This window comes from Rhizobium sp. TAL182, from assembly GCF_002117725.1.
In the GTDB taxonomy this organism is placed as follows: domain Bacteria; phylum Pseudomonadota; class Alphaproteobacteria; order Rhizobiales; family Rhizobiaceae; genus Rhizobium; species Rhizobium esperanzae.
Genome location: NZ_CP021027.1, coordinates 1 through 57,077, shown reverse-complemented (window position 1 = coordinate 57,077; position 57,077 = coordinate 1). Strand labels below are relative to the sequence as shown.

Genomic DNA, 57,077 nt, shown 5'->3' with positions numbered 1-57,077 from the left:
CCTTCTGAGGCTCGATCCGGCCAGAGTGGCATGAGTCTTGAAACTTTCTCGTCGCGCGGCGGCAGCTGTCTTCTCCCGAGAAAGCGCGCGAGTCAAAGTCGAATTGCAGGTGAACGCATGGTGACGCAGTAGAACTTTGTGGATGCGGTTCGACCCGGGGAGAACAAAACTCCGGGCAGAGGTTTGGGAGGGTTGTTTGTCTGTGTCTGACAAAATTGCGATCTTCGGTATGGCGAGCGTTTTTTCGGTCACCCATGCGCTATTCGCAGTCGCTCAAGAGGCCAGGGCCGTGACTAACCCCCTGGCCTATATGCTGCAACCTATCACAAAATCCCAGGGGATGCTGAAAACCTTCGAACAAAGCCGGGAGACATTTCCGGGCGAGGTTCTGCTCGATATGAACGCTACCTATCTCGACCGACAGATCTACAATCCGGCCACGGCGCGCTACGACCACGTTAAACTGCGCGGCTATCAAGACGCCCGCCAGACCGGCTTATCCGGTGCCGACACGCCATTGGTTGGACCGACCATCGATCTACGGCCCGGTCAGACGGTGCGGGTAACGCTTCACAACCTGTTCCCTCAGGATTCCACCTGCGGCATCGGCGGTGGCAGTGCCAATACCCCCCATTGCTTCAACGGTACCAACCTGCATTCGCACGGTCTCTGGGTAAATCCGTCTGGCAATGGCGATAATGTGCTGATCTCAATCCGTCCCGGCGTTTCGTTCCAATATGAATACAACATCGCCGTTGAGCATCCCGCCGGCACCTTCTGGTATCACCCACACCTACACGGATCAACCGCATTGCAGGTGTCGAGTGGCATGTCCGGGGCGTTGATCATCCGTGGCGATCGCATGCCGACACCGACCGAGACTGGCGATATCGACCGCCTATTGAAGCAGCCGGGCGGCTCCGATATCGCCGAACGGGTTTTGGTGCTACAGCAGATTCAATATGCTTGCACCGATAACAATGGCGACATCACTTATGATTGCCAGCCAGGACAGGTGGGCGGCATCGAAAGCTACGATCAGTTCGGACCTGGCAGTTGGCCGGCTTCGGGCCGCTTCACCAGCGTCAACGGCCAGGTGCTTGGTCAGTTGGCATTAGCGGAGGCTGGCTCGGTCGAGCGGTGGCGGATGATACACGCCGGGGTTCGCGACACCATCAATTTCGAAATCCGGCGCAAGACCGGGACGACCGCGTTCCGCACGCTTGCGGCAGCGGACACCGACAGATGGATCGATCAGAATTGCGGCAAGGATACTATTCCGTATGGGGTGGTGGCCCAGGACGGGCTGACAATGGCGCAGGTGCAGATGCGGCAGCAAGCGATCCTGCAACCGGGCTACCGCGTTGACGCGCTGGTGGTGTTGCCAGGAGCGGGTGACTACTGCATCATCGATGGCGCCGCACCGGCAGCGGCCAGCGTCAACCAGGAGGCTCCAAGCCGACGGCTTCTCGGCATAGTCACTGCAGTAGGCGGCCATGCCGTCAATGGCGAGATCGGCACCTATCTGCAGGATTGGCTGATTTCGGCGGCTGAGCGCACGATGTCACAGAATGTCGCCGGCAAGGTTATCGATGACCTCAAGAACGAGATGTCGCTCTCAAGCTTTATTCCCCATCCGGACATCGACGCGGGCGAGGTCACCGGCGAGCAGCAACTGGTGTTTAACATCGATGTGAAACAGCCGGGTGCCACCTTCTTCGAGGTTGACGGCAAACCTTATGATCCCAACCGCATCGACCGGACGTTGCCGCTGAGCGGAGTCGACGAATGGACGCTCCGCTCGGATTTCGTCAGCCACCCATTCCATATCCATGTCAATCCGTTTCAGATCATCAAAATTGTCGATGCGGCCGGCAACGATGTCAGCGCGCTTGGCGCCGATGACGACGGCGATCCGCAATATCCAGGCTTGAAAAATGTCTGGAAGGACACGCTGTGGATCAAGAATCCCGGCACCGATCCGTCGGCGCGCTACACGATCACCGTGCGGACGCACTACCAGCGCTATATCGGCGAGTTCGTTCTGCATTGCCACATCCTCGATCATGAGGACCAGGGCATGATGCAGAACATCAGGATCACCCTGCCGGACGGCCAGGGTGGCACCGTTTCCGGCCATCATTAGGGCGTCGATCGCCATTGGGAGGAACTATGAGCTTCACTGGCACTTGGAGTTATCGCAGCCTGATCAACAATCCCGATTTATCGGTTGATTTCAATGCACTGGAATTTGGCCAGGGAACGCTGGTGCTGACCGAGTTGGCTCGGCGCAAGGTCGGCGGAACCATTGGTGGGCCCGGGTGGTCGCTGGAATTGACCGGTACGGTGCGTCCGGGAGACCCTGTCGAGCTGCAATTCACTGGAAAGGGCGATGTGGCCGGCGAGACCTGGATCTACAGCTATCGCGGCTACATCGTGCCGAACTGGCCGAATGGCGTCGATCAAAGGGACGCCATTGTCGGTAGCATCGTCCGCGACGTCCCGCATTCGCATGGGGTCGCCGCAGCCGGCTACGTTGCCTCCTGGTATGCCGTGCGACAGTGATGCTCCAGCATTTGCCGCAGCTCGAAGACATTCGGATCAACATTCACCGGCCAGGGTCTGGGTCGACGGACCGATGCCTCACATTTGAACCGCGTGCTCTGGCGGTTCAGCGGGATGTGCTGCCCGAACTTGTCGAACACGATCGTCGCCAGCAACTGAGGGCCGATGAAGCCGCGCGGGCGTCGCATGGAACGGTGCGGGAGCCTGACTGATCGCCTCGCAATCGCGGCAGGTAAATTTCTCGCGCACCGTCTCGATCACCTTGAATCGGCGCGGGATATCCTCCAGCGTTTCCGTCACATCCTCGCCCAGCTTCGACAGCCGCGAGCCGCCACAGCAGGCACATGCCGTCGGCGCTTCGATGACGATGCGTGCGCGCTCGACGTCTTTGGGCGACGCCTTGCGCACTGGACGCTTGCGGGCGAAGGCGCGCACGGACTGCGTTCTGGCCGCGGCCTCTTGGACGCTCAGTTCGTCCTCGGCGGCCTACGCCACGAGCTCTTCGAGCTGCAAATTCCAACTGATCGATCAGCCGCTGCGTGCGCTCGCGGCGCGGCCCGTGCTTCTCGCGCTCCAGCTTGCCGATCAGCAACTGCAAATGCACGTTGAGCGCCTCAATGCTCGACAGCCGCGCCTTCGCGTTGGCCGCGTCCGCCTCAGCTTGCAGCCGCGCAACACGTTCGGCCAGCAGCGCCGGATGAGCGCTGGCAAGGTCCGATGGCAGGGTAAGCGGCGGCAATGTCATAACGACATTGAATCAGATTTCTCAACAATCTCAATGCAAAAATTGAGTCAAACCCGGCTGGGGCGCCAGGTTTCCTGCCGTGCGCGCCAGTCAATTCCCTCCAGCGACAACGCATGTTGATGCCCCTCCTGGTGAGGCTGAATGATTCTCAGATCGAGTTGATGAATGGTACGGTTGCGAAGGTCGCGAACCGCGTTGACGACCGCTGGGGAATTTTGGAACAAATATGCTCCGGTTGATTGCTGGTCGATGAGCAGGCGCTTCCGCCTGATTTGAACGTAAATCCAATTGACGGGAATATCGAGCCTGGCGGCAAGTTGTACGGCGCTGAGCAAACTAGGTTCGTGTGTCCATCTGTTGCGCTGTGCCTTTACCTAGATGCCCGCTGCAAGGCGGAGGCGTTGCACAGTGATTGGCAAAACCTTCTCCTCACAATTGGGCGAATGGTGTCCTTCGCGCGTCAGTATTTCAGGCTTCGACATATCCCTGTGTCGCAGACACGGGTATCAGCAAGGTCGATCCACCACGATGTTCAACCTCATACGACGGCGCGAAGTTGCCGCCTCTACGTCCCACCTCACGCATCACATTAAAGGAGCGTCCAAATAACGGATGGCTCGGATCCAGCACCCCGATCTTGTCCGGTGATGATTCGTCAGACTCACAAGCAGGGATATTTCTGTAGACCTTCGAGCAGATAACCGAGCTGCGCCGGTGTGATCACCACCGTGCCGTCAGCGGCTGACGGCCAGATGAAGCGGCCGCGCTCCAGCTTCTTCGTGAACAGACAAGCGCCCTGGCCGTCACGCTAGATAAACCTTCCTCGCTCCAATTTTTTCGTGAACAGGCAGGCCCCCTGGCCATCGTGCCAAACGACCTTGATCAGATCGCCGCGTTTGCCCCAAGGCGGCGCATCCTCGGATGCTTACTTTTGTCCGGAAAGCTTGCCGTTTTGGCCGCATTGAACTCATCAAATAAGGATTTGCGCCGCGCGGACGAGCACGCGGCGCTTTTATTCGGCAGGGAAAGCAGCTTCGTCTAAGCCTTTGGCCATATTCGATGAATTCTTGCTCCACAATCTCTGACGGGCCAGCGCCGGCAGGGCAGAGGAGATTAATCCTTCAAGAGGCTTTTGTTCTCAGTCGTCGGCACGTACTGGAAAGTGTCTTGTCCTTGCTCAATGGCCGGACCGGAGCCGCCTTCGTAAGCGAGGTTCCAGCTCGTGACTATCTCAGTGTTGTTGCCGTTGACCTGTGCGTAGCCGGTCCATCCGGTTGCGGAATTGCAGTTCTCCGTCGAATTGTTCCAGCCGACCGAAAATGCGATGAACGTCCCGTTTACCCTTCCTGTTAGCGGATAGGGCGAGTTCTGGCATCCGGTGCCCTGGGCTCTGTTTACATATTGGCCGGAGACATTTCCGAACGAGTCGACTTGAATGATCATCGTCGAGCCGGACTGGTTCTGCCAACTGCTGGAAGCCGATGCGATGCTTGAAAAATCCTTGAAGTTGCTTGCATCGAAAGCAAGAGCTGAGGTTGCTACAGCAAACACAAGTGCTGCAACTGCATTAGTACGGATCATGGTTTTTCCTCCTGATGTGCGCCGACCGTCGGCGATCGTACCGAAGGTTGCATATAAACTCGTAATAATCAATCAATCCGAGTAGCAATTTCCCGGGTTGAGAAAACCGAAAGACGGGCCGCGCGTTGCGTGGCGCGGCCCGAGAACGAGCATCAGGAGTGAAGACTTACACGATGCAAATTACGAACGGGATAGCGCAACGCTAATATCTTGACCATCATTGGAACGGACAAACTGCATGGCCGCAACCCCGAGAGCTACCTCACGGACGTCCTAACCCAGATCAAAGATTAACCGGTAGATAGGCTTGAAGACCTGTTGCCGTGGAATATGCTTCCGACGGTCTCCACTGCGCAAAAGGCCGCCTGATGGCTCGTTCGATGCATATCTGCACGATCGAAGACGTGGCCACCATGACCGGCGAGAACCTCGAACTGCTCAGAGAGATCGTATCCATCCGAGCAGGGCCGCGGGATTTTGGGCGCCGCGCGTAGTAACGTCGGTTCATGGAGATCGGATCGAACTGCACGGAGATCGGGTGAGAATCGGCGCCGACGGTACGCCATCACTTGACCGCGACAGACCCGATCATCCGCCAACACTTGCCGATCGTGCATGAGGCGATGCATCACGTCACCCATATGACCGTGCGCAACCGCGGCACCTTCGGCGGCAGCGTCGCGCATGCGGATCCAGCGACCGAGATGCCGATGATGACACGGTTCCTCGGTGGGACGGTCATCGCCTCCTCTCAGCGCGGCAGACGCGAAATACCTGCAGCCGATTTTTTTGTCGGATCGCTGGTCAACTCGTTGGAACCGGACGAGTTTGTAATTCGCGTCGAGCTCGACGCGATGAGACCGGATGCCGGATGGGGATTTGAGGAGTTTGCAAAACGCCACGGGGACTTCGCACTCGCTTGCTTTGCGACGACGCTGCATTGTGTAGATGGCAGGGCGTCTGACGTTCGCGTTGGCATGATGGGCGTTGGTGAAACCCCGCTGCGGCTTGAAGAGATCGAGGGCATCATCGAGGGGACGGATGTTTCCGAGCCGGCTCTCGATACGGTGGCGGATCGCCTGGCTGGAATCCTCACGCCCAACACGGATATCCATGCCTCTGCAGATTACCGCAGGCATCTCTCAGGCGTCCTTGCCAAACGGGCCCGTCGCGCCGCCTGGAGCCGCGCGAACCACGAAAGGCTTCAAGCAAGATGAGTGAGAAGACGATCACCGTCAGCGTCAACGAAGCGTATATGACGCGCACGATCGAAGCACGAACGCTGCTGAGCCACTTCCTGCGCCAGGATCCTTTGCCTGACCGGAACCCATGTCGGGTGCGAACATGGCGTTTGCGGTGCCTGCACCGTCATTCTCGATGGAAGGAGCGCACGCTCCTGTCTGATGCTTGCAGTGCAGGCAGACGGAAGCGAAATCGAAACCATGGCCAGGGAAGCGTCGATACTCGGACGAATCCAAGAAGCGTTCCGCCAGCATCATGGCCTGCAATGCCAATTTGTAGGCCCAGTTTCATCGTTGGCGATCATCGACCTTCTTCGCCACCATCCGCTGGAAACCGATGATAAGATCAGGGAAGCGCTCTCAGGAAACATCTGTCGTTGTACGGGCTATGAAAACATCGTCAACGCCGTCCGCGAACTGGCTAGCAAGAGAGGACCTTTAAGATGAAGATGCATTTTCTCGAGGCCGGCCGCCTTCGTATGCGCCGGTCCATCTACGTCCCTGGGGCGCTGAAGGAAGAAGCGATTGAATTGCCGGTTCACGCCACCCTGATGCGCCATCCCCAAGGCAACGCGCTGTTCGATAGCGGATGCAATCCAGAGGCCGCCATCGATCCAGGCGCGCGATGGGGTGGGTTAAGCAAGGTTATGACCCCGATCTTTTCGCCAGAGCGGACGGTCGTTCATCAGTTGAAGACTCTTGCTCTCGATCCCGAGGACATAGATGTTGTGATCTGTTCACATCTGCATCCCGATCATTGCGGCTGCAACGCGTACTTTCGGCGCGCAACGATCCTCTGCCACGAAGCGGAGGCGCAGGCCGCCACGGCAAGCGGTGCAGAAAATCAAGGCTATCTTCGAGGAGAATGGGACCAGCCCCAGGGTTTCCAGACCTTCAATGCCGAGCATGACGTCTTTGGCGACGGGCGCATCGTCTTGCTGCCCATGCCGGGTCATACCCCCGGAATGACCGTCGCCCGTGTCGAGCTGGAAAAAGATGGTTCATTTATACTCGCTTCAGATGCTGCCCCGCTCCAGGCGAGCGTCGACACCGGTATCGCTCCGAGAAATACTTGGAACATCGAACTCGCCGCAGAGGCACTCGCTCGCCTGAAAGCTCTTCGGGAGCGGGGAGCTTCTATCATTTTCGGCCACGACGACGCGCAATGGCAAGAGTTGCGAAAGGGTGTGGAGTTCTACGAATGAGCCAGCAGGACCATTCCGTCGAGCTGCGGCCCAAACTTGTCGGCAAGCGGGACAAGCGCACCGAAGATCCACGTCTGCTGACGGGTGTTGGTCAGTATGTCGATGACATGGCGCCGCGGTATGTTGCATATCGCATTGCGACGCTCCGACCAGCCACATGCCCGAATCCTGAACATCGATGTCGGCGATGCGTTCTCGGTGCCCGGCGTCGTCGCGATCTATAACGCGAGCGACCTGGAAGGAGAGATCAAACCTGCCATACCGACCTCGCGTATGCCTGGTTATTACGCCACCCCCATATGGCCACTTGCACGCGGGAAAAGGTGGCCGTTCTATCGGATCGTGTCCCAGTACGTGGCGTAGGTGACGGTAGGGAGTAAAGCCGAGCGCCCGCGCGCTTCTCGTTGCGCTGTAGCGGGTGATCGGCTTTGCGGGCGGCCATCAGTGTTTTTCCGCTAGGGTCGGGTTGTTCAAGACCAACCTGACGGAAAGATCACCGAGGACCAATGACATGATGAACGTGCGCTCCCTTGTTGAGAAGAGTGCCGATGCAGATTTGTTGCGTGAGATGATCGGTCTTGCTGCCGAGCGGCTGATGGAGCTGGAAGTAGGCTCGGCTACGGGTGCAGACTTCGGTGTGAAGAACTCGATGCGGCTCGCACAACGCAATGGCTACCGTGACATCGGGAGACGCGGGCTGGCACCGTCGAGCTTCGCATTCCGAAGCTGCGCAAAGGCAGCTACTTTCCGAGCTTCCTTGAACCGCGCCGCATGGCAGAGAAAGCTCTGACGGCCGTTATCCAGGAAGCGTATATCCAGGGAATCTCGACTCGTTCTGTCGACGACTTGGTCAAGGCCATGGGTATGAGCGGCATCTCCAAAAGCCAGGTGAGCAGCCTAACATCGGGACGAACGCAATCTGCGGGGCGAAGGTGGCTGCGACGGCCATCCTCATCAGCGGCTGGAGATAGATCAGATAACCGCCCACGGTGACAAGGATGCCGATCTGGAGTAGCGGCTCGGAGATGCTGGTCCCAACGAAACTGCCCACCGGTTCCGCTTCCGCAAAGACGATCGACAGCTCAACCCCCTCGAGCGTGGATTCCGATGGCGGCGTCTCGGCCCGATGCAGAACGCGCGCCCCGAGCCAAAGCGTGCTTTTTTCGCCCACCCAGCTTCTTTAGAGGTTGGAGGTGAATTTATCGCGCCCTTCAACACTGCGACCGCGAGATAGAGGGAGACGAGAAAGAGAAGAGACCGGTATGACGCTTGCTCGGTCGCCTCATTGACGATCCGGCGCTGGAGTTCGAGAGGCGCCGCGCCGATAACGAAAAGAGCCAGGGACAGCCCTGCGACCAACGCCTGATGACGCCTTCCCATCAGCCAGATGAAGCCGAATAGTTCGGAGAGCATCGAATCCGTCGCGCCATTTGCGGGACGCGGCCGGACAATTAAATCCTGGAGGGCCAGATGTTCATCGCGCACTCACGGGTCAGAGAGAGCGCTCGACGCGCCCGGTTCGGGAGTCGTCGGATGGCCTCACCAGTAGGACGCTCACGACCGTCCCCACCATGAGGATCAGGATGACGAGGAGAAACCTCGACGCGACGGCGTCTGCGATGACCCTGACAAACATGACGGAAACTCCAGGGACGATTTCATAGTTTGAGAGAGCTCACCATGCGGTAGCCAGGGTGATGTTGTTTACCACGCCGCCGACGCCGCGGATGCTTTCCGCCGCCACCCTGGCCGCCGAGCATTCCAGCTCCGTCTCGACCTCTCCCCTCAGGGTCACTGCCCCGTCGGAGACGGTCGCATTGACGATGGGGAACCTTATTTCGAACTCGGTTTCCAGGCGGCCACGAACGGCCGTCCCTAGGGCCTCGTCGCCGGAAGCAGTACACTGCCGTCGAACATCGAGAAGCGCTCGCATCAAGTCGTGACGGCTGATTATGCCGGCGAGTCTGCCGTTCGGTGTTTGATGTCGTGGGCCTGCAGGAGTTCTGCGAGCTGGCTCGCGGTTGCGCTCGGGGCGGCGCTGACGACGGGCGTCGACATCACGTCCTTGACGCGCCAGCTTCGGGCCTTCACATAGTCCGCCAGTGCATCTTCGCGGTCGCGCGTATGCGGTACCGCCCGTCTCGCCCAGGATGACGCCACCCGGCGCAGCAGGTCTCCCCGGTGACGATGCCGGTGAGCCGCCCTTCGCCATCGATGACGGGCACCGCGCCGATCTTGCTGGCGTTGACGATCTCGACGGCTTCCCTGACGTTGTGTCCCTCGTCGAGCGTCGTCACGGGGTCGTCATGATGTCTCTAGCAAGCATCGCGCTGTCTCCTTTTCGATCGGACAATTACGGAGCCAACTTGTTGAGCGCATTGACGTGGATCAAGGCAGACACGAAGCCGCGGGAGGCATTCTTCACGCGTCGTCGTCTCTGAAGCCTTCCGACGAAGTGCGGCGTCAGGCTCGCCCGCATTGCAACTTATTGAGGATCGAGGCGTTACGGTTCGGTCTCGTCCTCGCGCGGCGTACCAAATTCTTCCCGCGCCGTCGCAAGGAGTCTTATGCAGCAACCCGTCAAGCTGGTATCCGTCGGCACCGCCGTTCCGCCACATGTCATCGACCAGCGTGACGCGGCGCGAGCCTCGCACACCGCGTTCTCATCGCGATTTGGCGATTTCGAAAAGCTGGCAAGGGTGTTCGAAACCTCGGGAATTCGGCGCCGCTATGCCGTCCGGCCGATCGAGTGGTATCTCGAGACGTCGGGATGGCCCGAACGAAACCTCGCTCATATCGAGGGCGCGGGTGCAATGTTCGTCGCCGCCGCCAGCAAGGCTCTCGTGTCGGCGGGCATTGCAGCAGGCGATGTCGACACGATCGTAACCGTCTCCTCGACTGGTATTGCGACACCTAGTCTGGAAGCGAGGGTAAGCCGAGAACTGGGCTTCCGGGACGATGTCGAACGGGTTCCCGTGTTTGGCCTCGGCTGTGCCGGCGGAGTCTCTGGGCTTTCAATCGGGTCACGGCTGGCGGCATCCCGGCCAGGCTCAGTCGTGCTGGTGGTCGCCGTCGAGACCTGCACGTTGGCATTTCGCATGGACAAGCTTACGAAGGCGAACATCGTGGCGACCGCCCTCTTCGGCGACGGGGCCGCCGCCTGCGTGGTGCGTGCTAGTGAGACCGGTCTGGCCGAGGTCGAACTTGCAGGCCAGCATACGTGGCCCGACACGCTAGACATCATGGGATGGAGCGTCGATCCGGAGGGTCTGGGCGTGATCTTCGATCGTGCGATACCACCGTTCGCCGAAACTCATGTGCTGAAGGGCGTAACGTCCATACTCGCCCGATCAGATCTTGCTCCTGCCGACGTTGACCGGTTTGCGTGCCACCCCGGTGGATCAAAGGTTATCACCGCCTTGGAATCGGCGCTTAAACTAAGCCAGGGAACCCTCGACCAGGAACGTGAGGTTCTCTCGGACTATGGGAACATATCCTCGCCAACCGCGCTGTTCGTACTCGAGAAGCTTCTTGCGCAAGGACTACCCAGGAGAACTGTCCTGACGGCGATGGGACCGGGCTTCACCCTTAGCTGCCTCTCGTTGACGGCTGCAGCATGACCCGGCGATCATTCTCCAGGACGTTTTAAGATCGCATCGTTTGCAGAACGAACAGGACTCGAAACAGGTAGCTGACGCTGCAAAGGCTGCGATTGCCGTGGGACACCCCAAGTCGAAGGCGAGGTTGCCACCTCGCACTCGAATCCTTTCTCCTGCGTGCCGGCGTAGCTGCGGCAGTATGGCTGGTGGTAGTCGCTACCCAATCCGGTCCTCTGTCGCACTAGGAGGAGCGTGCCCAGCGCCAATTCTGGATTTCCGGCAAGTCTTCTCCACGCTCCCGCACGAACGCCCGGTGCTCGTCGAGCTTTGCATGCAAGGCTGCCGTCACATCTGGCACCTTTTCGGCGAGGCCGGGCACGCGCGCGATCGGTCGCGATGTCTATCTGCGTGTATCTGAACCATGCGATCCAGCCATGGCACTGAATGTGCATCGGCAAACAAAAGCGGATTTACAACCAACGTTGTCAGATACGTCTCCCCCAAGCGGCATTGATGTCTCGGAGGCCAGTGTCTCTCGATTACGCCTGTCATCGATCGCCGACCTCGGCAGGCCACAAGGAGTGGGAAACTTTGATCTCCTACGCACTTTGCTCATCGCTTCCCATTCCTAGCTGCATTGAAGCGTATCTGGGGCAGAGTGACTTCAAATAGGCGCTTCAGCGGAGTCCACCGACCGAGGCACTGGATGTTCGCAACCAACTGCCGCTTTTCCGGAAGATGATGAGTTAAGGTGGCAGGAAACGGAATAAGACTGGTTGACGAGAAGCCCGGGAAAAACAACAGAAACTGGTTCGAAAGTTTTTGTTCGTTCATCAGCGCTTTTTGTTGGATTGTGAGAGCACGGATCCTGCCAACTGCTTGATAGCAGTGCTGTATTTCGTGCTCGATAGAACCTGCGAAGCCTTGTCCTCCATCGCAGCTCCTGTCTGCTTTGAGGTGCCCGCCTGCAAGGGCTCTGTTGCAAGATCGACTTCGACTATGTCGGGATGTACCCCGGCGATCCGCCCCGGCAGCTACGTCCTCATTTCCGTGACCGACACCGGCACCGGAATGACGTCCGATGTGATGGAGAGGGCTTTCGACCGTTCTTCACCGCGAAACCGACGGGCTCGGGAACGGGGCTTGGGCTGAGCATGGTCTACGGTTTCGCAAAGCAATCCGCAGGGCACCTGCAGCTCTACAGCGAACTTGGCGAAGGGACGACGGTGCGCCTCTTTCTTCCACGCGCCGACGCCGGAAAGGATTCTCATCCGAACGAGCAGCGGGCTGAGGAAGCCCCGCCTCGGGGCACGGAAACTATCCCGGTGGTCGAGGACGACGCGAGAGTTCGCCGAGTGACGGTCAGCCGCCTGCAGACGCTTGCCTACTTCGTGATCGAAGCTACGAACGGGATCGACGCGTTGAAGGAGCTGGAGGCGGGGCATGACGTAGCGCTCCTGTTCAGTGATGTGGCCATGCCGGGAATGAACGACGACGAACTGGCCCGGAATGTCCGGGAGCGCTGGCCGAGGGTGAAAATTCTCCTGACGTCGGGCTTTTCTGAACCCCATGCCGCGGAAAAGGAGATCGAAGCGGGCGCCGGCTGGCTGAAGAAGCCGTACACTGCATCGGAGATGTCGACCCGTCTCAGGCTGCTGCTCGCCGCGAGGCCTAATAGCGATTCTGCTCGACAGCAGGATTTCAATTTAGAAAAATCAAACCCGAACCTCAATCGCGCTGCCGTTGCGGGGACTCATATCTTTCTTCGCGGAAGATCCCAGCCTACGTCGCCACCCAAGGTCGCTCTCCAACAACAACAATGGTCGCCTTGTGCTCGCGACGGAGGCTCTGCAACGGGTGGTGCGGAATTTCATTCCGAAGACGAGATCTGCGCGCAAGTCGATCAAGGAAATTGGGCTCTATGCGAAGGGCGCTCAGCGGCGCCCTTGCTGCTGAGTGTGGGCAGAGCAGTAACGTCTAGCCAATCCCGATATTCGATCACCCGACCGTCAGTCGGTCGTCGAGAGTTGCTGATCCCTGGAGCGGACCATGCAGCGCGCTCCGCCGCCTGCCGTTCCGACCAGGTCTTCACCTTGCCGGAGAGGATTACCTTTCTGCCTTGGACGTCGATTCTGATTGCATCGGCCTCAAGAGCGGCGTCGCGTTGGAAAGCATCCTCGATGCGTTTCTTGACATCCACCGCCGTAATATGCGGCTTCAGCTCCACTAGGTTGGACACCCCTACTACGCCGGCGAGATGCCGCACGGCGTCGTAGGCAGCGTTCTTTTGATATTGCCACTCGACCTCTCCCCGCAAGGTGATCCACCCTTTGAGGACCCGCACCTGCACCGAATCCTTTGGCACGGAAACGTTCCAGTCGAGCATTTTGACAGCTCGCCGGGCGATGTCGTCGTCGTCTGTTTCCTTCGGCCCGAAAATCCGGACCTCGATATCGGCAGCTATTCCGCGCACGCCCTTGACGCGACTAACCACGCGCTCTGCGGCGTCTTTCTCCGCGTAGGTGCGCGCGTGACCAGTCAGTGTGACGATCCCGCTTTCGACCGCGACGCCGATATCAGCCGCGTCGATACTGGGCTCGAATTCCATTTCGTCGAGAATGTTCTGTCTGAGTTGAATGTCGTTCATGACAACCTCCTTCAGGTTTGCGACGTGCCGATCGTGACAGCGCCACAGATTTTCGTCGTTGATCTTCATCAAGCACGAGAGCGACCTTGGAATTTCAGCGGACAGAACACGGTCTGCGGGCTGCTACTGGGTCTGCACGTCAGCGGCCACGAAGAGGCGGTGGCCGTTCCTCACGACGGTGATGAGAGCACGGGCATGCTCCTTCACGAGTATTGAGAGGAGTTGCCCGACGTCCGTCACCGGCTGCTGGTCGAGAGCGACGATAACGTCGTCCGGCTGCAGGCCGGCCTGTGCCGCGACCGAACCCTCGGCGACGACGACGACGCGGGCGCCGGGACCATCGGGAGAGTTCGCCATCTCGGCGTCGGCGAGAGGGCCGCGGCCGATATGAATGGTACGCGGAGCAGCCGGTTCGGCAACCGGTGCGTCGGACACCACGGGAAATGCTTCTATCCTTCGGCTCGCGCGGTCGATCTGGAAGGACGGCTTGGACTGCAACGGTAGCGATCCCACAAGCCTTCGAACGTCGGACGCGCCGCGCACCGTCCTTCCGTCGACCATCCGAATGACGTCGCCCGGCTGAATTCCTGCATTTGCCGCCGGTGAACCCGGAAGGACTTCGCTGACCAGCGCGCCCGCCCCTTCATCGATGCCGAACGCCTTTGCGAGACCGGGCGTCAGGTCCTGCGTTAAAATTCCCACCTCGCCGCGTACCAACTTGCCGGTCAGGATGAGCTGCCGCATCACGATGCCGACAGTCTCGGCTGGGACCGCAAAACCGATGCCGATGCTTCCTCCGGCGGGGCCGATGATCGCGCTATTGATCCCGACCACGACGCCGTCCTCGCTTACAAGCGCGCCGCCCGAATTGCCGGGATTGGTCGACGCGTCCGTCTGAATGAATCCTTCGTACCCCTCCGATCCCACGGCACGGCGCCCAAGCGCGCTTACGATGCCCATCGTCGCGGTCTGGCCCAGGCCGAAGGGATTCCCGATCGCCACGACGACGTCGCCGACGTGAAGCGAGGACGCGCTTCCAAACTCGGCTTGAACAAGATGATCAGGTGGAATTTGAACGACAGCGACATCCGTCTCGGGATCGGCGCCGACAAGTTTCGCTTGGAAGCGTCGGCCGTCGGAGAGCGCCACCTCGATTTTTGAGGCGCTTGCTATGACATGCTGGTTGGTGACGATGTAGCCGTGGACCTCGTCGATGACGACACCCGATCCGGCCGATTGGAAGCTGTGCTCTGCCGGCGCAGCGTCGTCAGGTAGTCCGAAGAACTTTCTGTAGAAGGGATCAGCAAGCGTTGCATCCGCGTCGTCGAGTTCCCTGCCCTGCACCGAGATGCTGACGACGCTCGGCACGACACGCTGGAGCATCGGCGCGAGCGACAGGCTGTCTGCAACGGCTGGAGCCGACAATAGGCTCTCACCTGCGATGAAGAGCGCCGCCAAGGCGAGCAACGAACGCGACATCTCTGATCTCCTTGCGGAAGCGCCGCCGGTTGTCGGCGGACGTCTTGACGAAGAAGCTTTTGTGTAGCGCAAGCAAAGCGCATTGATCCTTGTCAAGGGGAACATCGGCTACGGAACGATCACGGCGGCTCCAGAGACACGGCCTGCGCGCAGATCGTCGAGAGCCTCGTTCGCATGCTCGAGGGGGTAGACGCTGGTGAAGCATCTGACCCCTGCCGCCTTCCCGATCGAGAAGAATTCCGCCCCGTCGCTCCGCGTCAGGTTCGCCACCGAGACGACCCGCCGCTCGCCCCAGAGCAGACGATAGGGCATGCTCGGAATGTCTGACATGTCGATGCCGCCGCAGACCACCGTTCCGCCCTTCCGCACCACGTCGAGCGCCATTGGCACGAGCTCGCCGGCCGGCGCGAAGATGATGGCGGCGTCGAGCGGCACCGGCGGCTTTTCACCGGAAAACCCGGCCCAGACGGCGCCAAGATCAAGCGTGAACTTCCGTCCGGCCTCGTCACCGGGAAGCACAAACGCATAGACGCTCTGGCCTCGATGCTTGCACACCTGCACGAGGATGTGGGCGGCCGCGCCGAACCCATAGATGCCGATCGTCCTCCCCTCGCCCGCCATCTTCAGGGATTGCCACCCGATGAGGCCCGCGCAGAGAAGAGGCGCGGTCGCCACCGGGTCCGCATCTTCAGGCAGTTCGAACGCGTAGCCCGCCTCGGCCGCCGCATGGGCCGCAAAGCCGCCGTCGATTGTGTACCCGTGAAGCCAGGATCGTTGCACAGGTTCTCGCGACCCTCTCGGCAATATGCGCAGTGCCCGCAGGTATGGCCCAGCCAAGGTACCCCGACTTTTTGACCGACAAGGCGACGAGGAAGGCCCTCGCCCGTTGCGATCACGGTTCCGACAATCTCATGCCCTGGAACGAGAGGAAGCTTTGGCTGGGAGAGGTCTCCTTCGCAGACGTGAAGGTCCGTCCGGCAGACGCCGCAGGCCACAGTCGTATCGCCACCTTCCCCACCTTGGCTTGATCCCGGTCAAACATCCGGATTGATGCTCGTCAAAGACAAACGCCCGGGGACAGATAGGCTCCTGGACACAGCGCCACGACCTCATCCAAAGGAGACGGACATGCGCGAACAAGAAAAGACCGGCAAGACAGAAACGAACGCTGCCACGACCATTCCTCCCGTCGAGCGAACGTCCGCAGACCTTGTTCTCGGACGTCGGGACGAGGATCGCTGGGAAGTGACGGCGGCGACGCCGCGAGGCCAGGCATGGGCGAGAGATCACTTCTGCTGCGCCCTGCGGCAATCCTTCACGGGCACCATGTGTCTCGACATCATGAGCGCCGATCGGCTTCTCAAGGAAGCGCATGACGACGGACTGACGACCGAGTTCGTTAGCCTGTCTGGCAAGGACATATACTGACATGTTCGCCACGGCGCCATCGGCCGAGGATCCCGGCAACGCATGCTCCACCTCGTCGAAACGGCCCACGCGCAGATCGCGCCCAACGGAAGCCTCCACCTCGTTCACGCGGTGGAGGGCCTGCCCTCGTCGGCCTCGCCGAACGATTGGGCGGTTGAGGTGATGGGAGCCTCCGAGACCAGGCTTTCGGAAGCCCCGCGGTCGACCGAGACTCCTGCTTCTATACACGTCCGAGCGGGCAACCCGTCGCAGCTCATCGTCGCCATCGCAAAGGAGATGCCGCCGATCTCGCCGTGATCGCCTCTCGCCGCGACGACGTGCTCCACCGCGTCTTCGCCTCGGTCGTGGACCACGTCGTGCAGCGCGCACCATGCACCGTGCTCGTCTTGCGAACCATCCGATGAGCCGCGGGCTTCACACGACCGTCTTCGCTTCAGCCTCGTTGGCCTGACCGGCGGCGACGTCGCGACACATTTCGGCGGCGTGCGACAACGTTCGTGACCCGGCCTCACACAGTCGCGCCACCTCTCTAGGATACTCCTCCAGCTCGCCCTCGACATAGTCCGAAAGAACCTCGACCGCATCACCGTGGTCGATACTGCGGGCAAGTCGAGTCGGAAATTCAAAGCATCGAAGCCCTCGCCGGGCGGCGGACGCCGTCAAATCCGCAGTGACCGCGGCCGACCGGCAAAGATCTCGTCTTGAATCAGAGCGCCCGCGCGAAACGCGGGTGCGAGGTGAAATTAGATGTGGCGCTTGGATATAGGCCGCGTAGATATGGCATGTGGTGCTCCGATTGTGGGATGCGGGTTCGGCTCGAGCATCGACGGTCATTCCGTTCTGACTGCACTGCGTCCCGACACGGCCGTGACGGCAATGCCGTAGAAGACATGAGGAGAGCCATCGGGTGCATGGGGAACTCCTGGGGCTTCATAGAGCCGATTTCCCACCAGTCCGAATACTTTTGGAGAAGACCACGCGTGGAGCCGTTCGCTTTGTCGCGCCTCGCTGTCAGGAAATTCCTCGAACCTGCCTTCGACGACGATGCTCGTCCACCCGCCGGCGCTCGAACGCTGCTCGATGTGTAGGCAGACCTTGTCGTTCCCCGCATCCAGTCGAGCTTTTTGCCGGGCATGGTGAAGCTATAGGCGACGCCGTTGGAAAAGGCGAAATAGATCGCCGCCACGTAGAGCTGCCCATCCTTGCAGCATGCCAGATGACCGAAACGCTCGTTCTCCAGGATGCGGTAGCACTCACCGGGGTTGATCTCCGTCAGATTGATCGTCATGGCCGTATCCTCCAGCTTCGATGAAGGCGCGATTATAGGAGCTTCATTGCGCCGCGGCCTTGACCAAGCGCAATGCGAACTCTCTCAGCGGCATGCATCATGACGGAAGTTTAACCTCAGGAGGCAAGCATGAAGCCGCAGTTCCATCTCCCGTTGTCGACCTATCCCGACGCGAGTTCCTTCGCCATAATCGACAATGCTATCGGCCTCGCTAGGCAAAATGACGCCCATCTCGTCGCCAGTATTCCACAAGTCCGGATCCCCCAGGTCCATCCGCCCTTTCCCACCGTTATCGATGTCGAGACATGGCGGGGACAAGCAGAACGGTATAGCCGGGACAGCGGGACTTCGCTGCGGGGACACATCGCCGACGCTATTTCGGAAACTGGCTTCGAGGTGCGAATCCACGGATTCGAGGTCAGGGAACCGTTCGTCTATGAACGCTTTTCTGAAATTGCCAAGTGCTACGACCTTTCCATCGTCGAAGCCTCGGAGCTCTCCCGGCAACTCTCCGAAACGCTGCTATTCGGAAGCGGCCGTCCGCTCGTGCTATTTCCAGCCACCAGCGTCTACTCTCGTGTGGACACGATCGCCGTCGCCTGGGACGGCAGCGCCACCGCAGCGCGCGCCCTTTCCAGCGCACGGGTCTTCATCGAACGCGCGATCAAGGTGCAGGTCATCTCGATCACCGACGACAAGGAGATCGACGAGGCGAACCGCGCCCTCCTGATCTCTTCGTTGAAGCATTCGGGACTCGACGTGGATGACGTATCGATCCAGGCAGGCGGCGAGACCGCGACAGGCGCCATCCAATCGGCCGCGCTGGAACGAAAGGCGGACCTTCTGGTCGCGGGCGGATTTGGCCATTCGCGGCTTCGTGAGTTCATCCTCGGCGGCGTCACTCGAGAACTTCTCGTCAAGGCCGAGCTACTAGTGCTTCTCGCCCATTAGAGGGCGCGAAGGGCGTTAGAATGACCGCGACGTCGATGGCCTCCTGAAGCAATGCCCCGCCGACTGGCGGAAGGTATTGAAGCCGGTCTTCGAGCGTGATCGTGCCAGCCGGCGTGCCGTCAAACACTACCTTGACACGCATTGCGCTGCCTGACCCGTTAGGCCCGGACGGCGGCGCCTCTGCGAAATAGGCGTCTCCTCCGACGCCGACGCGCACGCCATCGACGATTCCGGATCCCGCGGTCTCGGTCACCTCCGATGGGCGGCTCACTACCAACCCACGTCTATGCGCCTCGTCCACCAGCGCGCGTCCGACCACATGGCCCGACGCCTGGTCCAGCGAGGCGGCCAGCCGCAGGATCCTGTTAGGATGCTCCGATCCCTCGATGTGGCCGACTTCGGGCTGTCCCGCGGTGAGCGTCCCCGTCTTGTCGAACACCGCCACGGTGGCCTGGACGAGTGCCTCGAGAGGTCCCGCACCCTTCACCAGAACGCCCTCCTTCGCAAGTGCGACGGGTACGGCCAGGATCAACGGACAGGGCGTGGCGACGACCAGCACGGCCACGATCCTTGACAGGTCTCCGGACATGAACGCCGAGACGCCTGCAATCGCTACCGTGGCGAACAAGAACCACACCGAGAACCGGTCGGCCAGTCGCATCAGCTTCGCCTTGGAGCGCCTCGATGCTTCCACGAGCCTCACTATTCCGGTATTCCGGCATAGGTGCTGTCTCGGCGCGACTTAGAACGCGGATTTCGATCACGTCCCCCTCGTTCGTAGCGCCACTTGAAATGTTGCCATCCCTCGCGATGCGCACCCTTAAGGGCTCTCCGGTCAGGACCGCCTGGTCGATCGTCGCGACTTCGCTGACGAGAGCCCCGTCGGCCGGTACGACGTCGCCCTTGCGTATCAGGAGCACGTCGCCGACCGCGATCTTCTCGATTGACCCCCTTGCTATGTAGATCAGCGCTTCGCCTGCCCGGCGCTGGCCGGGGCCAGATCTGAGACCGTGCGATGCAGATATTCGGCACAGGACCCCGCAGGACCATATTCATCTTCATTGTCTTCACGACTTCGAATCAAATCAACTGCTTAGCCTTGAAAGACGGCCTATTCTCCAAACGGAAGTTCAATTTCTTCGCCGTTTCTTTTTCCGCCCTCGGTCAGGACCGTGTTGAGCCGCTCGGCATCTTGTGCTGGCAGCATTCCCGCCCCGGTTCGAATACCTTCTCGCCATGTAGGCCCGCGCCTCCATGCTTCGTTGTAGACGAGCGCCAAGTCAGTAGATCGCCTTGTCTGCTGCAGCGCTTCGAAGAGCAGCGCAGCTTGTCGGATGTCCTTCTCACGCTTCGCCGGCCCCTGCCCGTCCGTGTTTCGGCGGCTGGCGACTATTAGCTTGTGGACGGCATACCGGGACGGATCAGGGACGACGACCGGAACACCGCTTCGGTGGAGCAGCATTGTCCTGACGGGTTCCCTTATGAGGAAGTCGAGAAAGCGCAGTGGATCCGCGCTGGCGCCACCAAGAGCGGGCATCTTCGCCGGCTGATCGATGTAGTCATCCGAACCACGGTTCGACGTCAGGAACTCAACCCTGTAGCCGTCGGCATTCTGAAACGCTGACGAGACCGCGGCTCCCGATCGATGTGGAACTGGACGAAAGCTGGCGTCGACGCCCTGCAGCAACTCAAGGATCGAAGGCAGACTATCTTCGACCTCCCGACTGATGGCATAGTCCTGGGCGATGTCAGCATCGCCGGTCAGGATCGCAGCCATGGGAAGACGGACACCGAGCAGTCCTGAATAGCACTGAAAGGCCACCGTGCCTATGAGAATACCCCGGAGCCGAAAGAGACCGCCATCGGCAAGAGCCTCGACGATATCGCCCGACATGGCGTCAGGGGCGATCATCCCGCCTTCGCGGGTCAGGGTATTTACCAAGCGCCTGCGAGCGCGTAGATCGTCCTTGTCCCGCTTATGATCAGCTACGCGCTGTGCGATAACCGGATCATCAGCGGAACCGACGTAACGACGTTTCGTACCACCATGTCCATCCGGGATGTCGAAATACCAGTACTTGCGCCCCTTGATGTTTGCCGGGGTGAACCGACCCTCCGGAGGGAAATCGGCCGTCCAAGCGGCGTCGAGCGAGCGCTGACCGAGCTCAGCGAGCATCGTCTGATACATGAGGTCGATGGACTTCATAGCTCGACTCCAGGGTTATACTGTTTTTCAAAAACAGTATAACCGTCGTGAGGATAGGTCGCAAGATAGGATGCCGCCTCTATCGTCTTGAAAGGACACCTGCAACAAGCTTAAAAGGCAGGCAGCGCGTCACGCTCATGGTTCAAACCGCTCCAGCATTTTTCTCAACTGCGCGTTTTGCAACGTTAGCTTTCTGGCCAGCTGATCCCTGAGCATCCTGATCTCGTCATCGAGGCTCATCCCGTTTGCAGTTTGGATAAATTGGGGATCGTTCGCAATCGCCACCGCTTCCTTGCTGCGGCTCCTTTGCTCGCGCGGTGCGACCTCGGCAGTTCGCTTGATCCAAGCGGCATCATGTGCAGCGGTGGCGTTGATACCCGTACCACCGGATATAGCGGGATCAGCGACCTCCACGATTTCGGCAACTTCGCCGTCGACCTTGTCGTGGACATCGCTTTCGGCTTCTTCGGAATGCACAGGCTTGAGGGAAACTGCACCGGGTTGACCGTGACGAGGTAGCTCCGCGCCTGCCGGCCGACCATCGCTATTCAGGCTGTCCTCGGCAGGCGTTTCAGTCGGACCAGAACTAGGCAACGCCTCCGGCGAAACCTTCTCGGTCGAGCCGTTTTTTCGCTTTTGTTCGCGTCCCGGTGAGACCAGTCGGGCAAGAAATTTCCAGGGAGACGCCATCTATCCGACCTCGCGTTTTATCCCGCAAGCAGGCAGTAAGTCTTCATTCCGGCAACAGCTCACCGTCGCCAAATTTTATCTCTTGATAAGCATGGAAATGCGGCCGGCGATTGACCAGCTGCTTTTATCAATCGAGTTTGAGCCGTTTGCGCAGATCGGCATTTTCAGCGCGAAGTTTTTCAGCCAGAAGCTTGCGCAGCCGCTGATTTTCCTCTTCTAACTGCAGGAGGTCCGCCATTTCATCGATCGCTGTCGTCGGCGCGGCCGAGGCTGTCTGCACCGCCTTCGGAGCACGGCGCACAGGTGCGCGTTTGGCGCTCGCCGCAGCTTCGATCACCTTTGTCTTGCGCCCTCTCCTCTTCACACCACCGGCGCCGGCCAGAGCAGCTGCTGGCTCTGCCGTAGTGTCAGCTGACGCGGTTTCGAGTGCCGCGGCTTTCTTGGCCCTGGGTTTGCGCTGTTTCTTCGGCGTAATTGGCGTTTCGACAACGGCCGGCACATCGGCACTGGTTGCAGTATCAGTCTCGTCGGCCATGCTTATCTCCTGTGCATCTGATGCAGTTGTCGACGGCTCAAGAGGCGGTGTCAACAACGACTCAGCCTGATCTGGTTTTGGTAGAGAAATTTCGCTGTCGGATTTGCCACTCTGAGAGCTATCCGACAGAAACGGCATTGCCTCTTCGTCTAGGTCGCGAGCGACGGACTTTAGGTCCACGTTGCCCCAGATCGAGTTCGACCTAGTATCGAGTTTTCGTCTGCCGCTTTTGTACTCGACGGCAAAACTGCGTTGCACTTTTTTCAATATAAAAGGCCTTGAAAATTCATTGGATGATTTGGTGATGGGGTGGTATATCCGAAATAACGATTACCGGACTGCCCGTCTATAGCCACGCTCAAATGTCCACCTCACCTTTCCAGGAGCAGAATTCGTGGCCAGTCGAATGGGGGATGAGACGGGTGAGGCTACATTGGCCCTGAACGAAGTCAAACCGTACTGATTCAAAAGTTGCACGTGGGCAACTTATCGGCGAGCTTCCTTGTTGTACATCGCCGGAGTCTTAAAAGATTTTCCGCCAACCCCGACGCGGTCTATGTAGCGCATCCAGAGCGCCGGCGTTGCCAGCGCGCACGGGCGAAGGCCAGATCGATCGGCACCACCGTCGTCACGCATGAACTGCCGAACCCTCAATCGAAGAAGCAATGCGCCTGTCAACCTTGTCTTTCTTTGCTCGCCTGCCGGGCCAGTTCCCTTCGATCCGTTATGCGATCTTCCTCGGCACCACAATCGGCGTGGTGACGAAGCTGATAAGGAAATGTCGCTGGGCGGGCACAGTGTTGTATCTTCAAATATGGAAGCCAAGATCGTTGCGACCCCTTGGGCAGAAGTGGGGCGGAGATCGACCATGATCGTCCCGTACCGCGAGGAATGCCGCCAGCTCCAATCATCGATGCCCATAACCCGCGGATTTCCGACGAAGCCATTGAGAAATGGGAAGGTAAGCCGCTTTACACCTTCGCCGGAGACAAGAAGCCCGGCGATATGACCGGTCGTCAGCAACCGGCGTCAGCGCCCCTCCCAGCCGATGCGAGGTGTAGCAGAAGCACGGCGTTCGGCGATTCGAGCAGCGAAGCCGGCACACTCGCTTGTCGGATATCGTCCCGCCGAGCAGCCGCCCAGAGCGGCGAGGCCATTACCCTGACGCCTTCTGCGCCGCGCTCATCAATTCCACAGCCGATGGGTTTTTATGCGCCGGCACAGATTGTGTGATGCGAGAGCACACAGCGTCGAGGTTCGGTCGGTCTGCATCAACGGGCTTCAAGGAAGCCGAGGCCATCCGATTGCGGAAGATGCTGGACAAGCTGCGCTGGAAGCGAAAGCAGCCGCCCCTGCCCTATTCCTGAAGTGCCGCTATTGTCTGGGTCGAGCCGACCCTGGTCGCCGAGATCGAGTTTCCTGGACAGCTGATGGGAAACTTCGCCATCCATCCTAACAAGCGGAGGTGGCGTCTAAGGTGAAATACGCCGACTTCAACCAGATCACCCCGCAGCAAAAAGGCTCCGACGACCCTTCCGGCCATTGCGTACGGACCCAGAACAGATCGTTAGCCTGCGGCTGACGCCATTCGTTCGGCCGCGGCTCACACAGCGCCACTTGGCGTATTCAAAAGCGCCGAGGCTCTTCGCGCAGCGTTGGAAGAGCGAAGCCATTGAATCTTGTGAAGCATTCGGTTGCGCCGCGCGCGGATTTCAACTAGGTTTCGCAGCGAGGCAGTACGCGCTGCCTTGGGGTGTGGAAACCCCTACAAGCGGTTGGTGTCGGCCGATTCGACACCACACTCCTTGACCTTCGGTCGAGGAGCCTGTGGCGTATGTCCAGGTTCCTCGGAACTAAAGGCCACAGGACCGTCTTGTACGGTTTCCAACTCCCCGATCAGTGGGTTGAGCGAGTTTTCAGCGGGGGCGCACCGCGTGAAACTCTCCATCGGGGTGTCCACCATGAAGCGCTATGCAGCAGCACAGGTCCGGACTTCGAGGCCTGCGCAAGCCGAACAGTCGAATGTAGCGCGCGAGTTGGTGCATCCAGTTGATCGGCATGTCGGACAGCAAATCCGTATCCGCCGAATGCAGTCGAATGTATCCCTAGGGGATCTCGGCGCCGGCATCGGGGTCAGTTTGCAGCAGGTACAAAAATATGAAAGCGGTAAGAACCGCGTCAGCGCTTCGATGCTCTACGAGCTTGCCAATTGCCTCAAGATCCCTGTTTCGAGGTTTTTCGAAGGCCTTCCAGATCCCGAAACCACTCAGGGCCAGCAAATCATAACAGAGATCGATGAGAAGATTGCCTACATTTCCACGGCGGAGGGACGGCGTCTGATAGACGACGTCTTGCTCCTTTCCCCGCGTGTGCGCAGCCGGGTCGTTGCCCTCGTCAGCTCGATTGTCGATGAAGAGATGGAAGAACAGAAGTAAGCATCCGAGAGGGCCACTCAGGCGGCTTGATCTGTCGGTGGCGTAAGAGGTATTTGTGGAACTTCAGTGGCTCAGCCGTGGCTGGGTAGGTTCGATTGGTAGCGGTCCGTCTGTGGATACAACCGACACGATATCTGTATAGTCATTTATTGATGGGTTGTTATGACGATAGGGCAGGTTCGACTCTTGCTATGGGTGAACGTTCTAGGCTGTGTGATGCAGACAATTGGACTTAGGTTGTCGGCGTGAGAAACGGTTGAGCGTAAAGTCTACAAGGCACCTCTGAGGCTAATAGCCTCGACGACTGTGCGTTCTGTTCGATGGCCGTAAACTCCGATCAACATCAGCGATGTGACAATCGTCGTGGTTATCGTCGATGTGATGAGGCTCCGCCTAACTTTGTCAGGCGTTCGAGAAATTACAAAAAGTGCTCCCCCGATCAACAATCCAAAGATCGTTTGAACACCGATCCCGCCGATCAGTTCACCGAAAAGGAACCAGAAACCGAGGTAAGGCTCTGTGAACATCGAGTCATCGCCCCAATGCAACCGCATCAGCTCGAGGACTAAGAAGGCGACAGCCCCAAAAATAAAAGAAAGGCCGACAAATCTCAGCATTTTACCCTCCATACGAGAACGCGACCTTAGCTGCAACTTGCTTTGAATCTATGAAGAGAAATGATAAATTGCCGAACTGGCCAAGAACGTGAACACCATGGCAGCAGGCAGACGTCCCGCGCGGTCTCCCCAATCCACCGAAGCAGGACTTCGAGACGGCCATTGACGCCGTTCACGTTGTAACTGGCGATCACCGTCAGTGGCGATCAATCTCGGCCTCGACTTTTTTGCGGCTGTTACCGGCAGACTTGACCGCCTTCTTGACCGTATCCTTCGAAACGTTTTCCTTTTTCGCCTCGTATGCGACTTCATGCTTCTGACCGGCGGCGACGCGCGCCCGGTCCTGATTTCGTCCACGTGATGTAGTAGCCATGATAGAGCCTCCTGTGTTTCGGACCATCTAAAAACGAACGCGGATTCAAGAAGTTCCGGCCAATTCGTGCGGTGCAAGACATTCGTCGCAGGTGCCGCAACCGGGTGACCTCGATCCTGCACCGCAAAGACCTCCGCGGTGTCGCTCCGGCCGACTGGTAGTTGCTGGCTTCTCAAGGACGATAACGAAATCGAAGCTGCTGAGCACGTCTCTCCGCTGGGCGGGAAGCTGTCGATCAGCAAGGTGCAGGACGAAATCGGTTATCCCGTCGACCCGGCAGCTCAGTGAACGGCAGCCGACGTCGGCGCGTTTACGCGCGTCGCCCACCTGCCGACATAAGTGCCGATGAGCAACGTTGTGACATCCTCTAACGATGTCGCGCCTTCGTTGAAGAACTCGATGGCGGCCGAGCACAAGGTTTGCGACGCCTGGTCGTCGGGTTCGACCTCGTAATAGCGGTACCAAGCCTGTACCGCTTCCGAAAGCATGCGGAAGTGTTCGTCGTGCGTTGGCATGTGACATCCTCCAGCTATCGACATAGCGGAGGAGCGATCTACAACAAGACCTCAGTCTCCAACTCTTCGGGATCCTGACGGCGGTCGTTCCCCACTCAAAGGACGCCACAGTCGAGAACGGTCACCTCATTCGGCTTCGGAACATGTACAAGACGAGAGAACCGGTGAGGACTGCTGCGGTTGCGGCGAACATGGCTGTGAAAGCGGGGCTTGGTTCGAGCGAGCGGGCGATCATCCCGAATATCGGGGAAGACGAGGCCACGCCGACAAACCCCAGGCCGTTCAAGACGCCCAAGATCATGCCACGCCTTCGGGCGGAGATGTGCTCTTGTGCTTCCGCTAAGGCAATCGTGTGGCAGTTGCTAATCGAGTACAAGGTGGAGAGCACGATAGCGGCGACGAACACATTCTGCGCCGGATCGAACGCGAGGGCGGTAGTCAGTACGATTGCTACCCCATAGAGCGCCCCGACGATCGATCCCGCCGACCAACGCTTCATTGCCAGAGCTAGAACGACACCCGTCAACGTGCCTGCCGCGCTCACCGCGGCAAAGGCATTTGCCGCCTGCTGGGAAGAAAGCTTGACCACCTCCATGAGGTAGGGCGACGCCCAGGCACTCCTGAACACGGTACCTAGAGATGCACTTAAGAGATAGGTGACAGGAAGATCAGAAACCCGACATTGTTCGGAGAGCGGCTTGCCTCGTCGAGCATCGGGTTTTCCTCGTTTCGATCGGTATTGACTGAGATATAAAGCAAGCCCGATGCCAAGGTCATACAGCACGCCGACGCCGCGACCGCGTATCGCCAACCGAGCATTGAAACAAGCAGCTCGAGCGGCGTTGCGGAGACCAAAGCTCCAAGCGACCCGATGATGGCGACCGTGGTCGCGACCCCGCGCCGCCTTCTGCCACGGAAGTGCCTGCCCATAGTGGAAATAGATCCCCATAATAGCTGGAGCGCAGCCCATTCCGATCAGCCCCTGTCCCAGCAGTGCATGTGCGAATGACGTCGCCGTCGCGATCATCGCCGAGCCCACAGCGCCGCAAAGGGCGAGCGCTGTCATCGGCAATCGGCATCCGAAGCGATCGAAGAGCAAGCCTACTGGCAATTGCATTGCGGCGAAGCATGCGAAGAATGCCGAGGACAGAACACCAAACTGGCATGGAAATAGTAGGAGATCACGTGAGGATGGGACGACAGATGAACTTTGTCGTCGACGCACATGTTCCATGCGCACTATTCCTATGCCGCCACTTTTGAAGCTGGTCGGTGACCTTTTTGGTGTCGTAGGGCTTCGGAAAAAATATGCTGTGATCCGGCATGTCCCGTGCCGACGGCTTCTGCTTGCCCGACACGACGATGATTTGGATGGGCGGCCATCTGTCGCGCACCGCCGCAGCGAGCATCAGGCCGTCCATGCTGCCGGGCATGTCGATGTCCGTAAAGAGGATGCGGATTCCAGGCGTCGCCTCAAGGATCACGATCGCCTCCGACACATTGCCTGCCTCGAATGCCTCGAATCCTGCAGCTTCCACCAGATCGACCGTCTTCATCCGCAGGAACGGCTCGTCCTCGACTATCAATACCTTATGCTTCACTTGCCTACCCGTCGGAACCAGCCCGCACTGGTGAAACTTCAAATGCCGGATCGGGTTCCGCTGAGAATGCGATCTCGAAGACCAGGCCCTCCGGGCGGAAGTCCGAACTGCTTCGGGCGCTGGCCTTCGAGGGGAAAACGCGCTCAATGACTGCGTAGCGTGGCGCAGCGGTATCGTCTTTTCACCGTCCCGGAGCTTCGAGCAGCAGATTGCAGCGCAATGACGATCGAAGTGAGGGTATGCCGGCTGAACTTGATTTGGGACTCGAAGCTTATGCTTGACCGCCTCCAACAGAAGACAGTTTCCTTTGAACGGCGCTGAGCGACTGGTGGTGGTCGCAGCCGCAGTCTTTCCGTGAGCGCGTCAATCGGTGGGCGGCACGGCATGTTTTCGTGCAGGTTATACGGCAGGCAAGCAGACCACTGAACGCCGCTTCGTCTTAAGATCCGGCCGCATGCGCATCACCGTTTGGGCAACAGGCATCATGGAAGCGCCGCCAGGCAAGAAGAGCGTCGTCTGCGAAGAGAAAACCAAGCGGCTCGGCGTTGGCGGCTAACCGCTAACCAGCGACACCACGAAGGAGCCAGCCCGTCGGGGACAGATCGCCCCCTCAGCCGCTTCATCAATGTGATTTGGAGTTTGAAATGGATCAATTCGCTACCGCCGACAACACCTCCGCAGCCTCGAAGCCAGGATTGCGAAGGTTACAGTCTTGAGGACCTAGCCGTCGCCAGCGGACTTACGGTCGAGGAAATCGCAGCGGCCGAGGGACCCCTTCAGATCGTGCCTCATCACCACCTCGAGCGCATTGAGCATGTGATCTCGTAGCTTTCCGTCTGGGTCAATCGCCGCCTTTGCGCAGATCCGACCTGCAAGGAGCGGCATGAGGGCGAGCCACTATCCAGGTGCGGCGACACGAGGCCGCGCGGCAGGAGCGCGACACTAAGCCCTCTTACCGGGGCGTTGCACAACAGGGCGCGATGTCGCTCGAGAAGTAAGCGGCCCCAACGCTAACCTTGCCCCGGAGACCATGGAACCAGTGGGCTTGGCAGCTCGCCTAACGAAGCCGGGAAGACGACAGTCGCCGAACAACGGCGGTCGCGGGGCCGGAGGCGCCAACTCGATCGTTGGCCGTGGCTCAAGCTGTCGCCATCATCGGCTGTATCTCAGTACAGCTGAGGATCCCTGTCCCGCGACATCCGAGAGACAGCAATGACCTGGTCTTCCGGCACCAGCAAATCGTGTTTTTCAGCGAACGCAGCGTACAGGCCGCGTACCGTCTCCGGCTCGATCTCGCCGCGGAGCGCGGCACCGCAAGCCTTGAGAGCGATGGAATGCGCACTATCCCGCAACGACGCCGGCCATTCGGCGAGATGCCGGTAGGCGTCCATCACGCTGCGGACCTCAACGGGAAATCCAAGACCAACAAGAACCGAAACAGGCTGTCTGAACATATCGGGCTTCATCATTCTCTCCTTCCGTAGCCGCGATGTTGATGGGCGCCATCGCGATGGCGCCGTTTGATGTCTTTGCGTTCGAACGTCGCCTGCGCTGTACAGTCGACGGCATCCGATTTGGTTTTTGGCTTTTTCGAATTCAAGAGGAATTGCAAAATAGCTCGTCCTCTCCCTGGCACTGATCCGCCCAGTGCCATGCGGTCGCTTTCAGCACGTCAGAACCACTCGGCCCTCTCTCGGTGGCAACAAAGCTGCTTCCTGTGAAAACATCAATGCGCTGAAGGTTTTGGAGGGGGGCGAAGGAAGGGCAACCTCGTCGACCGTCTTCAGCACCAAGAGAGTGTCATGGCGCCGCATGCGCGTGCGCCGGTTCAACAGCCGAGCTGATGCCGCTTTGGGATTGAATATGGAACGAGCCGCGTCCGCCCGTCGTGCGGTCGCAGCCCCCATGGCTGCTCCACCTCCACATCTGCGTCGTGGCGCCTCTGCTGAAATCAAGGCTCGACATCCGACGGGGGCCTGGCTCAGGCGCGCCGGATTTATGACGTCCACGACGAGTAGCTCGGACTTGAACCCGCTTCTATTCGTTTTGGTACGGTGCCGGACACGGTAGCGATGGGAACATGCAGTTAGGAACTCTCGTGGATGCCTGAGGTTTAGGCCTCGCAAAGACAATCAACCCACAAAGGTGAACTCATGACTTTCAAGATCCTTGCGACGTCAGCACTCGCTCTTGCTCTTGCGACATCTGCCATGGCTCAATCCTCCGGAGGCTCTGGCGGCTCAGGAAGCTCCAGCGGCGGCGCATCGTCCGGCAGCGGTGCGTCCAGTACCAATGGCGGCGCATCGGGCACCAATGCGACGGGCGGCAGCAATATGAATGGCAGCAGCGTTGGTAGCAATTCCACCGGGTCTGGAGCTGACGCCGGCAATCCAACGGATAGCAGCAGCAACTCTGGCGCGTCAGGTGGTGATCCGAACGACTGCCACCGCGCAGCGGGAAGTGGCACCGGCAATCCGACTCCCAATAGTTCCGCACAATCAGGCGCGGCCAATGCTTGCTGAAGTCATCCAGTCTGGCCGGTAGTAGCAAAGGTGCTCCAGGGACAAACGCAGGCTCGCCAGCTTTCGCGGGCCTGGGTGCCACTAGCGACCGCTTTCGACCGACCTTTTTGATCACGCCGAATTGCGATTTCGCAAAGCTGGGCGTCCGAACTCGCCTCAACGTCTTTGCGGTAGTGGAGATGCTTCCAATTACACTGCCTGCGCCCCTGCAGCCTAACGGCTTCAATCTTGTCACGAAGCCCCGCTCAGTCGCCCGCGATGTTGTGGATCGGCATGTGAGCCTCACTAGCAGCGCTGCCCGCTTCGGCGGCGGTATTTTGATGAGGGCGGCCCGGAGCAACATGCGGCGAGCGTCCCGTTCGTCGTTCAATAGAGCGATTAAGTCGAAGATCCCGTTCCCTTCTTTATCAAACTAACCACCCGCGCTATCTCCACGGGCTTGTCGAGGCGCTCTACCGTCTTAAATCGCGGAGGGATTCCACTGGAACCGTAACCGGTGACGAATGCAAAGGGTGCGTTCCGAGCCGCCAGCGCGTCTGCGATCGGGATAGCCGACTCTCCATCGAGATTCAGGTCAAGTATAACAAAGTCCAGGTGATCCGTTTCGTCGAGAAGTGCAAGCGCGTCACTCAAGGCGCCGACCGGCCCAACCACCTGCGCACCGGCACGTGAAAGCGAGCTCGCCAGTTCGTCGGCGATGAAATAATCGTCCTCAACAACGAGAATGGCCAGGCCAGCAAGGGTCTCAACAGTCATCGTGGACTATTCCTTCCGAGGTCGAAAGCTATGGGAGCGAGAATTGTGCAGCGGATGCCGCCGGCGCCCATTTCATAGGTGGTCTTAGCTTTGAGTTGATAGGGGAGTCCGCGCTCGATGAGCTCCCGCCCATAGCCAGAGCCCTGCGCCGGCGCGTCGTCGCTCGGCATGTTTTCAACCCCGGTTTCCACCCACTCCAGGAGCAAGGCTGGCGATCGGCCGTCAGATCCATGCTCGAGACGCCATCGGATCGTAAGACGGCCTTGCGACGATGCCAGCGCTCCGTATTTGACAGCGTTGGTTGCCAGTTCGTGGAGCGCCAGGGCGAATGTCTGGATCGCCCGTGACCGCAATCGGATGCCCGGCGGTCCATCGAGCGTTATCTTTTCCCTGTCGCTGACATGCGCGGCCAATTCCGCCTCAAGCAGATCATCGAACGTAAGCCGTTCATATTCGCCCAGATGCGAGAGAAGACTTTGGACTCTAGCAACAGCGGCAAGCCTGTGACTGAAAGCCTCGGCGAAGTCTTCCAACGTCAGGCTTGACTCGATCGTCTTGAGCGACAGCGACCGTATGACCGCAACGATGTTGCGGGTTCGGTGCTGTAGCTCCGCCAGCATGACCTCCTGACTGGTCTGAAGTTCCTTCAGTTGCTGCACATCAGTACAGGTCCCGAGCCACTCGAACCCTAAGCCACTTCCTGGAAGCGAGCGGCTGTGGTGCCAGATATATTCCCCATCCGAAGCGCGACGGATACGATATTCGCAATCGAGCCCACCCTTGGCTTCCGCGTCCTCCCAGGCCGCCGTCACCAGATCGCGATCGTCGGGATGGACGGCCGCCAGCCAACCCATCCCAAGGCTGTCTTGATTATGTTGTCCTGTAAACCGTTCCCACTGCGGGCTTGACCAGATGCGAAGGCCAACGGATCGCGCCCGCCAGACCAGTTGCGGAACACCCGCTATGAGCGATCGCTGCAAGGCTTCGCTTTCCGAAAGCCGCTGTTCGGTTCGATGTTTCTCGGTGACATCCTGACCGATCTTGAGGAACCCTCTTACCGAGCCGTCCGGGTTTCGCAGGCATACGGTCGAGCCGTCAACGAAAACCTGCGAGCCATCCTTGCGCACGTGCCATCGCACGTCGGGAGCCGAACCTTCGCGTCTGGCCGTCTCGATTTCCTTGCGATCCTCGCCCTTCGCCCGATCTTCGGGAGTGAAGAGTTCGCTGCAAGACATTCCGGCGGCTTCCTTAGCCGTCCACCCGAAGACTTTCTCAGCACCCTTATGCCAGTCGACGATCCGATCCTGCGGGTCCGCGACGAAGATGGCATAGTCGCGGGCATTCTCAACGACGAGAGCGAAACGTTCCGTCGTCGACTGAAGTGCCTGCATCTTGTGGAGCCTGTCGATCACCGGACCGAGGATCGTGGCGTAGGTTCTGAGGAATTGTGTGTCTTCCTCACAGAAATCCCTTGGCTCGACGTCGTCGACCTGAAGCAGACCGAAAGTGCGGTTGCCCGGTAAGAAGATCGGGACGTTGGCGAGCGCGGCGACACCGGCCGCTCGCATGAAATCGGGCGTTTTGAACCGCTCTTCCTTTGTGATGTCCTGAGTGATGACGGGCTCGCCGGTCCGGATTGAAAAGGTCTCGGACGAATGGTCCTCCATGTCGAGCTCGAGACCGACGATGTCAGGCTGCCATCCAACTGCCGCTCGCACGCGCAGCTTTTGACCACCCTCCTGAATTTCCAATACCTTGGAGCGGCGCGTATCGACTGCGTCGCTAACCAGACGACAGGCCTCGCTCAGGATTGCATCCAGATCGTCGGAGCGAAGCGCAAATTCCCCGAAGTCGGCGAGGACTTTCTGGCGCTTGAATAACTGCCCATGATTGCTTCCTCGGGCCTGTCATTTGAATTCCCCCGAACATCCTTATAGACGATCAGTTCCCGACGATGCGCGGCCAGCAGCTGGCATCATTCGCCTGGAAACTGATTTAGCGTTGGCACGGGATTTAGCTAGTCAGTGAAGGAGGCCCTCCCAATCGTATGGCCACTGAACTCGTCTTCGGAACTTACTCGGAGTTATCTGCCCGAGATAAGCGAGCGTCGCCAAATCTGCGGCGACACAGCTGTCCAGTCTCCCCGCACCCCATCTACAATCCAGCCTCCTCCCTCGCCGACCTTGGGGAACCCAGACGCCGCGGCGTTGTTACACGCTCGGACCGCACGAAAATTAGTCTCCTGTACGCTGCGCCCCATATGGCAGTGGTCGTGCGGTCCACCACCCCTAAATCATTCGATCTCGCGATTGGTAGGAACTTGCGGGAACTCTCGACACTGACAGTGGTTAGGCGCTTGGATTGTTGGACAGCGCAAGCCCTGCACTCTTCGCGATCCACCCCTCCGCAGGGGTTCGGGCCGCGCAGTGGCAAGCTTTGGTCCCTTCCCGCTTCGACCGCTGCTGCGCGGCCGCCTATTCATTGAGCTTCAGCGCGACGAGTTCTCCCGCGTGCGATAACTCCAAGGCTGTCCCGCCGATTTCTCGAAGATATCGAGATCGAACTCAGCGTGAGAGAGGCTATCCGGAAAGCACGAGGCTTTTGACCTTCTCATCATATTGAGGAACCAGAGCGCAAGACGGTGGCGATCCGCGCCATGACCGCCACCCTGAAGCACTTGGTACTGCACTGTCAGGGATCCTGCCCTTCTCCTCAGTAGTGAAGATGGCATACTCCAGCGTGCGGCTGACGGAGGGTCTGAAGATGTCGCGACTACGCAAGGAGAAGAGCAAAAAGGGCGGCTAACTCTCGTCATGGAACTCAACGCCCCTTAGGACATTTCTTGCACGCAAATTTGGAGATGAAAAACATAGATCAAATTGTCATGTCAGATACGACCCCAGCAGCAAGCCGCAGGGCTGCTCGTATCTCCAGAGGCGACAGCCTCGAGGAGCTTGCAATTGCGACCGGACTTACGGTGGCGGAAATCGCCGCTGCCGAGGAACCTGGCGAACCGGTGCCGGAGCATCATGTCGAGCGCATCGAGCACGTTCTTGCCTAGCTGAAGGACGTCACCGGGAACTTCGCGGCGGCCTTGAAGTTATCAAGGCCGCTCAACAGACCGGAGATACCCATGAACCGCCGTAAGATGCTGACGGGACTCGCAGCCGCAACCGCGCTTCCCACCCTTTTGTCGTCCACTTTCGTCCATGCTCAATCGCATTCCCCCGCCATGGGCGACGCTGAAAAGAAACATGCGGAAGATACCAAGAAGGTCGGCTCGCTGTCGCTGGCCATAAGCCGCGTCGCGACCGAGAAGGCGTCCGACGGGATGGTGAAGTCGTTTGCAGAATGGGAAGTCGCTGAGCAGGAGACCATCGCCGATATCCTGAAGTCCATGGAGATGGGGAAAGGCGGAGGGAGCGCTGAAGCCGCCGTCGGACGATGAAGTGGCCAAGATCCTCGACAGCGATGGCAAGGCTTCGCTGGACTCGCTGAAGGCTGCATCCGGAGCCGAATTCGACAAGGCGTTCGTTACCGCCCAACTCGAAGGCCATAAGAAGCTGCTGGCGATTCAAGAGGGCTACCTCAAGATCGGCCAGGATCGCGAGCATCTGAGCCTTACGAAGCTTGCACGTGGCCAAATTAAGGAACATATGGACCACCTCGACATGCTAAAGTCGAAGCTTGGTTGAGGATCATGTTCGGTGATGACGGATGTGCTGGCACCGGATCTTTCTCCGCCTTCTCGGAAACCTGTACATCCCCGGAGCACGCGCGTGAGCTTCTGATCTGGTGGGCAGACGCGTCCTCGTCGTAGAGGATGATTACGATCAAGCCCAGGACATGGCGCGCGCGATCGAAAAGCATGGTGGTGACGTCGTCGGTCCCTACCCCGATATCGAGGCAGCTTTTCTGGCGCTCGGAAAGGCGGCGATCGACGCCGCTGTGCTCGACATCAGGCTGAATGCCGAGGACGTATTTCCACTTGCGGACGTTCTTCGCGAAAAAGGCATCCCCTTCTTCTTTGTTACCGGGTTCGACAGGGACGTGCTGCCGAAGCGGCTCCGCAAAGAGCAAATAATCCGGAAGCCGATTGCGCCTTTCGAAGTTCTGATCGAGGTGGCATTAAGAATCTCGCGTAAGGCGTCGCGACATTGACAGAAAAAATTCAACTACCTGGCCTCCTAGTCGGCCGGCGCGGCGGGAGCTCGGACCGAAGTTGCGCGATCGCAAGCGCCAGGGCCGTTGGGGCCTCCCTTCCGACGAATGGCTTCAGGTAATGCGGGACCCATTTGAACCGCGGCGGGATCATCGCGCGATCGTAACCTGTCAGAAAAATGAAAGGGATACCGTCGCGACAGAGGCTTTCCGCAACGGGAAACGAGGTGACGTCACCCACTTTGACGTCGAGAATAGCAGCGTCGATCACATCCCGCCCGCAGGACTGCAGCGCTTTTTCGACCGTCGGGAAAGGGCCGATGACATCGGCGCCGTGCTCCATTAAAGCGTCGGCGATCGTCCGAGCCTGAAGGTACTCGTCCTCGACGACGAGGACTTTCTTGCCGTTGAGGTTTCCTTGCGACATTAAAGGCATCCTCCTGCTCCACCAACCTTTGAAAGCCGTGGCGGTTCCGCATTCACTCGGCTTTCGAGCCGGGCTCGCTGCGAGGCAAGATTACTCCCGGTGGCCCGCCGGAGCAATTGTGGTTCCAGTACACAGTCATCGAGCGACCTGGTCTGAAATCGACCCCCTTGAAGGGATACGAACCACCGATCCCGCCATTCCACAATCGTGCAGTCGATGGGACAGTAACCCGCGCGCCTGCAGCGAATATCACGCCGCTGGATTCACATCCGACGGCCGACGTATTGGAGTGAAGATCAGGCGTAGATTTTATCACCAAATGGTGCTATCTATAACACCACAATAGGAAGCCAAACGATGCGATCGACTATCAATCTCGACGACACCCTCATGGAAAGGGCTAGGTCTCTAACGGGGACGAAAGAAACCGCCACTCTGGTCCGCCAAGCGTTGGAGACGCTTGTTCGTGTGGAGTCGGGAAAACGCCTCATCGCGCTTGGCGGAACTATGCCGGATGCGGAGGCAGCCCCACGCCGCCGGAGCGCAGCCGCCAAGTGATACTTGCCGACACTTCCATCTGGATCGATCATTTCCGGCACGCCGATTCAGAGCTGCGTAGGATTATTGAGGACGATCGTCTCTTATGCCATCCAGCCGTAATCGGAGAGCTCGCACTTGGCAGCCTTCGGGATCGCAGTAGCGTGATGGCTTTCCTGGCGGCCCAGCGCGAAGCGTTCGTCGCGACGCACGACGAAGTTATGATGATGATTGATCGCCACGCCATTTTCAGTATGGGCATTGGCTATACAGATGCCCACTTGATGGCCTCAGTTCTCCTCGATCAACGAGCGGTCTTATGGACCAGAGACAAGCGTCTGCGGGCAGCGGCCGAAAAGGCGGGGGCTTCATTGCACACCCCTGCCAACGCGCGAAACTAAATGCTATATCGAAGCACTCATGCTGGTCGTGAGCCGCCTGAGCGCAGAGTTCCGATCGATCCTTTATGCGATCTTTTTAGCCCGAAACGAGAACACCATGGCAACACGCCTGGCACTGACTCTCGCTTTCGCTGCGCCAGCGATAAAGGAATCCTGGCTGAAACGGATGTCGACTAGTCGCTAGACTCATCGGTCCCTCCGGAACAGGAAATCGATCGTCGGGTAGAAGTCTGCGGCGTGTGAGACCTCATTCTTTTGGATAACTTTCCGCGCGCCGCAAATGCGTCATACTATCTTGGCGGGAAATCCGGAGAGGGGCATGCAATATCGCCAGAGGTCGGTGCTGTTCGCAGCACCTTGGCTGATCATCGGAGCTGCCGCAGCCGGCGCTTCGGGCGGCATAACCATTGCGGACTTTGAAAAGCCCGAACTGCTAATCGCCGCGCTGCTCGTGGGTATTATCATCGGCATGGCCGTTGAGCAGTACCTAACCGCGACGAGCAGACTGGCGTGGCGAGAGAGAAACAGGTCGCAATCGGAGCAAAGGCGCTGGAACGAGCGCGTCATACAAGGCCCCTGGCTTCAGACCCCAGCTGCTCAGCCATTGCGGCCAATCGATGCCACGGATCAACTGCGTATCGTGATGCGCTCGAAGTTCACCATCCAACCATTACTGAACAAGAGCGAAGCCCGGGTGTTTCGGGAACTCGACAGTGTGGTGATCGGCTGCAATTCGTCCTGGCAGGTGATGGCTCAGGTTTCACTGGGCGAGATCCTGCGAAGTGCCGACCCAGACGCCTACAGTTGCATCAATTCCAAGCGTGTCGACTTACTGCTCGTGGACAGCAACTGCCGACCGCGGCATGTCATCGAATACCAAGGCGGAGCGCATCATCAAGGCGCAGCGGCCGCGCGCGACGCCGTAAAGAAAGAGGCGTTGCGACGCGCCGGAATTGGCTACCACGAGGTGGTGGCTGGCCAAACGACCCCGTCGGAACTCAGGCGATTGGTCGAGAAGCTGGTGGACAAGCCGAGTGTCACCTAACGCGACCCCATCACCAATGCCTGCACGGTTGAGCCTCTTCGATTGGAGGAAACCATCTTCTTGGCTTGATGGAATTGAGGCGCACCCAAGATGATCTCCGATTTCCAGGCAGTCCGCGAAAATCTATTTCCGGCCAGTCACGGAGCGATCGAGGACTGGGAGACGTTTCCCTGGCATCGTGACCGAACCAACCGAATTCAGGCCTATAAGGTGCATTCGTCGCAAGCCATCGCAACCGATGTGTTCGGCACACTCAAAACGAGCACAGATCGCGACCGCATTTTCGACGCCATCGCCGAGCGTGTGGGAGTGGCGCCGGGTGGTCCATGGGCGATAACACTCGAGTGGACCGATACTGATCGGCTTCTGGGGGAGCCGAGGCCGACGCAAGTCGATGCACTTGCTATCGGCTCCGCGGCAGCACTCGTCATCGAGTGCAAGTTCACCGAACCCGGAGGACAATGTAGCCAAACCGCGGTGTCAGGCTTTGGCGAGCGCCAATGCAACGGAAGCTACGTCGATCAGATCAACCCGGGCAACGGCGTGCGCTCACAGTGTGCTCTTACAGGCAAGGGCATTCGTTACTGGGAATATATCCCAACGGTCTTCGCTCTCGATACGGGTGTTGACCATACGCCCTGCCCTTTTAAGGGAGATGCCTATCAGTGGATGCGCAACGCCGTGCTGGCGGCAGCGCTCGGCAAGCACCGCCATCTTCAAGGAACTGCTCTCGCAGTCTTTGCCGATCACCCCAGTTTCCCGACGGCGCGGAAGGCGAAGCGGGGTCTGATGGATCCCAGTCTCGCGGGCCAATCTGCGATCACGCCCGTCTCATACCAGCAGATCATTGCGATCGCTTGCCAAGTCGGCCTCGACCGAGAACTCTGGAACGGCCTTGCTGCATGGGTCGATCACAAGATTGCTACGGCAGCAATGGGTTCACCTTCGAGCTAGCCTAGCCACTGGCGAAATTGACGGACCGACACCCAGAGGTGCGTTGGAACCTAGGACCGAGGAACCCGCTAGCCGTTGTAAATTCCTGAAATGGGAGGAAGTCTTGACTGAAGGGCACATATACATCCTATTCAATCCAGCCTATCGCGCAAACCAGTATAAGATCGGAATGACGACTCGGACGCCCGAAGAAAGGGCCGCCGAGATCTCGTCAGCAACGGGAGTGCCTCAAAACTTCGAAGTGCTGTTGTCCAGACGGGTGACGGATTGTTATCGGGCGGAACGGTTGATCCATCAGAGGTTGGCGGAGCATCGGTCCGGTTCGGACCGTGAATTCTTTCAGGTCAGTCTCAGTTTCGCGATTGATATCCTCAATGAAGTTGCCGCCTCAGTCGGACTTCGTCCGGAGAAACCAGCTGTACAGGAACCCAGCGCTCCGATGGCTGATACTGTGACCACAGGCGACATCGATCTTGTCCCGCGTAAACCTTCCGTAGGACCACAGAGGAGAAGGCAAGGAACGCCGGAAGGCACTGCCTCTTTCGAGGATCACATTGCCTACGCCGACGCGGTCAGGCAGCCGCTTCTGCGTGAGCTCCGTGACCACATACTGGCGATTGATGGCCGCTTGCGTTCGGGCGAGGTCGTCACGCCTCGGCAACGCATCGCCTACAAGGTTTCAAGGTTTCGGGCGGGACGAACTTTCTGGAGATTAAGGTCCAGCGAAGGGGAATCCTGATTCGCCTGCCGGAGACCAGCTTGGTGGACGCTGAAGAGAAAGTGCGAAAGATACCCGAGACGCACGGATGGGGGCGATTGAAGGACGAAATCCGCATTTCGAGCGCTCCCGATGTCAAATACGCGCTTCCGTTTGTAGAAGCTGCATGCCGGACAGAACTCAGGAGTCTAGATTAAGCTAAATTAGAACGTGCATGATCTTTCAACCGACCGGAATAACAGGCTCAAGGCGGAAACTGCGAATGACCGCCTTGACAGGATTCGAACCCAAGACCTGTCTTAATCACATCCTATACGATTGGAATCATTATAAATTAGCTCGATTGGTACCGAACATCGGTTACGGACTGCCACGACGTCTTTCATAGCGTTGTTCTTGCCCTTAGGGCGTCGACAACATCCAATTCAAATAACCCAGTCAGGTTGCTTTTTGACGCGCCTGTTTGATGCGTCCTCAAGAATGTCCCCTGTAGAATCGCGGGATCTGATCCGCATTCCAAAGCGGCTCCTCAGCATCGCTAATTGCCCGCTGACGAGCGCGGTCAGCCATCCATAGCCGGTACTTCTCTTCAGGATGTTCCTTTGCGAGCTGCTTGAGAGCCTGATATGTCTCTTCGCCCGGCATTTCGGCGAGAAGGTTGAAAAGCTTGTTGCGAGCATCCTGTGCGTTGTCGCGCAGGGTCGGCGAATAAACACCCGTTCCTGCGCGCTCGATGTCGTCTTCGGCCCGAATGAAGCGATGCATAAGCACATAGAGGGTCTTGAGATGAGCGGCGCTTCGATAGCCGGACGACATCGCATTGCCTCCAAATCGCGTCCCCATAAGCGAAACAACAAAGTGCTGCGCAAATTCCGGGGCCTCATCGTCAAGCGCCTCAAGCTCGGCTTGCAGAACCGGAATTGCCGCTTCAGGGTCATAGGCAACCCAGAGCGCATACCAGCGGGGACGATTGTCGCTGTCACCTGAGTTAAGCCGGGCCTTCGCAAGGTCGGCAAGGCCTTCCCATGGGACATCCTGAAGGATTTTCAGGCTGTGCCTAAGAGTATCACTCGTGACGGGGCGGCCGGTGAGGAGCCATTCAAACAGGAGCGGGGCGATATCGGCCTGGAGCCAGGGCGCCCGATTGTCGATATCACTGAGGATGTGGTGAAAGCCAGGCGGCCGCTTGTTTGCCTCAGCGAGTTCCCAAACGAGTTCCTTCGTTACGGCGGCAAGTCCCTGCTCATGATGGGCACGATAGAGGGCTTCGAACCATCGAGGGAAACCGTTCAGCTCCCATGTAACATATCGGAACGCGTGGGCGGCCTCCTCTTCGGAAAGACCAACCCCAAACGAACCATCCTCTGTCGACTCGATCTCCAGCCCGATTAACGCAAAAATCAAAGCGTGGGGTATAGAGGATCCATCAGCACCCTCCGACTGGAGTTTTGGGTCATAGTGGCGCCAGTGTTTGATAGCCGCGTCGCGGAAGGCTTCAGCGACCTTCGCCCCAAATTCTGGCACCAGAGACTGCCAGTTCGAGCGTGCGTCGTAACGGGTCCAACCCTCGCCTTCGATGCTCATCATGAGATGGTATTGATCGCCCGTGATCTGCCCCGGCTCAGCTCCGCTCGGATTACGGATACGGTCCGGGTTCTTCTTGAGTTCACTGATCCATGCCGCCCGATCGCGCGCGGATTTGCGCTCGCGGCGCGCATGCTTGCGCTCGAAGTTCCGATGTTCGATTTCCCAGTCGGCGACTTCTCGTGCTGGCGGATGGAGCCAGAGATCGAGTTGAGCTTTAAGCGCCGGTTGGCCGGCGACTGCTTCGACAAGCTTCTCGGTCCAATCCCCTCTCTTGCTGTTCTCAAGATACAGCGTGAAGCACCGCGAGAGCGCAAGCCGCCTGTCGTCAGGATTTTCGCGTGAGGAGATCCACGAAAGGCAGCGATCGAAATCATCGGCTGAGAATGCCCAATAGCGCTCATACATCGTCAGCTGCCAATCGTCGGTTAGTTCGCCGCCCTTGGACTGCTGGCGGGCCCTCCGCTCATCAGCATTTTGCCAATAGAGTGCGTCGTTGAGATCCTTCCATCGAGGCACCAGCTCGCGAAGCCGGCTGTTGTCCTGACCGTCGCTGTCATGGTCCCAGAACTTCGCCGCCTGCGCCTTTGTCAGAATGCCGATGGAGCGACCGTCGAGAGCAGAGGCAGATTTCGCTCCAACAAGTCGTTCGACGGCGCGTAGCGCCGATGGGAGGAGCCACGAATACTCCGAGGACACAACGCATTCGCCGCGCTCGATATGTGGTTCCCGGCCCAACAGCTCGTCAAAGCCGACGATGAGGGTCAGCAGTGGTTGCTCGGGCACACTGTCGGCCATGACCGGCAAGCCATCGACAAATTCGTGCAAGGCTTGGCTTAACCCCGTAATTTCGAAGCGGCGTTTGGGCTGCGTTCGCTCGATTGCGCGCAGGGCGAAACCAACAGAAGTCAATGTTGCAGGAAGATTGAGGATGATCTCTGATGCTACTTGCCGATCAAGGGGTTCTGTGGATGCGAGCAACTTACTTAGAAGAGTGTCTTTCTCGGCCTCTCCCGCGACCGCCATGACGGCCCTGATCGCAACGATTTGAGTGTTGAGGTCGCGGGACCGATCCGGTGCGATTTCTGCGAGGATCGGTAAGCCGGCCTTGATTTTTCCTTGCCAGACAAAACGGGCGAGAAAGAAAATCGCGTCGTCATTGTCTTTGTAGCGCGCCAAGAGCTCATCGGTTTCGGCGGAAAGCTCGTTGGTAGCAATGCGGGTGATGGCAGCATTGTCCATCCAGGGACCAGTTTCATCATCGGCCGCAATCCGTCGGACGATATCGAAAAGCATGCGACGCTTAATATCTAGCGGAAGGCGTGAGGGATCGCCTCCCTCGGTAGCGATTTCAGGGCTGATAGCCAAAGCCTCATCGCGAATTCGATCATCAAAGAGGATCAGCCAGGCGAGCGTCGGCCGTAGCCTCGGAACTATGACCTTTTCCCCGTAGCTGTTACGGAAGAAAAGGTTCTGTATCCGCTCTCGGCCCTGCGGCTGAACTGCGATCGAAGCAGCCCATTCTGCAGATAGAAGTTCGCGCATATCGCGATGTCGGAAGCGGACGCTTCCATAGACGATATCATCGAACACACCCGTTTTGAGAAGAGCGGCAATCTCTTCCTCTGACCAATCGGGCAGGACGACCGAGGGGTCAATTCGATCGACAGTCACGAGCTCACCTGGAAGAGAGATTACGCTCTTTCCGGTCAGTGTCGCGGCTGCAGCTAGTGCCTGCACACCGTGTCGCAAGCGATCTTCCGGAATTCGGATAGTCGATCCATGAAAGGAAAGTGGCTTGATTTGAAGTTCAATGACGCGCTGGAGGACATCGCGGCGATTGTCGAGCTGCCGATCAGCCTGCCATTTTTCGATCAGAGAGCGCAGGTCGAACGGCTTCTCGGCGAGAGACATAAGATCGGCTCGCTCGATCGCGTCGAGAAACGACTCGATATCCCCGACGGAATAGTAGCTTGCAAAGAGCCGGATTTCGTCCCTTTTCAGAGGCCCCAAACGAAAGACCTTCAAGGCGCTCTCAGGTCCCGGCTTCGGAACGGGCTCACCAGAAGGGAGATCTTCCTCGTCGTGTGCGTCCTGGGCAAGGTACGGTAGGTGCTGCTGAATGAGGCTCCGATCTGGCAGAGCTTGCCAGGCATCTTCCCGGCTTGTGATATAGACATGCGCTCGCTCACGCGCCATGCGGATGCGCGAACCGAAAATCTTTATCGCGTCCTCGAAAGCCCGCGGGGTCTCAAGTTGCGCCTCGTCAACAGAATCCAGAAAAAACCAAGCCTCCTCGGTCGATGCAAGCCAGCTTTCAAACGCCTCCGCGGTGCCGATTTCAAAGGCGGTATCGAAGGTGTTATTAAGCTTCTCGATCCGGATGAAAAAAGCCTTTTTGCCCTTTTCAGCAAGCTTGCGCGCTTGATGGCGAGCTTCAAAGGTCTTTCCGGCACCAGGCTCTGCCAGAATGAGGACGCGATAGAGGCTTTCCAAAGCTCGCCAATGCTGGGGAGTGCCTCCGGCTACCGGGCTAAGAAACTCCCAATCCCCACGCTGTGGTGCCGCTGGAAAGAACCGCCTGACGAGGATGACTGTCTGATCCTTCATTTGCCTGACCCCGCATTGGCTGGATAGAGGTTTGGAAACCACCGCTCGGCCGTGTCCGCCGAGAAGGCGAGGCGAAGCGGCGACCTATGCGAGGTAGCGGAAAGCATTCCCCGTTCGACGAGCGCCGATGTGACGTTACGCGCCGCCCTCTCCTCATAGCCGGTAATCATTTGAATTTTCGAACGCTCCACCTCGCCAGCCAGGACAGCCTCGCGGAGGACCTGGAAACTGCCCTTGGGGAGTTTCTTGGCGCGGATTTCTTCCTCGATGTGGATTTCGATGCGCATGAGTAGCTTATCGGTCTCGATTAGGCTGCTCATGAACCGGATCTGGTCGATCGCCTGGTCGAGGAAAAAGTCACAGAAAGCGACCAGCCCCCGATGGGTGAGATTGCCCCTCCCGTCGCGATCGCCAGCACGCGGACCATCGGCAGCCATGAGAAGCGTCTTATATTTCTTTTCGTCTCGCGCAAGACCCCGGGCGACCGACCAGAGGCTCGTCCCGACGCCAAGGCGCTTCAAGAGCGCATGCGACATCAGACGCGCCACACGGCCGTTGCCATCGAGGAAAGGATGAATCCAAAGAAAGCGATGATGGACGGCCCCCACAGATTGGAGTTGCTGCGACCGGGTTAATGGCGGACTCTGATAGGCCCTATCGAACCGGACCATAAAACGCGGCAAATCGATTGGTTCGGGTGGTAGATGGCGGCCAACTTGGACGTCCCGGTTTCGCCACTCTCCGGGAATGATTGGCACACGTTCTCCAGTCGTGCGATTGGACACCCATAGCATCTCCGGGGGAAGGCGCGAGCAGAACTCCTCATGGAGCCAAGACGCATAGGCGGCGGAAGCCGGCCAGACGTCTGGATCGTCGCCGATATCGATCAATTTCTGGACGTGGATATGGGCGACAGCTTCCTGCTGAAGCTCTCGCCGCTCAGGCTCCTCCGAGAAATCGTTCGCAAGCGCGCGATCGATGTCGCGTGGATGCGTGTCGTGCCCTTCGATAAGATTGGAATAATAACAGTTCATAGAACGTACGAGGTCACCAATCGAACCAGCCAAAATCGGGTGAACACGGCCAGCCAGCTGATTGGCCTCGCCAACTAGCGTCAAAACTTTATCTCCAAGGGCGCCCTTGTCGTCCGAGGGCACCAACGGTTCCATAAACGCAATATCCATACCGGATTAATGCCGGTTTCTGTGCCGCTTGTAAAGCGATGAAAATCAACACTGTATTAGCGTTTAGCTTAACACATTTTGCCGGTTTCTGTGCCGGTTGATTCGGAAAAGGAGTCCAAATTTTTTGGTTCTGTCCGGCATAGGTTATGAGCCTGATAGAGGCCCGCAAACTTCAAGCTAATTTGATTATGACTCGATCTCAAAGCAGCAAGAGTGCCTCGTTGCGTACGAACGCGGCGCTTCAGTGTTTCTGTGCCAGCGATTTTTCAAGAGCGTTCACTTGATCCAAGTTGGACGGATCCGCTGTGGAAAGCCCCAGTACCGCGACAGTTCCTTCTTCGACTTTCACGGCTTGCAATGGAATGATCCAAAACGTTTTCACCTTACCGCAGAGGTCTTGTTGCGGCGCCGCGGCGAAAATCGGCTTCCCAGCCGCGTCGATAGCAGCTTTCAATTTATCGATATCTAGCTTGCCATCGATAGCGGTTCCAGCGTCAGATGCGGACTGCTTAGAAGCGGCAACCAGCACCGTGCCCGGGACATCCCCACTTAACAGGCGTCGCAACTCCTTGAGCCGGGAAGAAAACCGCCGTCGTCGTCTTCACGCAACAAAAGGCGGATGACCGACGTTCTTGTAAAGTTGAACCACCTTACCTTTATGAGTTGTTGGCGGCTATCGACGGCGAACACAACGGTATGCAAATTTCGCGGGGGCCGGACCTGAAAAGCCAAGCGACAAAATTCTTCGTTGCAGCCAGGAATCTGTGTAACATCCACGTTGCAATGGGACTGGGGGGCATGGGGTGCCATTCTACATACGCAAGTCAGTCAAGGCGGGACCATTCCGGTTTAATTTTTCCCAAGGAGGTATCGGCGTCTCTGTCGGCGCGAGGGGCTTAAGGGTCGGTACCGGACCTCGGGGCCACTATATCCATGCCGGACGAGGTGGACTATATTATCGAGCGTCACTTGAAAATGCTGGCCAACGTCGACACAGAGTTGCCAGCGAGCCACCGCCCGCTCAGGTCACTTTTGAAGTACCTGCGGTCAACATGATCGAGTTCGAGTCCGGCAACGTCTTGTTGATGCGAGACGAGAACTTCGGCGAATTGTTGGACGAAATCAACGCGAAGGCCAATCAATGGCGGATGTCGGCGCTTTTCGGATGGCTCACGGCTCTCCTCGGCATCCTTGTGTTGGCGAAAGCGCCGCCAGTGGGGATTTGGGTCCTGATCGCGACCCTTCCCGCCTGGGCGGTAGGGTCGTGGCTCGACTCGTACCGCCGATCGACAGTTCTCTTTTATGATATCGATGGCCCGGTCGAGCAGGCATACCAGGAGACGATCGCAGCTTTCGATGACTTACGCTCCTGCGCCGGGAAATGGCATATCGAGGCTGGCGGTGCGATCAACGATCTAACGACCTGGAAAAGAAATGCAGGCGCATCCCACTTGGTGAAGCGAACTGCCACGAAGCTCGTCTACGCTTTGCCGAAGGTCATCAAGAGCAACATCACACCGCCCTCGGTACATGTTGGCAAGCAGGTCATATATTTCATGCCCGACGTTGCTTTGGTCACCCACAACTCGCGCTTCGGTGCACTGTCATATTCTGATCTCCGCGCTCGCTGGCAGGCGTCCCGGTTTATCGAAGATGGTCATGTCCCTCATGACGCGAAGGTCGTCGATCGCACTTGGCAGCACCCCAACAAGAATGGCGGGCCCGATCGGCGTTTTCGGAACAACCGCCAGCTGCCTGTCTGTTTGTACGATACCCTTCATCTGCAAAGCGACAGCGGTCTCAACGAGGTACTGGAATTTTCGCAAGTGGGAAAGCTGGCGAGATTCGTCGCCGGTCTCCAAGCTTTAGCGAAGGCAAGGATGGAGGCTGCACAAGCCCCGAAAGCGATCCCATCGACCGCGACGTCAGTATCGCCACCAGTGGCACCAAGTTCGCCTCTGCCGGATGAACAGAGGCGAAAGGGCGCTGTACCTGCTATAGCCCTCATCATTGGGGGCATCTTTGGACTTCCTATTGCTATCGCCGCACTCCAAAACGCGGAGAAATCGACTAGGCCCGTCACAACGCAGGCCACTGCTCCCACCGGTTCGGGGCAAGTCGCATCGTCATCATCAACGCCGGGAAGGCCCGCGGCCTCCGCTACTGGTTCAGCACAGGGGTCACCATCATCGTCGACGATGGTGACCCCTGCCACAACCCCTTCTGGCTCCGCTTCGGAAGCCGGTAAGCCGGCACTCCCTGTCCAGGCACCGAACGATGACGCTACGGCAATAGTAGATGATCCGGCATTTTCGACACTTTCCTCCCTTCGGGCTGATCAGGAGCCGCCACCCGATCCTGCGATCTTTGAGGCGCTTGCGGCAGCCGCGACCGCGCCCGCCGCGTCTATATTGGACGCAGCATCAGAGCCGCCTGTCGCGCCTTACATCGCCCCACCGGAACCAAAATTTGCCTACATGAAGCAACCCTTCCAACTGAGGGATGGACCCGGCACAAAATATATCCCGGTCGGCGCAGTCGGCCAGAATGCGTTGCTCGCCGTCCTCGAGACGGAAAGCGGATGGGTCCATGTCTCTGGTGGTCCGTCAGCGATGGGATGGGTACCGAAGGAACTGCTTGGTCAACGGCCGGTTTCGCGTCAAACAACCACGCCCAAGGTGCGAAACACCTTCCAGTCCGGTGGTCGGACTTATTGAGGATTGCACGGCCCCCAAGTCGCATCGGGTTTGCGGCACCAGCCGCTGTTGGTCAATTCCGTAAGAAGCAGTGCTTGTGAATTACAAGCGTCCTCTGCGTACGACAACGAGCACGCAGCGTTGTCGGTCAGCCAGCGACGAATAATCCGATCTGGTCCAGCCACCGAATTGTCCTTGGTCGTGATCTTACCGTTCTCCGCCAGAATTTTGTGGGTCGCGGGGTCCCATGTCATCACCGCGTTCACCGCGCCAGAGGCGGATTTTTTACGTGAGGGGCTGTAGGTATACCAATCGACCACCGCGAAGACGGTGCAGATATCAAAGCATGCTGCGTTTGCTGTGCCAGACCGAACGGCATAAATGCGCACAGGCCACCGTTCAGCGAACTGTTGCTTCTCGTTTAGGACGTCTGCCTTCGAGCGCTGGGTGCCGTAATAAACAATGGAGTCCCCATAGTTGTTCGCGAGGAAGAACATTCCTTCATTCGTCGACCAGGTCCGCTGCATTTCCTGGAAGAACTGAAGCGCTGCATCGTTCAATGCTGTCGAAGGAAGCTCGTTGGATACGGCGGTCTCTTCCGCAGTCGGTGCCGCGTAGGGGGTAGGCTGACCAGTCACGAGACCAAAGCCAGCCATATCGATCAGCGACAGCACCCGTCGATCGCCGTCGGCCAGACCGGTGACAAATGTGAACAAGCTGGGATCGAGGCCCATCTCCGCCAGGTAGGCTTTGTATCTATCGGTGCCGGTTTGCTGGCCCGAGCTTCCCGGGGAAAAAAGCGTCCGATCAACGATCACGGAGGCGTCTTCCGCGAAACGCTGCACTCCGCCGGCAAATGCGAATAAGCATGCGGCCTCGCATTTCGAACCCGAAACCTGCAACGTCGAAAGCTTCAGCCGACGAATAGCCCGGCCGTATCCGATCGCGGCATCCGTATCCCCGCCCGGCGAATTGAATGCGATGAATCTCGGAATGCTGTTCTCTATTTCGGCTTCGAGCTTTTCCGGACGATCGCTTGGCTCGAACGTTCCTTGAACCAACAAAATGTCGTTGTTCGCCGCTTTCACATGAGCAAATCTGATCACTGCGTGACTCGGGCTTGGGATCAGCGCGGCCAATAAAATCAGGCAAGAAATGAAGACAGACGAGCGCATCGCTCCCTCCCCAATCTGATCGGCTCAGTTTGTTGAAATTCCAAAAGCTGTGAGAACTTGAGGCGTGATCGTTCCGGTCACCTTCAGCCCATAGGCATCCTGCATTTTATTAAGTCCAACCCTCGTTGCGGCATCGACCTGCCCTGTTACCGGACCGCGGTAATAGCCATAGGCAACCAGAGCAGTCTGGACCTGAATAACAACACGGCGAAATTTGTCCGAGTTGCCTGGCAACGTCTTCAGCGGCAGTGGCGCTGTGTTCACCGATGAAGATTGCGGGGCAACCTGCGTCGGATAGCTGTCAGTCGACGTCGGTATGTTAGGAGTCGTAGGAAGACTTCTGATGACCGGTCCCGGATTGGGCGAATAGCTCGGTGTCGGGTCGGGCTGCGTATAGGTCGTGCTGTTGTTGTAGTCGCCACGCGGCACAACGTATCCGCCACCAGAGCCCGATGCATGGCTCGCGTGACTAGCATGACTGCTATGACTTGCGTGGCTCGAATGCGAGCTATGGCCTGCGAGAGTGTAGACCTGCTTGACTTGCAGCCGCTCAAAGAGGGTTGGTTCTGGCTTCTTGTTGGTAACGCCGACAAGTGGCGTTGCATCGCTTTTCGATGGCATGAACCCAGCCGCAATCAATGACGGCACCAGGTAAGCCTTGCGCTTTTTCATTGTCGTGACAGTCCCCCAAACCCCTCATCAGCTTTATACCATTCAAAAAATCCACCACAAGTAGAACGCAACTTACATTCACCGCACTCTTCGAGGAATTTGTTCTTCCAATCTGATATCGTGCCTGGTGCCAGATGCCGGTACTCTAGGGGAACTGTGCAAAGAGGGAAATTATATAGAAGAGTCTGGATACCGCGGCCAATCGCGAGATTGATGGTGCTCCGTAGTTCTCGGAAATCCAGCGACGTATCCTTGAACGAATCCCCCCAGTTCATTCTACCGTAGCCGATATTTTCTAATTGCATTATGGCCCAGACATCGATGAACGGAAGCCGGGTCGAGACGTACTCCGCAAGCCGTGGCAACACATCCCAGTTCTGCTGAAGGACCACCGTCCGAAGCTCGACGGCAGCGCCCACCCTCATCAGCGTCATGAAATTCTGCGACAACGTTTCAAAGGCACCCCGCTTTGCAACGATGCTGTCGTGAAGTTCGGCGTAAGGTGCGTACAGGGGAATGCCCCACAGCACGCGATCTCTTCCGATCTCATCAATTAGGACGATGTCACCAGGTTCGAAAAACTGGCCGTTTGTCAGAACATGAAATGAGATATCGGGTCTGGCCTTCGCGGCGGCGACGAGGAATTGAAATAGTCTTCGTTTGTGCAGCAGCGGCTCGCCGCCAGATATCGTGATGCGCGCGTTTTCCGGGGCCAAGGTGGCGGCGACTGTGAATTGGTCGAAGAGGTCGACGTGATATTTCTTGGGAGGCTGCGAGCACATCACGCAAAGCTGGTCGCATTGCTCGGTAACCAGGAAGGTGTTGTGCCTCGACCTTGCTCGCAGCAATCGATGAGCCGAGTTTCGACCTGGAACCAGAAGGAGCACGTCGCCGTCAAGATCAGTTTGGGGATCGCAGTAGACGCGAAGCGAATAGCCCGCGAGATCGAAGGTTTGACTCTGGTGGTCACGATCGATCAGGACAGCATCATGCTCACTCTCCACCGCGTCCGTGCGCAGGCGAACTATACTTGGATGGTCGATTGGGACGTCACCGATCTTGAGCCGCAAATCGATCATGTGTGTATCGGGGCGAGCGAACAATCGAACTCCGGGATTCCGGCCCATGCCGCGAGGCTCTTGTGGGCTTTTTTGTCATCCGAATAGAGCAGCTCAAATATCTTGTCGAAGATCGCGGTGTGGCGTCGGCAGAAGGTAGTGTCACGCTTCCTCACGTCGATACGACCATACCGGGAGAGGTCATCGATCACGTCAATGCCGCAGGCCGCCTGGTATGGACAGTGGACGCAATCTGGATGGAACGAGTTAGTCGCTTCCTCATTCAGGACATCCAGCTTTGCCTGATCGATCCCATCCCAAAGGTTGCCGACACTCAGGTCGATCTGCCCCACTCTCGTCACCATCCTTGCTTCGTCCGACGGATAAAGCGTGCCGTCGAAATCGATGACTATGTAGTCCTTACCGAGGATGTTCGGGTTGCGAAGGTCCACATGGTGGTTATGGCCGCCGCGTAGAATCCGGCGAAGACAATGCGTGAAGTAGAATTCCTCGACAGGGAAATCTGCTGTCCAATTGTGCTCAATCAACGCATCGATGAATCGGCCATGATAGTCATTCCATCGCTCATCCATGCCCATTGTCTGGTATCGCTTCCGAGCGAAACCTTGGTGGTTGATAGGCCGGAGGAAAATGGAACGAAAGCCGAAGTCGCCGAACGTCTCAATGATCTGGTTCGGGGTTGGCAGGTTGTTGACATCAAGCGTGGGCAACGCCGACACTTTCCCTTGCCCTAGCCTTCCGATCGCATACCGAAGGTTAGAAACAAACTGGTGGGTGTCGCGGGATGTGATTGTCCGCTGCCGTTGGTGAGCCGAAAGTTCGCCATCAAGCGACGTACTAACGAATGTGTCCGAAGCGTCGAGAAACGCCCAGGCGTCAGCGGAAATAGACTGCAGATTGGTGCAAACGGTGAAGCATACGTCCTTGAATTTGCGCCGCGCAAACTCTCGAACCGTCTCCAGCAGATCCAATCGCAAAAGCGGTTCGCCGCCTTGAAACTCGATTTTCGCACTTGCCGTGTCCATGCCATCGAGAAAACGAAGAACCTGGGCGAGCGTGTCCTCGGTCCAGTCAAACCCACTGGTGTTTTCGTTTACCCGCGACACCTGGCAGTAGCCGCACGCCAAATTGCAGCGAAGTGTCGGCACGAGAATGACGTAGTTAAGCTCCTGCGGACGATGCAGTCGCTGTGCCCACCGATATGCAAACCCCATATACGCGAGGTCGCCTACTTCATCGAATGCGTGCCCGCTTGTATGAAGAAACTCGGTGTCTGAGGTGGTCAAATTGCCACCGGCGTATCGCTCAAGGAACCTGCCATCTGCCCGGAAATACCCTCCGGCGTCATCAGCGAAGAGATAATCAGAAGCCAACCGCGTGAATTTCAGTGGGAAAACGGTCATCGCCCGAGAACACCGCTGATGAGAGCCCGTCGAAGGGGAAGCGTCTCCGAATAGATCTTCTCACGGTAGAGGCAGTGGTGAAAATTTGCGATCAACGTGTCGATGGGCGACGTACCGTCATCGGATAGAGTGATTTGCTTCGAGACCTCGACCCTTGCCGCAGCATTCGCTGCATTGAAACGAAGGATTGCCGCAGCAAGGTGAGGTCGATGCGCTTCATCGACATCGATCAAAGTGCGTCGTTCAAATCTCTGGATCGGCGTGCTGGATTCTGTTCTTTCCATCGGACAATGGCGATCGACTTCCCCTCCGCATCACTGTAGCAACTCAGCCGCTAGATCACCAGATGGTTGTATTGCATTTTCCCGAGAATAACAGGGTGTCCATCACTCATCTTCTGGGGCCGGAAATCAATTCTGACGGAAAGTGATCTCGATTCCGCAGGACAGGGTGGCGCTCACCGCAAAAAAAATCCTGAACCGAGAGGCGGCATAGGCCAGACGGGCCACTGCCTGAGTGCTTAGCCTCGGTCCGAATAATCTGTCGGCTCATTTCGCAGCGTGCTCTGCTTGCAAGTAAACCGACGCTTGAGATCTTCATACGTCATTAACTATATGAATAAATGATGTTCTTTTCCAAAACCGAAGCAAAGTTAAGATTTGTTTCCGTCATCGCTATGGTATCGGCGCGCATGGTTCACTTCCGATAAGTACTGCTTATCGGAAGTGATTGAATCGAGTCGACATCAGCGATGTCGGTCGCCTTGGATGACCGGAAACGCCTGGTTTTCCGCCCTTTCAGGAAGATTTCGGCGAGGATCGGCGGAACATGGGCTGTTATGAGGGTCGCACACGGCCACCCTAACTCCCGAGCGAGTGCGGATTTCTCTGTAATCATTCCTCAGGCGACACCCTCTTGGCCCTCCCCTCCTCCGAACTCCCTGGTTTTCCGGCATTTCCGCCGCAGGTGGCCGCCAGAGCGCGTTTCACGCTGGTTACGGCCCGACGCCCCTTCGACGTCGTGTTTCGAGTCTAGCGGGGCTGCATTTAGCCCATAAAACACGCTTGCAACTGTTCGATTTCTAACGCATGCCTTATCTGTACAAACTACTTCGAGACAGGGCCGTTACAAGCGCGATGGCAAAGCCACAAACATTTGACAACCAACAATCTCCCAAGCGGCTGATCGGTTATGCCCGGGTGTCGACGGATGAACAGGTCCACGATGCCCAGTTGGACGAGCTGCGTGCAGCCGGCTGCGATCGGATCCATCAGGAGCATGGTTCCGGAGCATCGCGGGCTCGACCGGTGCTGACGCGATTACTCGCTGAACTTAGCGCCGGCGACGTCCTCATTGTCGTGCGCCTCGATCGACTGGCCCGATCCGTCAGTCATCTCTTGTCGGTGATCGAGGACCTCGAGGCCCGCGGCGTGCATTTCCGGTCGATCCGCGATCCAATCGATACGTCGACCCCGCAAGGCATGTTTTCCCTTCAGGTCCTCGGCGCCGTCGCGCAGCTCGAGCGGGCGCTAATCGCTGAGCGTACCAAAGCCGGCATTAAGGCGGCGAAGGCACGCGGCAAGCTTCCTGGAAATCCCGGTCTGCGAGAACGACGGCCGGAGGCGATCAAGGCAATCTCGCAGGCACGGGAGAAGCTCTATCTCGATGAACTCATTGCATCGGCGCAGACGTGGCTGCCGATGGTGCGTCAACTCCGGCCGCAGCACAGTTGGGACAATGTCGTGCGGGTTCTCAATCGCCGTGGCCACGACTGGACCGTCGAACGCCTTCGTCGCGCTGTTCATCGCATGGTACGCGAAAAGCTCGCGGAGAAGGAACTCCTTGCTCGATCCCCTCGCCGGGCTCCCGAAGACTATCTGATGAAGCTGGTGGCGGCAATTGCCATTGCCGATCCCAACCTGTCGCTGCGCGACATTGCCGCGCAACTGGACCAGATGGGAGAACGGCCTGTGCGCAGCGGCAAGAACTGGCAACCGTCCTCGGTGCGGGTCCTGCTGGACGAAGCCCACCGATTTGGCCTCATTCGCCGTTGAGGGCATGGTTCATCCGACGCCCGATGGCAGAGAGTCTTTTCTTGTCGCTATTCGACTGCATAGCCGTCAGGTCCGGCCTTTGGGGATCTGTAGCGCCAGGACCGCTAGTCGCTATCGCTCCGCGGTTTCAGCTCAGCGCCTACATCCTCGCCGCGGAGCCGGCTTCCTCCGCCTGCTCGCCCCCTCCCCCGGAACGTGCTGAAGGCTTCAGCCGCGGTGATTATGATCCGCAGAGGCGCGCGGGCCATGAGCCTCGGCGGCGCGGGTAAAAGCAGAGGACAGCCGCTCCCCTCGCTACCAAAAAGCCGTCTCGGCTGCACGACGAATTCGGGCGCGAGCCGGAACTCAGTCAGACAGTATTTGTTTCTTTTACAATCCGTCCGCGTTTCGGCGTTCTTTCAAGGATGCTCGACAATTTGATTGAGCCATTTGTCCGCGCCGCCAGCTATATTTCCTACAAGAATGATTACGGCCGAAGATCTGCAAACATTCGTTTTACGACCAGCAAATTTCGACTGTCCTCTAAGCCTGGGAGGTCTTCGTCCTGAAGCATCCTGCGGAGACCGCCGTTAAGATTACAAAGCAATGTCTCCTTTCAGTCGTGACAAACACCGCGATTGTTCGTTCGAACACGAAGCCGCTCAATCGGCTCCGTGCATCAACTGACCTTACTACACCAGCCGCATAGAAGGGCTGTCGGCCATTCTACCCGGGCAACCATGACCAATGCCCTTAGAACGTCATGTACGATCAAAAATGACCGCCAAGACCCCGCGACCCATGGCGGCGACAGGACGGTACCTATCTCTACACAACCGATCTTGTGAGAGGTGGCGCGAGGAGCGGGTCATGCGCCGTCCATAGTAGCGCCCGAAAATGTCGTTTCTTTTCAGAGTGTTGTAGCTGTGGTCAGCTGACCACCGGAAAAGCAGCTGTTGGCAGTGCGTCCCACCCCAAAAAACTTGCTGGCCCACGACAGCAGAGTCTGGCGAAAAACCTCGATCAGTGGACCCGCTGACCTAGCACTCAATCCTCTCCGGCAGCGACTAGAGCCTGCGCGCTCCGAGTACGCCAAGTGGCGGAAACGCGAAGCTTTCATCTCGCGCAGCGTTGGAGCCGGTTGCGGCAATGGTATCTGCATCACGTGCCCGGGTCTGGTCCGAGCGATGAGTGCGGCCGGAAGTGGTTGTAATCGTCGGCCCAGCAATGGCGCTTCGGGCATAATCGCAGCCGAGGAACAGGCTCCGGTTGACCATCTCGTCCCGCATCCGGCCGTTGAAGCTCTCGACATTAGCGTTTTGCATCGGCTTCCCGGCGTGATGCCGTGCGACTCGACACTATGATCCTTCGACCTGGCAAGGATGGCATTCGAGGAATTCCGTGCCGTTGTCGGAGACGATCATCCCCTGTTTGCCGCGCCGTTCGATGAGGACCGACAGTTCGCGAGCGACGCGACGACGCAAGATCGAGGTGCACGGGATCGCCGCCAGGCATTCGCGGGTCACGTCTTCGACGAAGTTGAGCACGCGAAACCGCCTTCCGCAAGCGAACTGGTCGTGAACGAGATTCAGCGAGCTTCGGGCATTGGCCTTCGCTTCGACCAGGATCGGGCCACGCGTGCCGACAGCGTGCCGCCCCGGCTTTTCTGCTTGCGAACGGAAAGTCCTTCTTCGCGATAGAGCCCGTAGATGCGGTCGACGCCAACGGCGCTCCCCCCCCCCGCCGAAGCCGCCGGTCGCCGGTCGCCGGTCGCCGGTCGCCGGTCGCCGGTCGCCGAAACGCCATCGCTCATTGGCGAGGTCGCGCAATAGGGCGACTTCTTTATGATGTGGGCGCACCTGCCCGACCAACGCTTCGATCTTTTGTCGCGCGTCATGCATGACCATGCACTCATCGGCGGCTCTAAACTGCGTGATGTCGTAGAGACAGTTCGGTTCTGCGACACCCAAACGATCGAGCTGCGCGAGCGCGCCGACCGTCCGGCGCGGCAGGCAACGTTGTGCCTGCGCTTCGGCCAGGCGACGATCAGGCAACCGCAAAACCTGCGCGAAGAAGGGCTGCCCGACGGGGTTAGGCTCAGTTGGGTCGAGGTCGTCGAACCGGACGCACCCGACGGTGTCGAGCCCTTGCATTGGCTGCTCTTGACCACCCATGCGCTCTCCAGTGCGACTGACGCCTGGCAGATCGTCGCTTGGTACAAGCAGCGCTGGATGATCGAGCAGTTCTTCCGGGTGATGAAGACGCAGGGCTTCAAGATCGAGGACAGCCAATTGCAGTTAGCGCCGCGGCTGGAAAAGCTCGTCGCCATCGCCGCCAAGGCCGCGGCAATCGTCCTCCAACTCGTGCAGGACCGCAGTGGCGGCGATCCTCACCCGGCAAGCCTGGCAGTCAGTCCCCACGAGATCAACACGCTCGCCGCCCTCGAAAGCCGCTTCAAGGGCAAGACCAAGCTGCAATCCAATCCCCATCCCAAAGCTTCGCTCGCCTGGGCCGCTTGGATCATCGCCAAACTCGGCGGCTGGAACGGCTATGCCTCCTCCAAGCCGCCTGGACCCATCACCTTCTTCAACGGACTCAAATACTGTGCCGATGGCTGGGCCTTGCGAGATAGGTATATGCCTCAGTCGTTCGGTGGAGAAATGTTCCACTGGATCATTTGCTTTTGGTCACGAACAAAATCCAGCGACCAGCGGGCAGAGCCTTCGCGTTGGCCAGGATCCGTGCGCGCGTGCCTGCAAGTTCGCTTACGGAAGGGGGTTTCGCGTGCTCAACATCGTCGATGACGCGACGCGAGAATGCCTCGCGGCGATCCCCGGACACCTCGATCTCCGGTCGTCGCCTCGCTCGAAACTCGCAATGATCTCTCCGACAACGGCACCAAACTCACCTCGAATGCCATTCTTGCCTGGTCAAAAGACCATAGGGTCGAGTGGCTCATTGCGTCACCTCGCCCAAGATAGCGGTTGATGAATTCTCCCAGTGTTGTGGAAGTGCCGCCGCGAATCAGCCCCGTAGATTCCGGCGCTGCGGATGGCAGCAGGTACTTGTTCCTATTGCGTCCTATCCATGCGGCGCCATCGCCCACTCGCGATTAGCCGGCACAGCCGGCCGCCTTGCGATTTGCCGCGCCGGTGCCAATGAATTGATGAAAGGCGGCTGCCATTTCGTGCGAAGACTTCGCTCCTGGTCTTGTTCGTGCGCGACCTTGGGCGCGTTCGTATTGAGATCACGGTCTACTGTTCCCCTAAGAGGCGTCATTTGGCTCGGGAGCCAGACGGTAACCGGCACAATGCCTGCGACAAGCCGCCTTTGAAAGTTGGTGTTTTCCAAGGGGTTAGCTTGGTGGTCAGCTGACCACAACCGAAATCCTCAACGGCAGGAATAACGATCAGCCGCAC

General features: G+C 58.4%; 49 protein-coding genes and 15 pseudogenes. 30 read left to right on the top strand and 34 right to left on the bottom strand.

All coding sequences use genetic code 11. The features are described from left to right. Positions 1–196 precede the first annotated feature (196 nt). Both Tal182_RS24695 and Tal182_RS24690 read left to right on the top strand, forming a co-directional pair. The gene (locus Tal182_RS24695) at positions 197–2,146 is read left to right on the top strand and encodes a multicopper oxidase domain-containing protein (protein ID WP_018446454.1); all 1,950 of its coding nucleotides are present in this window, start codon (positions 197–199) and stop codon (positions 2,144–2,146) included. A gap of 26 nt (positions 2,147–2,172) precedes the next feature. Continuing rightward, positions 2,173–2,565, top strand: coding sequence for a hypothetical protein (locus Tal182_RS24690; RefSeq protein WP_004674379.1), 393 nt, complete (start codon positions 2,173–2,175; stop codon positions 2,563–2,565). A gap of 77 nt (positions 2,566–2,642) precedes the next feature. On the opposite strand, the pseudogene Tal182_RS24685 reads toward Tal182_RS24690, so the two are convergent. The 4 genes and pseudogenes from Tal182_RS24685 to Tal182_RS24665 all read right to left on the bottom strand — a co-directional run. Further along, a pseudogene (locus tag Tal182_RS24685) lies at positions 2,643–3,310 on the bottom strand (IS66 family transposase zinc-finger binding domain-containing protein); the annotation flags it as partial. A gap of 47 nt (positions 3,311–3,357) precedes the next feature. Next, positions 3,358–3,645 carry a hypothetical protein gene (locus Tal182_RS24680; RefSeq protein WP_008534161.1) on the bottom strand — a complete coding sequence of 96 codons (288 nt, stop codon included), beginning with the start codon at positions 3,643–3,645 and terminating at the stop codon, positions 3,358–3,360. A 326-nt stretch (positions 3,646–3,971) separates the two neighbouring features. Further along, positions 3,972–4,199: pseudogene (gene tnpB, locus Tal182_RS33135) on the bottom strand (IS66 family insertion sequence element accessory protein TnpB); the annotation flags it as partial. A gap of 224 nt (positions 4,200–4,423) precedes the next feature. Continuing rightward, positions 4,424–4,891: an avidin/streptavidin family protein gene (locus Tal182_RS24665; RefSeq protein WP_004674376.1), complete on the bottom strand. Its 468-nt coding sequence runs from the start codon at positions 4,889–4,891 to the stop codon at positions 4,424–4,426. A gap of 183 nt (positions 4,892–5,074) precedes the next feature. On the opposite strand from Tal182_RS24665, the pseudogene Tal182_RS32875 reads away from it, so the two are divergent. From Tal182_RS32875 to Tal182_RS24640, 6 genes and pseudogenes are all read left to right on the top strand, one after another. Then, positions 5,075–5,182: pseudogene (locus Tal182_RS32875) on the top strand (transposase domain-containing protein); the annotation flags it as partial. 320 nt (positions 5,183–5,502) lie between these two features. After that, complete coding sequence (locus tag Tal182_RS24660; RefSeq protein WP_237353339.1) at positions 5,503–6,108, top strand: FAD binding domain-containing protein; 606 nt, start codon at positions 5,503–5,505, stop codon at positions 6,106–6,108. Positions 6,109–6,294: 186 nt separating this feature from the next. After that, positions 6,295–6,579: a 2Fe-2S iron-sulfur cluster-binding protein gene (locus tag Tal182_RS24655; protein WP_040111703.1), complete on the top strand. Its 285-nt coding sequence runs from the start codon at positions 6,295–6,297 to the stop codon at positions 6,577–6,579. Next, positions 6,576–7,337 (top strand): N-acyl homoserine lactonase family protein, encoded by a 762-nt coding sequence (locus Tal182_RS24650; protein ID WP_004674371.1) that lies wholly within the window; start codon positions 6,576–6,578, stop codon positions 7,335–7,337. Before Tal182_RS24655 ends, Tal182_RS24650 begins: the two co-directional genes overlap by 4 nt. Beyond that, a pseudogene (locus Tal182_RS24645) lies at positions 7,334–7,658 on the top strand (xanthine dehydrogenase family protein molybdopterin-binding subunit); the annotation flags it as partial. The gene Tal182_RS24650 and the pseudogene Tal182_RS24645, both read left to right, overlap by 4 nt. Positions 7,659–7,848: 190 nt before the next feature. Beyond that, positions 7,849–8,231 (top strand): annotated as a pseudogene (locus tag Tal182_RS24640) (transposase); the annotation flags it as partial. Between the two features lie 598 nt (positions 8,232–8,829). Here the strand turns inward: Tal182_RS24640 and Tal182_RS32420 are convergent. From Tal182_RS32420 to Tal182_RS24620, 3 genes are all read right to left on the bottom strand, one after another. Then, positions 8,830–8,973, bottom strand: a complete 144-nt coding sequence (locus tag Tal182_RS32420) for a hypothetical protein (protein ID WP_164517822.1) — start codon at positions 8,971–8,973, stop codon at positions 8,830–8,832. Between the two features lie 39 nt (positions 8,974–9,012). Further along, positions 9,013–9,270: a BON domain-containing protein gene (locus Tal182_RS24625; RefSeq protein WP_029875514.1), complete on the bottom strand. Its 258-nt coding sequence runs from the start codon at positions 9,268–9,270 to the stop codon at positions 9,013–9,015. A 154-nt stretch (positions 9,271–9,424) separates the two neighbouring features. After that, a complete protein-coding gene (locus Tal182_RS24620; protein WP_008534154.1) occupies positions 9,425–9,634 on the bottom strand; it encodes a CBS domain-containing protein in 210 nt (69 codons plus the stop codon). Positions 9,635–9,904: 270 nt separating this feature from the next. On the opposite strand from Tal182_RS24620, the gene Tal182_RS24615 reads away from it, so the two are divergent. Further along, positions 9,905–10,957, top strand: coding sequence for a type III polyketide synthase (locus Tal182_RS24615; RefSeq protein ID WP_085861360.1), 1,053 nt, complete (start codon positions 9,905–9,907; stop codon positions 10,955–10,957). 220 nt (positions 10,958–11,177) lie between these two features. Here Tal182_RS24615 and Tal182_RS32410 read toward each other — a convergent pair whose 3' ends face one another. Continuing rightward, positions 11,178–11,315: a hypothetical protein gene (locus tag Tal182_RS32410; RefSeq protein ID WP_257784652.1), complete on the bottom strand. Its 138-nt coding sequence runs from the start codon at positions 11,313–11,315 to the stop codon at positions 11,178–11,180. Between the two features lie 628 nt (positions 11,316–11,943). On the opposite strand from Tal182_RS32410, the pseudogene Tal182_RS33220 reads away from it, so the two are divergent. Then, a pseudogene (locus Tal182_RS33220) lies at positions 11,944–12,525 on the top strand (response regulator); the annotation flags it as partial. 409 nt (positions 12,526–12,934) lie between these two features. Here Tal182_RS33220 and Tal182_RS24595 read toward each other — a convergent pair. The 3 genes and pseudogenes from Tal182_RS24595 to Tal182_RS24585 all read right to left on the bottom strand — a co-directional run. Then, positions 12,935–13,583, bottom strand: a pseudogene (locus Tal182_RS24595) (BON domain-containing protein). Between the two features lie 123 nt (positions 13,584–13,706). Further along, on the bottom strand, positions 13,707–15,062 hold the full coding sequence (locus Tal182_RS24590) for a trypsin-like peptidase domain-containing protein (RefSeq protein ID WP_011053299.1): 1,356 nt from the start codon (positions 15,060–15,062) through the stop codon (positions 13,707–13,709). 108 nt (positions 15,063–15,170) lie between these two features. After that, positions 15,171–16,054 (bottom strand): annotated as a pseudogene (locus Tal182_RS24585) (zinc-binding alcohol dehydrogenase family protein); the annotation flags it as partial. 136 nt (positions 16,055–16,190) lie between these two features. Here Tal182_RS24585 and Tal182_RS24580 point away from each other — a divergent pair. From Tal182_RS24580 to Tal182_RS32860, 3 genes are read left to right on the top strand one after another with little or no spacing between them, the layout of a single operon-like run. Beyond that, on the top strand, positions 16,191–16,490 hold the full coding sequence (locus Tal182_RS24580; protein ID WP_029875516.1) for a hypothetical protein: 300 nt from the start codon (positions 16,191–16,193) through the stop codon (positions 16,488–16,490). A 42-nt stretch (positions 16,491–16,532) separates the two neighbouring features. After that, entirely contained in the window at positions 16,533–16,787 is a 255-nt protein-coding gene (locus tag Tal182_RS24575) for a hypothetical protein (protein WP_225880286.1), read from the top strand. Beyond that, a complete protein-coding gene (locus Tal182_RS32860) occupies positions 16,784–16,894 on the top strand; it encodes a hypothetical protein (protein ID WP_244597462.1) in 111 nt (36 codons plus the stop codon). The genes Tal182_RS24575 and Tal182_RS32860 overlap by 4 nt, the downstream gene beginning before the upstream one ends. A gap of 426 nt (positions 16,895–17,320) precedes the next feature. On the opposite strand, the pseudogene Tal182_RS24560 reads toward Tal182_RS32860, so the two are convergent. Then, positions 17,321–17,778 (bottom strand): annotated as a pseudogene (locus Tal182_RS24560) (pyridoxamine 5'-phosphate oxidase family protein). A 129-nt stretch (positions 17,779–17,907) separates the two neighbouring features. Between Tal182_RS24560 and Tal182_RS24555 the strand changes: the two are divergent. Continuing rightward, positions 17,908–18,729, top strand: coding sequence for a universal stress protein (locus tag Tal182_RS24555; protein WP_008534144.1), 822 nt, complete (start codon positions 17,908–17,910; stop codon positions 18,727–18,729). A 79-nt stretch (positions 18,730–18,808) separates the two neighbouring features. Here the strand turns inward: Tal182_RS24555 and Tal182_RS32855 are convergent. The 4 genes and pseudogenes from Tal182_RS32855 to Tal182_RS24535 form a co-directional block, all read right to left on the bottom strand. Next, positions 18,809–19,673: pseudogene (locus Tal182_RS32855) on the bottom strand (HAD-IC family P-type ATPase); the annotation flags it as partial. A 167-nt stretch (positions 19,674–19,840) separates the two neighbouring features. Further along, entirely contained in the window at positions 19,841–20,935 is a 1,095-nt protein-coding gene (locus tag Tal182_RS24545; protein WP_011053293.1) for a GSU2403 family nucleotidyltransferase fold protein, read from the bottom strand. Between the two features lie 135 nt (positions 20,936–21,070). Further along, positions 21,071–21,625: a hypothetical protein gene (locus tag Tal182_RS24540; RefSeq protein WP_040111699.1), complete on the bottom strand. Its 555-nt coding sequence runs from the start codon at positions 21,623–21,625 to the stop codon at positions 21,071–21,073. 127 nt (positions 21,626–21,752) lie between these two features. Beyond that, positions 21,753–22,427: a transcriptional regulator gene (locus Tal182_RS24535; RefSeq protein ID WP_012489415.1), complete on the bottom strand. Its 675-nt coding sequence runs from the start codon at positions 22,425–22,427 to the stop codon at positions 21,753–21,755. A 1,007-nt stretch (positions 22,428–23,434) separates the two neighbouring features. On the opposite strand from Tal182_RS24535, the pseudogene Tal182_RS32845 reads away from it, so the two are divergent. Both Tal182_RS32845 and Tal182_RS24515 read left to right on the top strand, forming a co-directional pair. Beyond that, positions 23,435–23,616 (top strand): annotated as a pseudogene (locus Tal182_RS32845) (ATP-dependent DNA ligase); the annotation flags it as partial. A gap of 505 nt (positions 23,617–24,121) precedes the next feature. Continuing rightward, a complete protein-coding gene (locus Tal182_RS24515; protein ID WP_040111698.1) occupies positions 24,122–24,595 on the top strand; it encodes a helix-turn-helix transcriptional regulator in 474 nt (157 codons plus the stop codon). A gap of 269 nt (positions 24,596–24,864) precedes the next feature. On the opposite strand, the gene Tal182_RS24510 is transcribed toward Tal182_RS24515, so the two are convergent. From Tal182_RS24510 to Tal182_RS24485, 6 genes and pseudogenes are all read right to left on the bottom strand, one after another. Continuing rightward, positions 24,865–25,212 (bottom strand): hypothetical protein, encoded by a 348-nt coding sequence (locus tag Tal182_RS24510; RefSeq protein ID WP_040111697.1) that lies wholly within the window; start codon positions 25,210–25,212, stop codon positions 24,865–24,867. A gap of 110 nt (positions 25,213–25,322) precedes the next feature. Next, a pseudogene (locus Tal182_RS32840) lies at positions 25,323–25,406 on the bottom strand (exodeoxyribonuclease III); the annotation flags it as partial. Positions 25,407–25,408: 2 nt separating this feature from the next. Beyond that, positions 25,409–25,585, bottom strand: a complete 177-nt coding sequence (locus Tal182_RS24505; RefSeq protein WP_080771747.1) for a DUF3606 domain-containing protein — start codon at positions 25,583–25,585, stop codon at positions 25,409–25,411. A gap of 281 nt (positions 25,586–25,866) precedes the next feature. Beyond that, positions 25,867–26,100, bottom strand: coding sequence for a hypothetical protein (locus Tal182_RS24500; protein WP_040111696.1), 234 nt, complete (start codon positions 26,098–26,100; stop codon positions 25,867–25,869). A gap of 121 nt (positions 26,101–26,221) precedes the next feature. Beyond that, positions 26,222–27,166, bottom strand: a complete 945-nt coding sequence (locus Tal182_RS31890) for a hypothetical protein (protein WP_125461502.1) — start codon at positions 27,164–27,166, stop codon at positions 26,222–26,224. 115 nt (positions 27,167–27,281) lie between these two features. Further along, positions 27,282–27,686 carry a response regulator gene (locus Tal182_RS24485; protein WP_348629005.1) on the bottom strand — a complete coding sequence of 135 codons (405 nt, stop codon included), beginning with the start codon at positions 27,684–27,686 and terminating at the stop codon, positions 27,282–27,284. A gap of 288 nt (positions 27,687–27,974) precedes the next feature. On the opposite strand from Tal182_RS24485, the pseudogene Tal182_RS32405 reads away from it, so the two are divergent. After that, a pseudogene (locus tag Tal182_RS32405) lies at positions 27,975–28,194 on the top strand (hypothetical protein); the annotation flags it as partial. 673 nt (positions 28,195–28,867) lie between these two features. Here Tal182_RS32405 and Tal182_RS24475 read toward each other — a convergent pair. The 3 genes from Tal182_RS24475 to Tal182_RS24460 form a co-directional block, all read right to left on the bottom strand. Next, the gene (locus tag Tal182_RS24475) at positions 28,868–29,167 is read right to left on the bottom strand and encodes a DUF982 domain-containing protein (RefSeq protein WP_040111693.1); all 300 of its coding nucleotides are present in this window, start codon (positions 29,165–29,167) and stop codon (positions 28,868–28,870) included. 1,434 nt (positions 29,168–30,601) lie between these two features. After that, positions 30,602–30,979, bottom strand: coding sequence for a response regulator (locus Tal182_RS24465; protein ID WP_040111692.1), 378 nt, complete (start codon positions 30,977–30,979; stop codon positions 30,602–30,604). Beyond that, positions 30,976–32,769: a PAS domain S-box protein gene (locus Tal182_RS24460; RefSeq protein WP_244597474.1), complete on the bottom strand. Its 1,794-nt coding sequence runs from the start codon at positions 32,767–32,769 to the stop codon at positions 30,976–30,978. The genes Tal182_RS24465 and Tal182_RS24460 overlap by 4 nt, the downstream gene beginning before the upstream one ends. A 1,094-nt stretch (positions 32,770–33,863) precedes the next feature. On the opposite strand from Tal182_RS24460, the gene Tal182_RS24450 reads away from it, so the two are divergent. The 4 genes from Tal182_RS24450 to Tal182_RS24440 all read left to right on the top strand — a co-directional run bounded on the left by Tal182_RS24450 (position 33,864) and on the right by Tal182_RS24440 (position 35,140). Continuing rightward, positions 33,864–34,040, top strand: a complete 177-nt coding sequence (locus tag Tal182_RS24450; protein ID WP_244597471.1) for an XRE family transcriptional regulator — start codon at positions 33,864–33,866, stop codon at positions 34,038–34,040. Positions 34,041–34,112: 72 nt separating this feature from the next. Continuing rightward, positions 34,113–34,427 carry a hypothetical protein gene (locus tag Tal182_RS32835; protein WP_244597472.1) on the top strand — a complete coding sequence of 105 codons (315 nt, stop codon included), beginning with the start codon at positions 34,113–34,115 and terminating at the stop codon, positions 34,425–34,427. A gap of 1 nt (position 34,428) precedes the next feature. Beyond that, the gene (locus Tal182_RS32830; protein ID WP_244597473.1) at positions 34,429–34,674 is read left to right on the top strand and encodes a DUF4142 domain-containing protein; all 246 of its coding nucleotides are present in this window, start codon (positions 34,429–34,431) and stop codon (positions 34,672–34,674) included. 100 nt (positions 34,675–34,774) lie between these two features. Continuing rightward, entirely contained in the window at positions 34,775–35,140 is a 366-nt protein-coding gene (locus Tal182_RS24440; protein ID WP_052272646.1) for a response regulator, read from the top strand. Between the two features lie 10 nt (positions 35,141–35,150). On the opposite strand, the gene Tal182_RS24435 is transcribed toward Tal182_RS24440, so the two are convergent. After that, positions 35,151–35,567, bottom strand: a complete 417-nt coding sequence (locus Tal182_RS24435; protein ID WP_052272645.1) for a response regulator — start codon at positions 35,565–35,567, stop codon at positions 35,151–35,153. 357 nt (positions 35,568–35,924) lie between these two features. Here Tal182_RS24435 and Tal182_RS24430 point away from each other — a divergent pair, with 357 nt between their 5' ends. From Tal182_RS24430 to Tal182_RS24415, 5 genes are all read left to right on the top strand, one after another. Further along, positions 35,925–36,125, top strand: coding sequence for a type II toxin-antitoxin system VapB family antitoxin (locus Tal182_RS24430; protein WP_016736583.1), 201 nt, complete (start codon positions 35,925–35,927; stop codon positions 36,123–36,125). Then, positions 36,122–36,505, top strand: coding sequence for a type II toxin-antitoxin system VapC family toxin (locus Tal182_RS31535; protein ID WP_040111689.1), 384 nt, complete (start codon positions 36,122–36,124; stop codon positions 36,503–36,505). The genes Tal182_RS24430 and Tal182_RS31535 overlap by 4 nt, the downstream gene beginning before the upstream one ends. Before the next feature lie 319 nt (positions 36,506–36,824). Then, a complete protein-coding gene (locus Tal182_RS24425) occupies positions 36,825–37,550 on the top strand; it encodes a DUF2726 domain-containing protein (protein WP_085861359.1) in 726 nt (241 codons plus the stop codon). Positions 37,551–37,640: 90 nt separating this feature from the next. Then, the gene (locus Tal182_RS24420) at positions 37,641–38,504 is read left to right on the top strand and encodes a hypothetical protein (RefSeq protein ID WP_085861358.1); all 864 of its coding nucleotides are present in this window, start codon (positions 37,641–37,643) and stop codon (positions 38,502–38,504) included. Positions 38,505–38,607: 103 nt separating this feature from the next. Beyond that, positions 38,608–39,243, top strand: coding sequence for a GIY-YIG nuclease family protein (locus Tal182_RS24415; RefSeq protein WP_245344890.1), 636 nt, complete (start codon positions 38,608–38,610; stop codon positions 39,241–39,243). A 453-nt stretch (positions 39,244–39,696) separates the two neighbouring features. On the opposite strand, the gene Tal182_RS24410 is transcribed toward Tal182_RS24415, so the two are convergent. From Tal182_RS24410 to Tal182_RS24400, 3 genes are all read right to left on the bottom strand, one after another. After that, positions 39,697–43,416 carry a hypothetical protein gene (locus Tal182_RS24410; protein ID WP_085861357.1) on the bottom strand — a complete coding sequence of 1,240 codons (3,720 nt, stop codon included), beginning with the start codon at positions 43,414–43,416 and terminating at the stop codon, positions 39,697–39,699. Then, positions 43,413–44,600 carry a Fic family protein gene (locus tag Tal182_RS24405; protein ID WP_202973657.1) on the bottom strand — a complete coding sequence of 396 codons (1,188 nt, stop codon included), beginning with the start codon at positions 44,598–44,600 and terminating at the stop codon, positions 43,413–43,415. The genes Tal182_RS24410 and Tal182_RS24405 overlap by 4 nt, the downstream gene beginning before the upstream one ends. A 241-nt stretch (positions 44,601–44,841) precedes the next feature. Continuing rightward, positions 44,842–45,129 carry a hypothetical protein gene (locus Tal182_RS24400; RefSeq protein ID WP_125461501.1) on the bottom strand — a complete coding sequence of 96 codons (288 nt, stop codon included), beginning with the start codon at positions 45,127–45,129 and terminating at the stop codon, positions 44,842–44,844. Positions 45,130–45,403: 274 nt separating this feature from the next. On the opposite strand from Tal182_RS24400, the gene Tal182_RS24395 reads away from it, so the two are divergent. Continuing rightward, the gene (locus tag Tal182_RS24395; RefSeq protein WP_085861355.1) at positions 45,404–47,317 is read left to right on the top strand and encodes a DUF4236 domain-containing protein; all 1,914 of its coding nucleotides are present in this window, start codon (positions 45,404–45,406) and stop codon (positions 47,315–47,317) included. Here the strand turns inward: Tal182_RS24395 and Tal182_RS24390 are convergent. Genes Tal182_RS24390 through hxsB form a run of 4 tightly spaced genes read right to left on the bottom strand, consistent with a single transcriptional unit; the run spans position 47,311 to position 51,625 of the window. After that, a complete protein-coding gene (locus tag Tal182_RS24390; protein ID WP_085861354.1) occupies positions 47,311–48,471 on the bottom strand; it encodes a hypothetical protein in 1,161 nt (386 codons plus the stop codon). The genes Tal182_RS24395 and Tal182_RS24390 overlap by 7 nt on opposite strands. 24 nt (positions 48,472–48,495) lie before the next feature. Next, positions 48,496–49,143 (bottom strand): His-Xaa-Ser repeat protein HxsA, encoded by a 648-nt coding sequence (gene hxsA, locus Tal182_RS24385; RefSeq protein ID WP_085861353.1) that lies wholly within the window; start codon positions 49,141–49,143, stop codon positions 48,496–48,498. Continuing rightward, on the bottom strand, positions 49,140–50,222 hold the full coding sequence (gene hxsC / locus Tal182_RS24380) for a His-Xaa-Ser system radical SAM maturase HxsC (protein WP_085861352.1): 1,083 nt from the start codon (positions 50,220–50,222) through the stop codon (positions 49,140–49,142). The genes hxsA and hxsC overlap by 4 nt, the downstream gene beginning before the upstream one ends. Beyond that, a complete protein-coding gene (gene hxsB / locus Tal182_RS24375; RefSeq protein ID WP_085861351.1) occupies positions 50,219–51,625 on the bottom strand; it encodes a His-Xaa-Ser system radical SAM maturase HxsB in 1,407 nt (468 codons plus the stop codon). The genes hxsC and hxsB overlap by 4 nt, the downstream gene beginning before the upstream one ends. Positions 51,626–52,761: 1,136 nt before the next feature. Here hxsB and Tal182_RS24365 point away from each other — a divergent pair. Next, a complete protein-coding gene (locus Tal182_RS24365; RefSeq protein ID WP_008534020.1) occupies positions 52,762–53,679 on the top strand; it encodes a recombinase family protein in 918 nt (305 codons plus the stop codon). 1,026 nt (positions 53,680–54,705) lie between these two features. Here Tal182_RS24365 and Tal182_RS24355 read toward each other — a convergent pair. Then, a pseudogene (locus Tal182_RS24355) lies at positions 54,706–55,487 on the bottom strand (integrase core domain-containing protein); the annotation flags it as partial. Between the two features lie 15 nt (positions 55,488–55,502). On the opposite strand from Tal182_RS24355, the gene Tal182_RS24350 reads away from it, so the two are divergent. After that, the gene (locus Tal182_RS24350; RefSeq protein ID WP_085861348.1) at positions 55,503–56,462 is read left to right on the top strand and encodes an IS4 family transposase; all 960 of its coding nucleotides are present in this window, start codon (positions 55,503–55,505) and stop codon (positions 56,460–56,462) included. Continuing rightward, positions 56,419–56,612: pseudogene (locus Tal182_RS31870) on the top strand (IS3 family transposase); the annotation flags it as partial. The gene Tal182_RS24350 and the pseudogene Tal182_RS31870, both read left to right, overlap by 44 nt. Positions 56,613–57,077: the final 465 nt, after the last annotated feature.

Coding starts and splice junctions, on each gene's coding strand:
- Tal182_RS24690 (WP_004674379.1), top strand. CDS start 2,173: ATGAGCTTCACTGGCACTTGGAGTTATCGCAGCCTGATCAACAATCCC.
- Tal182_RS24665 (WP_004674376.1), bottom strand. CDS start 4,891: ATGATCCGTACTAATGCAGTTGCAGCACTTGTGTTTGCTGTAGCAACC.
- Tal182_RS24655 (WP_040111703.1), top strand. CDS start 6,295: ATGCTTGCAGTGCAGGCAGACGGAAGCGAAATCGAAACCATGGCCAGG.
- Tal182_RS24650 (WP_004674371.1), top strand. CDS start 6,576: ATGAAGATGCATTTTCTCGAGGCCGGCCGCCTTCGTATGCGCCGGTCC.
- Tal182_RS32420 (WP_164517822.1), bottom strand. CDS start 8,973: ATGTTTGTCAGGGTCATCGCAGACGCCGTCGCGTCGAGGTTTCTCCTC.
- Tal182_RS24625 (WP_029875514.1), bottom strand. CDS start 9,270: ATGCGAGCGCTTCTCGATGTTCGACGGCAGTGTACTGCTTCCGGCGAC.
- Tal182_RS24615 (WP_085861360.1), top strand. CDS start 9,905: ATGCAGCAACCCGTCAAGCTGGTATCCGTCGGCACCGCCGTTCCGCCA.
- Tal182_RS24590 (WP_011053299.1), bottom strand. CDS start 15,062: ATGTCGCGTTCGTTGCTCGCCTTGGCGGCGCTCTTCATCGCAGGTGAG.
- Tal182_RS24580 (WP_029875516.1), top strand. CDS start 16,191: ATGCGCGAACAAGAAAAGACCGGCAAGACAGAAACGAACGCTGCCACG.
- Tal182_RS24575 (WP_225880286.1), top strand. CDS start 16,533: ATGCTCCACCTCGTCGAAACGGCCCACGCGCAGATCGCGCCCAACGGA.
- Tal182_RS24555 (WP_008534144.1), top strand. CDS start 17,908: ATGAAGCCGCAGTTCCATCTCCCGTTGTCGACCTATCCCGACGCGAGT.
- Tal182_RS24545 (WP_011053293.1), bottom strand. CDS start 20,935: ATGAAGTCCATCGACCTCATGTATCAGACGATGCTCGCTGAGCTCGGT.
- Tal182_RS24540 (WP_040111699.1), bottom strand. CDS start 21,625: ATGGCGTCTCCCTGGAAATTTCTTGCCCGACTGGTCTCACCGGGACGC.
- Tal182_RS24515 (WP_040111698.1), top strand. CDS start 24,122: ATGAAGCGCTATGCAGCAGCACAGGTCCGGACTTCGAGGCCTGCGCAA.
- Tal182_RS24510 (WP_040111697.1), bottom strand. CDS start 25,212: ATGCTGAGATTTGTCGGCCTTTCTTTTATTTTTGGGGCTGTCGCCTTC.
- Tal182_RS24505 (WP_080771747.1), bottom strand. CDS start 25,585: ATGGCTACTACATCACGTGGACGAAATCAGGACCGGGCGCGCGTCGCC.
- Tal182_RS24500 (WP_040111696.1), bottom strand. CDS start 26,100: ATGCCAACGCACGACGAACACTTCCGCATGCTTTCGGAAGCGGTACAG.
- Tal182_RS31890 (WP_125461502.1), bottom strand. CDS start 27,166: ATGACAGCGCTCGCCCTTTGCGGCGCTGTGGGCTCGGCGATGATCGCG.
- Tal182_RS24475 (WP_040111693.1), bottom strand. CDS start 29,167: ATGAAGCCCGATATGTTCAGACAGCCTGTTTCGGTTCTTGTTGGTCTT.
- Tal182_RS24465 (WP_040111692.1), bottom strand. CDS start 30,979: ATGACTGTTGAGACCCTTGCTGGCCTGGCCATTCTCGTTGTTGAGGAC.
- Tal182_RS24450 (WP_244597471.1), top strand. CDS start 33,864: ATGTCAGATACGACCCCAGCAGCAAGCCGCAGGGCTGCTCGTATCTCC.
- Tal182_RS32835 (WP_244597472.1), top strand. CDS start 34,113: ATGAACCGCCGTAAGATGCTGACGGGACTCGCAGCCGCAACCGCGCTT.
- Tal182_RS24435 (WP_052272645.1), bottom strand. CDS start 35,567: ATGTCGCAAGGAAACCTCAACGGCAAGAAAGTCCTCGTCGTCGAGGAC.
- Tal182_RS24430 (WP_016736583.1), top strand. CDS start 35,925: ATGCGATCGACTATCAATCTCGACGACACCCTCATGGAAAGGGCTAGG.
- Tal182_RS24425 (WP_085861359.1), top strand. CDS start 36,825: ATGCAATATCGCCAGAGGTCGGTGCTGTTCGCAGCACCTTGGCTGATC.
- Tal182_RS24420 (WP_085861358.1), top strand. CDS start 37,641: ATGATCTCCGATTTCCAGGCAGTCCGCGAAAATCTATTTCCGGCCAGT.
- Tal182_RS24410 (WP_085861357.1), bottom strand. CDS start 43,416: ATGAAGGATCAGACAGTCATCCTCGTCAGGCGGTTCTTTCCAGCGGCA.
- Tal182_RS24405 (WP_202973657.1), bottom strand. CDS start 44,600: ATGGATATTGCGTTTATGGAACCGTTGGTGCCCTCGGACGACAAGGGC.
- Tal182_RS24390 (WP_085861354.1), bottom strand. CDS start 48,471: ATGCGCTCGTCTGTCTTCATTTCTTGCCTGATTTTATTGGCCGCGCTG.
- hxsA (WP_085861353.1), bottom strand. CDS start 49,143: ATGAAAAAGCGCAAGGCTTACCTGGTGCCGTCATTGATTGCGGCTGGG.
- hxsC (WP_085861352.1), bottom strand. CDS start 50,222: ATGATCGATTTGCGGCTCAAGATCGGTGACGTCCCAATCGACCATCCA.
- hxsB (WP_085861351.1), bottom strand. CDS start 51,625: ATGACCGTTTTCCCACTGAAATTCACGCGGTTGGCTTCTGATTATCTC.
- Tal182_RS24365 (WP_008534020.1), top strand. CDS start 52,762: ATGGCAAAGCCACAAACATTTGACAACCAACAATCTCCCAAGCGGCTG.
- Tal182_RS24350 (WP_085861348.1), top strand. CDS start 55,503: ATGATGTGGGCGCACCTGCCCGACCAACGCTTCGATCTTTTGTCGCGC.